This is a genomic window from Bradyrhizobium sp. DN3 (genome assembly GCF_041357655.1).
GTDB lineage: Bacteria > Pseudomonadota > Alphaproteobacteria > Rhizobiales > Xanthobacteraceae > Bradyrhizobium.
The window spans coordinates 54452-110056 of the sequence record NZ_JAULLN010000019.1 but is presented as its reverse complement, the minus strand read 5'-3'; the positions used below and the strand labels follow the sequence as shown (position 1 = coordinate 110056).

General features: G+C 64.7%; 56 protein-coding genes (2 of these 56 only partly in view). 29 read left to right on the top strand and 27 right to left on the bottom strand.

Annotation, left to right across the window (positions count from 1 at the left end; translation table 11 throughout):
- Positions 1–707, top strand: the end of a protein-coding gene (locus AAE027_RS26290; RefSeq protein ID WP_370986380.1) for a bifunctional diguanylate cyclase/phosphodiesterase. It extends 3409 nt beyond the left edge of the window; only the last 707 of its 4116 coding nucleotides appear in the window; its start codon lies off the left edge, out of view; it ends in the stop codon at positions 705–707.
- Here AAE027_RS26290 and AAE027_RS26285 read toward each other — a convergent pair.
- The 5 genes from AAE027_RS26285 to AAE027_RS26265 form a co-directional block, all read right to left on the bottom strand.
- A complete protein-coding gene (locus tag AAE027_RS26285; RefSeq protein ID WP_370986379.1) occupies positions 681–1022 on the bottom strand; it encodes a hypothetical protein in 342 nt (113 codons plus the stop codon). The genes AAE027_RS26290 and AAE027_RS26285 overlap by 27 nt on opposite strands.
- 228 nt (positions 1023–1250) lie before the next feature.
- A complete protein-coding gene (gene galE / locus AAE027_RS26280; protein WP_130213242.1) occupies positions 1251–2243 on the bottom strand; it encodes a UDP-glucose 4-epimerase GalE in 993 nt (330 codons plus the stop codon).
- A gap of 19 nt (positions 2244–2262) precedes the next feature.
- Positions 2263–3066 (bottom strand): WecB/TagA/CpsF family glycosyltransferase, encoded by an 804-nt coding sequence (locus tag AAE027_RS26275; RefSeq protein ID WP_128939866.1) that lies wholly within the window; start codon positions 3064–3066, stop codon positions 2263–2265.
- The gene (locus tag AAE027_RS26270) at positions 3059–5440 is read right to left on the bottom strand and encodes an exopolysaccharide transport family protein (protein WP_370986378.1); all 2382 of its coding nucleotides are present in this window, start codon (positions 5438–5440) and stop codon (positions 3059–3061) included. Before AAE027_RS26270 ends, AAE027_RS26275 begins: the two co-directional genes overlap by 8 nt.
- 279 nt (positions 5441–5719) lie before the next feature.
- On the bottom strand, positions 5720–6520 hold the full coding sequence (locus tag AAE027_RS26265; protein WP_370986376.1) for a class I SAM-dependent methyltransferase: 801 nt from the start codon (positions 6518–6520) through the stop codon (positions 5720–5722).
- Positions 6521–6916: 396 nt separating this feature from the next.
- On the opposite strand from AAE027_RS26265, the gene AAE027_RS26260 reads away from it, so the two are divergent.
- Positions 6917–7945, top strand: coding sequence for a glycosyltransferase family 2 protein (locus tag AAE027_RS26260; RefSeq protein ID WP_370986375.1), 1029 nt, complete (start codon positions 6917–6919; stop codon positions 7943–7945).
- A gap of 15 nt (positions 7946–7960) precedes the next feature.
- On the opposite strand, the gene AAE027_RS26255 is transcribed toward AAE027_RS26260, so the two are convergent.
- Positions 7961–8947, bottom strand: a complete 987-nt coding sequence (locus tag AAE027_RS26255; RefSeq protein WP_370986374.1) for a glycosyltransferase — start codon at positions 8945–8947, stop codon at positions 7961–7963.
- A gap of 348 nt (positions 8948–9295) precedes the next feature.
- On the opposite strand from AAE027_RS26255, the gene AAE027_RS26250 reads away from it, so the two are divergent.
- A complete protein-coding gene (locus tag AAE027_RS26250; protein WP_370986373.1) occupies positions 9296–10648 on the top strand; it encodes an O-antigen ligase family protein in 1353 nt (450 codons plus the stop codon).
- A gap of 115 nt (positions 10649–10763) precedes the next feature.
- Complete coding sequence (locus AAE027_RS26245; protein ID WP_370986372.1) at positions 10764–11897, top strand: GNAT family N-acetyltransferase; 1134 nt, start codon at positions 10764–10766, stop codon at positions 11895–11897.
- A gap of 38 nt (positions 11898–11935) precedes the next feature.
- Here AAE027_RS26245 and wrbA read toward each other — a convergent pair whose 3' ends face one another.
- The 3 genes from wrbA to AAE027_RS26230 form a co-directional block, all read right to left on the bottom strand.
- Complete coding sequence (wrbA, locus tag AAE027_RS26240; protein ID WP_370986371.1) at positions 11936–12535, bottom strand: NAD(P)H:quinone oxidoreductase; 600 nt, start codon at positions 12533–12535, stop codon at positions 11936–11938.
- 126 nt (positions 12536–12661) lie between these two features.
- Positions 12662–13360 carry a pirin family protein gene (locus tag AAE027_RS26235; protein ID WP_370986370.1) on the bottom strand — a complete coding sequence of 233 codons (699 nt, stop codon included), beginning with the start codon at positions 13358–13360 and terminating at the stop codon, positions 12662–12664.
- 40 nt (positions 13361–13400) lie between these two features.
- Positions 13401–14153: an SDR family NAD(P)-dependent oxidoreductase gene (locus AAE027_RS26230; protein WP_370986369.1), complete on the bottom strand. Its 753-nt coding sequence runs from the start codon at positions 14151–14153 to the stop codon at positions 13401–13403.
- A 119-nt stretch (positions 14154–14272) separates the two neighbouring features.
- On the opposite strand from AAE027_RS26230, the gene AAE027_RS26225 reads away from it, so the two are divergent.
- Positions 14273–15208 (top strand): LysR family transcriptional regulator, encoded by a 936-nt coding sequence (locus AAE027_RS26225; RefSeq protein WP_370986368.1) that lies wholly within the window; start codon positions 14273–14275, stop codon positions 15206–15208.
- A gap of 111 nt (positions 15209–15319) precedes the next feature.
- Here the strand turns inward: AAE027_RS26225 and AAE027_RS26220 are convergent, their stop codons facing one another.
- Positions 15320–15577 (bottom strand): hypothetical protein, encoded by a 258-nt coding sequence (locus tag AAE027_RS26220; protein ID WP_091886990.1) that lies wholly within the window; start codon positions 15575–15577, stop codon positions 15320–15322.
- Positions 15578–15724: 147 nt separating this feature from the next.
- Here AAE027_RS26220 and AAE027_RS26215 point away from each other — a divergent pair, with 147 nt between their 5' ends.
- On the top strand, positions 15725–16711 hold the full coding sequence (locus AAE027_RS26215; RefSeq protein ID WP_370986367.1) for a tripartite tricarboxylate transporter substrate binding protein: 987 nt from the start codon (positions 15725–15727) through the stop codon (positions 16709–16711).
- A gap of 95 nt (positions 16712–16806) precedes the next feature.
- A complete protein-coding gene (locus tag AAE027_RS26210; RefSeq protein ID WP_091887079.1) occupies positions 16807–17151 on the top strand; it encodes a hypothetical protein in 345 nt (114 codons plus the stop codon).
- Between the two features lie 107 nt (positions 17152–17258).
- Here AAE027_RS26210 and AAE027_RS26205 read toward each other — a convergent pair whose 3' ends face one another.
- The 3 genes from AAE027_RS26205 to AAE027_RS26195 form a co-directional block, all read right to left on the bottom strand.
- A complete protein-coding gene (locus tag AAE027_RS26205; RefSeq protein WP_370986366.1) occupies positions 17259–17726 on the bottom strand; it encodes a YbaK/EbsC family protein in 468 nt (155 codons plus the stop codon).
- Between the two features lie 41 nt (positions 17727–17767).
- Complete coding sequence (locus AAE027_RS26200; RefSeq protein WP_370986365.1) at positions 17768–18499, bottom strand: haloacid dehalogenase type II; 732 nt, start codon at positions 18497–18499, stop codon at positions 17768–17770.
- A gap of 179 nt (positions 18500–18678) precedes the next feature.
- Positions 18679–19563 (bottom strand): 4-hydroxyphenyl-beta-ketoacyl-CoA hydrolase, encoded by an 885-nt coding sequence (locus tag AAE027_RS26195; RefSeq protein ID WP_011090280.1) that lies wholly within the window; start codon positions 19561–19563, stop codon positions 18679–18681.
- A 304-nt stretch (positions 19564–19867) separates the two neighbouring features.
- Between AAE027_RS26195 and ykgO the strand changes: the two genes are divergently transcribed.
- The 3 genes from ykgO (at position 19868) to AAE027_RS26180 (ending at position 21125) form a co-directional block, all read left to right on the top strand.
- Entirely contained in the window at positions 19868–19993 is a 126-nt protein-coding gene (ykgO, locus tag AAE027_RS26190) for a type B 50S ribosomal protein L36 (protein ID WP_006611362.1), read from the top strand.
- A 104-nt stretch (positions 19994–20097) separates the two neighbouring features.
- On the top strand, positions 20098–20739 hold the full coding sequence (locus tag AAE027_RS26185) for a tetratricopeptide repeat protein (RefSeq protein ID WP_370986363.1): 642 nt from the start codon (positions 20098–20100) through the stop codon (positions 20737–20739).
- 125 nt (positions 20740–20864) lie between these two features.
- Positions 20865–21125, top strand: coding sequence for a hypothetical protein (locus tag AAE027_RS26180; protein WP_091886980.1), 261 nt, complete (start codon positions 20865–20867; stop codon positions 21123–21125).
- 25 nt (positions 21126–21150) lie between these two features.
- Here AAE027_RS26180 and AAE027_RS26175 read toward each other — a convergent pair whose 3' ends face one another.
- Positions 21151–21333 carry a hypothetical protein gene (locus AAE027_RS26175; RefSeq protein WP_091886978.1) on the bottom strand — a complete coding sequence of 61 codons (183 nt, stop codon included), beginning with the start codon at positions 21331–21333 and terminating at the stop codon, positions 21151–21153.
- A gap of 331 nt (positions 21334–21664) precedes the next feature.
- On the opposite strand from AAE027_RS26175, the gene AAE027_RS26170 reads away from it, so the two are divergent.
- The gene (locus AAE027_RS26170) at positions 21665–22621 is read left to right on the top strand and encodes an alpha/beta fold hydrolase (protein WP_370986362.1); all 957 of its coding nucleotides are present in this window, start codon (positions 21665–21667) and stop codon (positions 22619–22621) included.
- Between the two features lie 117 nt (positions 22622–22738).
- Here the strand turns inward: AAE027_RS26170 and cycA are convergent, their stop codons facing one another.
- Positions 22739–23134: a cytochrome c-550 CycA gene (cycA, locus tag AAE027_RS26165; RefSeq protein ID WP_091886974.1), complete on the bottom strand. Its 396-nt coding sequence runs from the start codon at positions 23132–23134 to the stop codon at positions 22739–22741.
- 276 nt (positions 23135–23410) lie between these two features.
- Here cycA and AAE027_RS26160 point away from each other — a divergent pair, with 276 nt between their 5' ends.
- The 6 genes from AAE027_RS26160 (at position 23411) to AAE027_RS26135 (ending at position 30080) form a co-directional block, all read left to right on the top strand.
- Positions 23411–24904 (top strand): FAD-linked oxidase C-terminal domain-containing protein, encoded by a 1494-nt coding sequence (locus AAE027_RS26160; protein WP_091886972.1) that lies wholly within the window; start codon positions 23411–23413, stop codon positions 24902–24904.
- A gap of 331 nt (positions 24905–25235) precedes the next feature.
- Positions 25236–25631, top strand: a complete 396-nt coding sequence (locus AAE027_RS26155; RefSeq protein WP_176945552.1) for a hypothetical protein — start codon at positions 25236–25238, stop codon at positions 25629–25631.
- A 42-nt stretch (positions 25632–25673) separates the two neighbouring features.
- Positions 25674–26912, top strand: coding sequence for an FAD-binding protein (locus AAE027_RS26150; protein WP_091886970.1), 1239 nt, complete (start codon positions 25674–25676; stop codon positions 26910–26912).
- Positions 26909–28231, top strand: coding sequence for a glycolate oxidase subunit GlcF (gene glcF / locus AAE027_RS26145; protein WP_370986361.1), 1323 nt, complete (start codon positions 26909–26911; stop codon positions 28229–28231). Before AAE027_RS26150 ends, glcF begins: the two co-directional genes overlap by 4 nt.
- Positions 28232–28316: 85 nt before the next feature.
- Positions 28317–28682 (top strand): histone, encoded by a 366-nt coding sequence (locus tag AAE027_RS26140; RefSeq protein WP_370986360.1) that lies wholly within the window; start codon positions 28317–28319, stop codon positions 28680–28682.
- 387 nt (positions 28683–29069) lie between these two features.
- Positions 29070–30080 carry a TorF family putative porin gene (locus AAE027_RS26135; RefSeq protein WP_091887077.1) on the top strand — a complete coding sequence of 337 codons (1011 nt, stop codon included), beginning with the start codon at positions 29070–29072 and terminating at the stop codon, positions 30078–30080.
- 396 nt (positions 30081–30476) lie between these two features.
- Here the strand turns inward: AAE027_RS26135 and AAE027_RS26130 are convergent, their stop codons facing one another.
- Positions 30477–32240 (bottom strand): ABC transporter ATP-binding protein/permease, encoded by a 1764-nt coding sequence (locus AAE027_RS26130; protein ID WP_370986359.1) that lies wholly within the window; start codon positions 32238–32240, stop codon positions 30477–30479.
- Between the two features lie 314 nt (positions 32241–32554).
- Between AAE027_RS26130 and AAE027_RS26125 the strand changes: the two genes are divergently transcribed.
- Both AAE027_RS26125 and AAE027_RS26120 read left to right on the top strand, forming a co-directional pair.
- Positions 32555–34219, top strand: coding sequence for an L-lactate permease (locus AAE027_RS26125; RefSeq protein WP_370986357.1), 1665 nt, complete (start codon positions 32555–32557; stop codon positions 34217–34219).
- Between the two features lie 144 nt (positions 34220–34363).
- Positions 34364–34762 (top strand): META domain-containing protein, encoded by a 399-nt coding sequence (locus tag AAE027_RS26120; RefSeq protein WP_370986356.1) that lies wholly within the window; start codon positions 34364–34366, stop codon positions 34760–34762.
- A 157-nt stretch (positions 34763–34919) separates the two neighbouring features.
- Here AAE027_RS26120 and AAE027_RS26115 read toward each other — a convergent pair whose 3' ends face one another.
- From AAE027_RS26115 to AAE027_RS26105, 3 genes are all read right to left on the bottom strand, one after another.
- The gene (locus AAE027_RS26115; RefSeq protein WP_370986355.1) at positions 34920–36131 is read right to left on the bottom strand and encodes a hypothetical protein; all 1212 of its coding nucleotides are present in this window, start codon (positions 36129–36131) and stop codon (positions 34920–34922) included.
- A gap of 144 nt (positions 36132–36275) precedes the next feature.
- Positions 36276–37907 (bottom strand): chaperonin GroEL, encoded by a 1632-nt coding sequence (gene groL / locus AAE027_RS26110; RefSeq protein ID WP_091886952.1) that lies wholly within the window; start codon positions 37905–37907, stop codon positions 36276–36278.
- Positions 37908–38050: 143 nt separating this feature from the next.
- Entirely contained in the window at positions 38051–38347 is a 297-nt protein-coding gene (locus AAE027_RS26105; protein ID WP_091886950.1) for a co-chaperone GroES, read from the bottom strand.
- Between the two features lie 316 nt (positions 38348–38663).
- Here AAE027_RS26105 and AAE027_RS26100 point away from each other — a divergent pair, with 316 nt between their 5' ends.
- On the top strand, positions 38664–39185 hold the full coding sequence (locus AAE027_RS26100) for a hypothetical protein (RefSeq protein WP_164934682.1): 522 nt from the start codon (positions 38664–38666) through the stop codon (positions 39183–39185).
- 161 nt (positions 39186–39346) lie between these two features.
- Here the strand turns inward: AAE027_RS26100 and AAE027_RS26095 are convergent, their stop codons facing one another.
- Positions 39347–40126 (bottom strand): protein phosphatase CheZ, encoded by a 780-nt coding sequence (locus AAE027_RS26095; protein WP_370986354.1) that lies wholly within the window; start codon positions 40124–40126, stop codon positions 39347–39349.
- A 315-nt stretch (positions 40127–40441) separates the two neighbouring features.
- On the opposite strand from AAE027_RS26095, the gene AAE027_RS26090 reads away from it, so the two are divergent.
- A complete protein-coding gene (locus AAE027_RS26090; RefSeq protein WP_091886944.1) occupies positions 40442–41254 on the top strand; it encodes a L,D-transpeptidase in 813 nt (270 codons plus the stop codon).
- Between the two features lie 727 nt (positions 41255–41981).
- Here AAE027_RS26090 and AAE027_RS26085 read toward each other — a convergent pair.
- The 6 genes from AAE027_RS26085 to AAE027_RS26060 form a co-directional block, all read right to left on the bottom strand.
- A complete protein-coding gene (locus AAE027_RS26085; RefSeq protein WP_370986352.1) occupies positions 41982–42809 on the bottom strand; it encodes a DUF2076 domain-containing protein in 828 nt (275 codons plus the stop codon).
- Positions 42810–43105: 296 nt separating this feature from the next.
- Positions 43106–43951 (bottom strand): ChbG/HpnK family deacetylase, encoded by an 846-nt coding sequence (locus tag AAE027_RS26080; protein ID WP_370986351.1) that lies wholly within the window; start codon positions 43949–43951, stop codon positions 43106–43108.
- Positions 43948–44994 (bottom strand): glycosyltransferase family 2 protein, encoded by a 1047-nt coding sequence (locus tag AAE027_RS26075; RefSeq protein WP_128931379.1) that lies wholly within the window; start codon positions 44992–44994, stop codon positions 43948–43950. The genes AAE027_RS26080 and AAE027_RS26075 overlap by 4 nt, the downstream gene beginning before the upstream one ends.
- Positions 44995–45080: 86 nt before the next feature.
- A complete protein-coding gene (gene hisG, locus AAE027_RS26070; RefSeq protein ID WP_091886940.1) occupies positions 45081–46058 on the bottom strand; it encodes an ATP phosphoribosyltransferase in 978 nt (325 codons plus the stop codon).
- Positions 46059–46061: 3 nt separating this feature from the next.
- Positions 46062–47213, bottom strand: coding sequence for an ATP phosphoribosyltransferase regulatory subunit (locus AAE027_RS26065; RefSeq protein WP_370986350.1), 1152 nt, complete (start codon positions 47211–47213; stop codon positions 46062–46064).
- 154 nt (positions 47214–47367) lie between these two features.
- A complete protein-coding gene (locus AAE027_RS26060; RefSeq protein WP_370986349.1) occupies positions 47368–48123 on the bottom strand; it encodes a 16S rRNA (uracil(1498)-N(3))-methyltransferase in 756 nt (251 codons plus the stop codon).
- A 211-nt stretch (positions 48124–48334) separates the two neighbouring features.
- Here AAE027_RS26060 and AAE027_RS26055 point away from each other — a divergent pair, with 211 nt between their 5' ends.
- Both AAE027_RS26055 and ubiA read left to right on the top strand, forming a co-directional pair.
- Positions 48335–48997 (top strand): hypothetical protein, encoded by a 663-nt coding sequence (locus tag AAE027_RS26055; RefSeq protein WP_091886933.1) that lies wholly within the window; start codon positions 48335–48337, stop codon positions 48995–48997.
- Positions 48994–49926: a 4-hydroxybenzoate octaprenyltransferase gene (gene ubiA, locus AAE027_RS26050; RefSeq protein WP_370986348.1), complete on the top strand. Its 933-nt coding sequence runs from the start codon at positions 48994–48996 to the stop codon at positions 49924–49926. Before AAE027_RS26055 ends, ubiA begins: the two co-directional genes overlap by 4 nt.
- Positions 49927–50031: 105 nt before the next feature.
- On the opposite strand, the gene AAE027_RS26045 is transcribed toward ubiA, so the two are convergent.
- Positions 50032–50550, bottom strand: coding sequence for a DUF6101 family protein (locus AAE027_RS26045; RefSeq protein ID WP_370986347.1), 519 nt, complete (start codon positions 50548–50550; stop codon positions 50032–50034).
- A 265-nt stretch (positions 50551–50815) separates the two neighbouring features.
- On the opposite strand from AAE027_RS26045, the gene AAE027_RS26040 reads away from it, so the two are divergent.
- The 6 genes from AAE027_RS26040 to lpxK form a co-directional block, all read left to right on the top strand.
- Positions 50816–52213, top strand: coding sequence for a TldD/PmbA family protein (locus AAE027_RS26040; RefSeq protein WP_370986346.1), 1398 nt, complete (start codon positions 50816–50818; stop codon positions 52211–52213).
- 183 nt (positions 52214–52396) lie between these two features.
- Positions 52397–53218 carry a 3'(2'),5'-bisphosphate nucleotidase CysQ gene (locus tag AAE027_RS26035; protein WP_370986345.1) on the top strand — a complete coding sequence of 274 codons (822 nt, stop codon included), beginning with the start codon at positions 52397–52399 and terminating at the stop codon, positions 53216–53218.
- A 61-nt stretch (positions 53219–53279) separates the two neighbouring features.
- The gene (locus AAE027_RS26030) at positions 53280–53522 is read left to right on the top strand and encodes a DUF4170 domain-containing protein (protein ID WP_091886920.1); all 243 of its coding nucleotides are present in this window, start codon (positions 53280–53282) and stop codon (positions 53520–53522) included.
- Positions 53519–54232, top strand: a complete 714-nt coding sequence (locus AAE027_RS26025) for a lysophospholipid acyltransferase family protein (protein ID WP_370986343.1) — start codon at positions 53519–53521, stop codon at positions 54230–54232. Before AAE027_RS26030 ends, AAE027_RS26025 begins: the two co-directional genes overlap by 4 nt.
- The gene (locus tag AAE027_RS26020) at positions 54195–55529 is read left to right on the top strand and encodes a 3-deoxy-D-manno-octulosonic acid transferase (protein ID WP_370986342.1); all 1335 of its coding nucleotides are present in this window, start codon (positions 54195–54197) and stop codon (positions 55527–55529) included. Before AAE027_RS26025 ends, AAE027_RS26020 begins: the two co-directional genes overlap by 38 nt.
- Positions 55522–55605, top strand: partial view of a tetraacyldisaccharide 4'-kinase gene (gene lpxK / locus AAE027_RS26015; RefSeq protein ID WP_370986341.1) — the beginning only. It continues 933 nt past the right edge of the window; the window shows 84 of its 1017 coding nt (coding positions 1–84); its start codon is at positions 55522–55524; its stop codon lies off the right edge, out of view. The genes AAE027_RS26020 and lpxK overlap by 8 nt, the downstream gene beginning before the upstream one ends.

The window sequence follows — 55605 nt, the reverse complement described above, 5'->3', positions numbered from 1 at the left end:
TCTCGCCGGCGCAATTCATTCCGCTCGCGGAGGAGACCGGGCTGATCGTGCCGATCGGCCGCTGGGTGCTGAATGAAGCCTGCGCGCAAGCCATGGCCTGGCAGCGACGCGGCCTGCTGCCGCTGTCGATGGCGGTCAACCTGTCGCCGCGCCAGTTCGCCGACGAGCATCTGTTGCAGGACGTCGACGAGGCGCTCGCCGCCAGCGGCATGTCGCCGGTGCTGCTCCAGCTGGAGGTCACCGAGAGCATGATGATGCGCAATGTCGGACGCGCGCTCAAGGTGCTCGACGCCATCCAGAGCCGTGGCATTCGCCTCGCCATCGACGATTTCGGTACCGGCTATTCGTCGATGTCGCTGATGAAGCACTTCCCGATCGACACCATCAAGATCGACCGCTCCTTCGTGCGCGACCTGCCGCAGGATTCGGAAGACCAGGCGATCGCGCAGGCGATCATCAGCATGGGCAAGGCGCTCGGCATGACTGTCGTCGCCGAAGGCGTCGAGAATGCCGAGCAGGAGGCGTTCCTGCGCACCCATGGCTGCGACGAGATGCAGGGCTATCTGATCGCCAAGCCGCTGCCGGCGCGACAGATGGCCGAACTGCTGCGGCCGATGGTTCTGCCCGTGGCGCCACCGCTCCAGCCCGAGCGGGATCCGGCCGCCGAGGAGGCCGCAGCGTTACGGCTGAAACGCGCTGTCGTCTGACGGCTGCGGGTGCAGCTCGCGGACGGCGTGTTCTCCGCCCTCGGCCTTGTTCGGAAACTCCTGCGGTCCAGTCAGCGACGTCTGCTCGACGAACAGGGCGAGAATGCTGCGCGCGCCCTCGGCGAAGCTCGACCCCTCGTTCAAGCCGAGCTCGGCGCACCACGCGCAACCCATCGGCTCGTTGTCGTCGAACACCACCATCGCAGGCCCCCACCACCAGGCCGGCGCGGGCGAACGCTCGCCCTCGGGCACGACCTGCCAGCGGGCGAACTCTTCCATCACGCGCCGGAACTCCAGGCGTGCAGCCTGATGCATGCGGTCGATACTCCCTCAATTCACGCCCGATGATAGGCCGGCGGGCGGATTTGATCGTGGCCTTCGTTCGGAAAAATCAGCTCGCGCAAATGGGCCGAGCCATGCAAGCCGACATCATCGTCGGCAATGCGAAAATATGCGGCCGTCAGCGATGCGCCAACGGCGGCAGCGGATATCTATTCTAGCCGTTTCGAGGCACGGCAGGCAAGCTACGGGTGCCGCGATTGCCTAACGCGATCTGAACGGATGCGCCTTCTGGTGCCAGGCCCAGGCGGTGCGGATGATCGTAGGCAGGTCGGAGTGACGGGGCACGAAGTTGAGCACCTTCTTCGCAGCAGAGGGATCCGCGACCAGATAGGTGGGATCGCCGGGGCGGCGCGGCTTGATGGTGTGCGGCACCTCGCGTCCGGTCTCCTGCCTGATGGCGTTGAGGATCTCGCGAACGGAGAAGCCGGAGCCGGTGCCGAGATTGAAGCTGCTGCCGGCATGCCCCTGCTCCAGAAGCTTTAGTGCCGCGACATGCGCCGCCGCGAGGTCGGTGACGTGGATGTAGTCGCGGATCGCGGTGCCGTCGGGCGTATCGTAGTCGTCGCCGAATACGGCGAACTCGACATGGCCCTGAAGTGCCATCATCGCGCGCGGAATGAGATGGGTTTCATTATCGCGCAGCTCGCCGATGCCGCCGGCCGGATCTGCGCCGCTGGCGTTGAAATAGCGCAGGCAGAACGCGCCGAAGCCATAGGCCGTGCGGTAATCGGCGAGCATGCGCTCGATCATCCACTTCGAGGCGCCGTAGGGGTTGATCGGCGCGCAGGGAAAGTCTTCCGGCAGTTCCTTGGAATCGGCGTTGCCGTAGACGGCGCCGGTCGAGGAGAACACGATGCGATGGCAATTCGCGTTACGCATGGCCTGCAACAGCGACAGCGTGCCCTGCACGTTGTTGATGTAATATTTCTGCGGGTCGGTCATGGACTCCCCGACCAGGCTCGCCGCCGCAAAATGCATCACCGCCGTAATGTTGTAATCCGCGAAGGCGCGCGCCAGCGCCGTGCCGTCGAGCAGATCGCCCGTCACCAGCGGGCCGGTAACGAAACTGCGATGACCTGTCGAGAGATTGTCATAAACGACGGGCTGATAGCCGGCGGCGGTCAGTGCGCGGCACGCATGCGAGCCAATATAGCCTGCGCCCCCGGTGACGAGGACGGTCGGTCGGTCGGTCATGTCGTCTTCTGCTCTTCTCTTAGCGGAGGGATCGGTGGCGGCTGAAGAGAAGATAGAGCGCGCGGGGGTTGGTGGTCAAATAGCGCCAGAGCAGGCGGCGCGGCTCGAGCCAGGTGCGCCAGGCCCATTCGAGTCCGATCTTCTGCATCCATTGCGGCGCGCGGGAACGGCTGCCCGACAAAAAGTTGAACAGGCCGCCGGATGTCTTGATAACGCCAACATTGGTGAGATGCGGAGTGAATTCCTCCACGAATGCCTGCTCGTTGGGCACGCCGAGCGCGATCCACAGATAATCCGGCGCAAGCGCGTTGATTTCCTCGACCTTCGCGCGCAGCGCCTCGCCGCGCAGATAGCCGTGGCTGCGCCCGACGATCTTGAGGTTCGGATACATCTTCTGGACGTTCTCGACCGCAGCGATGTTTTCGGCTTCGCTGGCGCCGAACATGTAGAAGGTGCGGCCAACCGCTTCCGCCTTGCGCGCGACGACGTGGAACAGGTCCGTGGTCGCAACGCGCTCCGGCAGTGGAAACCAGGATTGCAGCTTCGAAGCCGCGACCAGCGGCTGGCCGTCGGCGTTGATCAGGTCGGCGGCGCGGAACAGGCGCTCGGTCTGCGGTTCCGTCGAGCAGCGCGCCAGCACCTCGCCATTGGCCGAGGTCAGGAACAGCGGACGGCCGATGCGATTGTCAGGATCGGTCGCCTCGATCATGAAATCGGCGGTTTCTTCCAGGTCGATCGCGGCCATGCGAAGGCCGCCGACGGTGATCCGCGGCACCTCGGCAGTTGCCGCCCGTCCATCGAGGTTGACGCGGCGCTCAAGCATATTGTCTGCCTCGCTGGCGCGTTTGGGCTGCGGGAGTGAGCTCGTCGAGCACGACGCCGACGAGCTTGCGCTCGGCGCGGCCGAGCGCGGTCAAGATCTCTTCCAGGCTGTCGTTGATGTCGAGGCTGGTCGGCAGCACCGCCACCAGCGCGTCGGTTTCGTCCAGCAGCTTGCGGCCGCCGGCCGAGAGCGGCACAGCGGGGCCGTCGAGGATCACGAGATCATAGCCGCCCGCGGCGCGCGCCTGTGCAATCGCTTTGCGGATGGCCTCAGCCGTTTTGCCGACATCGCCCTCTGCGGCCGGCAGCACCGAGATGCCGTTGACCGTCTTGATCTCGCGGGCGTCCTTGCTGCCGATCGAGAGCCAGCCGAGCCGGCTCGGTTCGCTCTTGCCGCGACGGTTGAGCTTGTTCGAGAGCGAGCGTGCCTGATGATCGGCATCGATCATCAGCACACGGGCGCCGTCGCGCGCGGCCGCCAGCGCGAAATTCAGCGCGGTCACGCTGCGACCGGTGGTCTCGCCAGTGCCGACGAGCGCGATGACAGGCATCGCCTTGCCATCGGCCCGCCGGGCCACCGCAGCGCGCATGTCGCGCCAGGCATTGAGCAGCGTGGTCAGGGGGAAGCCGGGACGCAGGGTCGGCCAGCCCAGCCGGGTGAGATCGACGCCGCCGCCCGTTGCGAGAATGGCGCCGAGCGTGTGAATGACGTCGGCCTCCTGGAGGCGTGCGATCAGCGGCTTTTCGATCAAGGGCTTCTCGATCATCGAAGGCTGTAACGGAGGTGCGGCAAGTTCCGGCGGAGCTTGTTCAACTTCCGGAGCTGGCGAGGCCTGCTGGGGCGGCGAAGCCTCCGAGGCCTCTGCAGCCCGCGCGCGCTGCGGAGCTCGCGTTGCATCCGGCGCAGGCGTGCGCTGTGGACGGGCAGGCGTCGGCGCTGGCGCGGTCGCACCGGCGAACAGGAGCTCGGCAGCAGCGAACCAGCTTGACGCTGTGACCGCGCCGAAGATCAGGCCGATCATGGCGAACAGGCTCATCGCCGGCGGGAACGAGCGCCGCTGCGGCACCGTCGCTTCGCCGATGACGCGGGCCGCGGACGTATTCAGGCTCTCCTGCTCCTCGGTCTCGCGCGAACGCTTGAGGAAGGATTGATAGACGTCGCGGCTGGCGTCGGCCTCGCGCTCGAGCTCGCGCAGTCGGACTGCGGCCTGGCTGAGCTGGACGCTCTGCCGCTTCTGCGCTTCCAGCGCCCGGTTGAGCGAGGCTTCGAAGTCGCGGGCACGCGTCAGGTCGTTCTTGGCGGACTGGGCGAAGCGGTCGATTTCCTCGTTGATGGTGCGCTTGAGATCCTCGACCTGCTTCTCGGTCTGGCGCAGCGCCGGGTGGCGCGGGCCGAGCTCGCCGGCCTGCTCCGCATATTTCTTGCGGGCGTCCGCATATTGCGCGCGCAGGTTCGCAATCGTCGGCGATTGCAGCGCCTCGGGGATCGCGCCCGCATCCGCGGCCGTGCGCCGGCTCGCCTCGATCTGGTCGAGCCGCGCCTGCGCATCCATCGTCGCCGCGCGGGCCGCGGCCAGCCGCTGGTTGCTGGCGGAGAGCTGTTGGTCGCTGATCAGCGTGTCCTGGGTGCCGACGAAATTGTTCTGGGCCTTGTAGGTGGCAAGCGCAGTTTCGGCGTTGCGCAGCCGCTCGCGCAGCTCCTTCAACCGGCTGGAGAGATCACTGGTGGCGCGCCGAGCGGCCGAGGCCTGCGAGTTGCGGGATTCCGCAAGGTAGGCATTGGTCAGCGTGTTGGCGAGCATCGCCGCTTTCGCGGGATCCGTCGACCAGACCTCGATGTCGACGATGAAGCTCTTTTCGGTCTTGCGAATCGTGATGTGCTTGTTCAGCGCGTCGAGCGCCGCGAGCTGCACTTCCTTCTTTTCCGCGGCGGAGGGGGCGCGGGGCTGAAGGCCAATCAGGCCAAGCAGTGACGACATCAGGCTCGTGCCCTCGCCGCCGCCGAATTCCGGATCCTTGTCGAGACCGGCCTGCTGGATGACCTGGAGCAGCACGCTATTGGAGGTGATCAGGCGCGCCTGGCTCTCCACCACCATGGACATGCCGGAGACGTCCTGCGCGCGCGGCGTGAGCTCGCGATCGACGAGCTGAAGCTCGCGCGGGTCGACATAGAGCTGGGCGGTGGCGGTGTAGCGGGGCGTCAGGCTCTTGCCGATGGTGACCGCAAGCGTCGCGCCGAGCAGGGCGGCCGCGGCAATCGCGACCTTTCGCCGCCAGAGCAGATTGGCGAGCTCCAGCACACTGAAGCCATCCTGAGGCTTTCGTTGCGGGGCCTCCGGTCTGGCCCGATCAATCGGCTGGTTATAGTCAAGCATGATCCCCAGCTTTCATTCCAACTGCCGCGGGCTGAGGGGTTACTCTTCGCTTTACGCCACGCACCCGGGATATGGGGGCCCAATCAACGCAACAGGGAAAATTAACCATACTCATTGAGGGACTATTCACCGAAATGGCAAACAAAGCGTTTAAGCGCATTCCGCTCTTCGGCGTGTCGCCGTGACGCTGAGGTCCCCCAGAGATTAACGGTTCGTTACCGCGCGCAGCGTGGCCGCGAAGCTTCGCTTGTCGTGCGATCCGCTGCGCGCGCATGGCGGTCAGCTCTTCCGCAGGATGACGTGATAGTCGCCGCGACGGACATCGGTGCCGCGCGGCAGCACCGCGTTCAGCACCGCGGCGCCGGCGTCGACCAGGGCCGCAAACAGCGGCTTGCGCCGACGCATCTCGGGATAGCGCGGGCTCTCGACTTCACGACGATAGATCATCTCGAGACCGTTGGCGGAAGCGAATGCTTCGAGTTTCGGCAATGTCACCAGAGGATGGAAGAACGTCGGGAACGGCGGCTCGCCGGGCAGGCCGGCATCCTTGATGCCGCGGATGTTCCGGTAGAACCAGACGTGAAACCAGTGCGGCGAGTATTTGGTGACCACGCCCGACAGCGAGCGCGGATTGGGCGCGCCGATCAGGATCATTCCGCCGCGCTTGAGCGCGTCGCGAAAATTCAGCAGTGCAGCTTCGACGTGGGGAAGGTGCTCGATCACGTTGTAGCAGATCACGAGATCGAAGCTCTCTTGCCCGAAACGGTAGGTCTGGACGTCACCGAGGATCGCCTCGTCCGCGTAGGTATTGTTGCGGACCTGATCCTCGTCGATGTCGACGACGGTGACGTGGCTGCGGCTCGGCAATTCCGGCGGTAGAACGCTGCACGAGCCGCCGCCTGCTTCATAGATGGCGAGCCGGCCCTGCGGCAGCTCGCGGCGCAGCACGTCATGAACGGCGAGCAGGCTGTCGCGGGCTTCGCCGGGGATCAGATCGTGCAGCGCCTGGGTGGGTGGAGTGGCCGCGGAGACATTGATTGCCGTGGCTGTCGCGAAATCGATCGTGGCTGGCTTGTTCATGATTTTCTGACTGCGCTTGTTCTATTCAAATTTACAGGAAAAAACTCGCTCGCCCGAAGAGCAAAACTGATGCCGTGCCACCTCACTGGTCGCAGTGCTTACGGTCGGGTTAATGCGCATGGGCGTTAACTACGGCATTGTTCATGTTGCGGCGTTGTCGGTGCAGTGGACCGCGAATTGCACTATCACGCGCGCGAGGTTTCGCAGCAGAAACACGCGAACGCGGTTAAGTGCATGGCGTTGTGCCGAGATGGTTGGAGGTCGCCGGCATGCGTCCTGCGCCCGTCGTTCATATTGGGACGCATCTGTGCCGCGGCGATGTGCCGTCGCGGGACGGGGCCTATCCGCGCGATCGAAGCAGGGCTTTTTCAATATATCTCGGACATCTAGGACGTCATGACATTGATCCCGACAGACCTGTCCGCCACGCGCATCGCGGACGTCGTGTGCGATCCCAACCGGGAGATCGTGGCAAGCTCCCGCGTCATCGACCTGTCGGTCGGCATCGTCGTCTGCATTCCCTGCTTCCGCCGTCCGCAGCATCTGCGGCGGACGCTGGACTCGCTGGTGAGCCAGCGCACCCCCCGCTCCTTTGCCGTCGTCATGGTCGAGAACGATGCTGCGCGGCGCGAGAGCGCGCCGATCGCCGCGGAGTATCTCGCTGGCGGCAGGCTCCAGGGCGTCTGCCTCGTCGAGAAGCGGCAGGGTAACTGCCAGGCGATCAACGCCGCGTTCGAGACGGCGCAGGCGCTGTTTCCCGCCGCGACCCACTTCCTGATGATCGACGACGACGAGATCGCCTCGCCCGATTGGCTCGAGCTGATGGTTCGCACCGCGGAGGCGACCGGCGCCGACGTGGTCGGCGGGCCGGTGGTGCCGGTCTTCGACGACGACAGCCAGCCCTGGCTGTCGCGTCATCCCGCCTTCTGTCCTGCCTATGATTACAGCGGCGCGGTGCCGCTAATCTATGGCTGCGGCAATTGTCTGATCACGCGCGCGGTGTTCGAGCGGTTCGAGCGACCGGCCTTCGATCTGCGTTTCAATTTCCTCGGCGGCGGCGACTGCGATTTCTTCGTGCGGTGCCGCGATGCCGGCATGACATTCCACTGGACGGCGGAGGCGGTCATCACCGAGACCGTGCCGCAAAGCCGAACCAGTCTCGGTTGGATCGCAAAACGAGGCCTGCGCATCGGCGCGATCAATTATCGTGTGCAGTCCAAGGCTGCGCAGAGTGTAGCGGCGCGCATGCTGGTGTTTGCGCAGATGGTTGGACGGCTGCCGTTGTCGCTGGTGCGGGCCGCCAGTCTGCTGACGTCGTCGAAGACCGTTGTCGCGATGCATCCCGTGATGGTCGCGCTCGGCTCCGTGCTCGCGGCGTTCGGCATCGAGCCGAAGCCCTATGAAGCCTCGAAGATCGTGTCCTGACGCCCTGGTCGCGGGTTAGATGCCAAAACGGGCGAGGGCGACCCGGAGCGCGGAGCGCGGCAGCGATTTGAGCGACCTCCGGCCCACCATCCCGAGATAGGCGAAAGCTTCGCGATATCTGCCGAAGCGGACCGCCTGCATCGCCGAATAGGTGACGAGATGAATCTCGGCGGCCCGGCGCAGTGCGCCGGCCGCGCCTTCGGGCAATCTCGCCAGGATCAGCCCGTCGTCGAAGACGCGCGCGACCGCCGGGAAGAAGTCCTGCGGCGTCCGCACCGCCGCGTTCATCGTGTTGGCCGTGTGCAGGCGATAGTCGAGCAGGAGCTTTGGTGCGAATTCGAACTCGCCGATCGCGGCAAGACGGCACCAGCAATGCCAATCCTCGCAATATCTGAGGGAGACGTCGAAGCCGCCGATGGCGCGGAAGGCCTCCGCACGGGTGAGCACGATGCCGCCATTGACGATGAAGTTGCCGGCCGCGAGCCGCGTCAGCACATCGCCGGCCGGCTTGCGGCGTGCCTTCAGCAGATCGCGCCGGCCGATCTGCCGTCCCTCGCTATCGATCGTGTTGTAGTCGCCATAGACGAGAACCGCGCGCGGAGCGCCGCGCGCTGCCGCCAGCAGTGCCGCCACTGCATCGGGACGCAGGCGGTCGTCGGCATCGAGGAAGAGCAGCCAATCCCCGATCGCCTGCCGCGCGCCGAGATTGCGCGCGGCCGACACGCCGGCGGAGTCGTTGCGGATCAGACGCAGCCGTGGATCACGCATGGCGCGGACGATCGCCATGGTGCCGTCGGTCGAGCCGTCGTCCACGACGATCACTTCGGTGACATCGCCTTGCGCGAGCGCGCTCGCGATGGTTTCACGGACATAGGCCGCGGCATTTTTGGCGGGAATCACGACGGAGACCGACGCGCCCGGGTGCACCGGCAGCGGCGGGCGCGCCGCCGGCATCACGCGTGAGGCAGCCGGCAATTCGAGAACGTCGTCGGCGGTGATCAAGCTGCGGCTCGTCTTTAATGATCCGTTAACCAGGCGCATCCGCCGAGCTGGCAACGTCAACGATCGCAGCCTCGGCCGCTGCGGATGATACCCGCATTACGGCCAAATCATTGCGCGGAAGGCCTGGGTGGTGCCGGTTTCGTGGATTAGCGTTAAGCCGCCGGCATTGAGCTTGTGGCAATTCGCAAGGAGTGCGGCAGGGCTGCCGTGTTGCAGAAGATGCCTGCCATCGCCTGCATGCTGGTTGACGGGCGGTTAACGGGGATTGGTTAAGGTCTTCAGCTTCCCTTGAATGTCGCTTTGACCTTCCTTCGGCTTCGTCACCTGCCTTGAGCCATGAATCGCAGCTTGGATCGCAGCGCCGCTGACATGACTGACGTCGAGCGCCGATCGTTCGGCCACGTCCTGCGCGACGGGCTCGCGGGGCTGAACGCCGTGCAGGCGGCGCGCTGCCTGGTCGCCGTCGCGGCTTTGCTGCTGGTGCTGGTCACGCTCGATCCCTTTCCGGACCTGCGCAGCCCCGATGTCGGCACCGTCGTGGGCGGACGAATGGCGCTGACCTACGTCTCTTTCGGCCTCTTGGCTATGGTCGCGGTGCTGCTCGCCGCCGCCACCGACGGTCTCTCGCTGAAGACCCTGGTGACCCCGCTGCATCTCTGTCTCATCGGTTGGCTGCTGATCAACATCGCCTTCTCCGAGAGCCGCGGCGTTTCGCTCCAGCGCTTCGTGCTCGCGGCGAGCGTGACGTCGCTCGCCGTGCTCCTGCCGCTATTGCCGCCGACGCAGCGCAGCTTCAACCTGTGCCTCGGCGGTGCCGCGCTCGCGCTGCTCGTGCTGTGCTATCTCGGCGTCTTCCTCGCGCCTCAATATTCGATCCACACCGCGCTCGACATCACCGAGCCGCAGCTCGCCGGCGACTGGCGCGGCAGCTTCGGTCACAAGAACGTCGCCTCGCCCGTGATGACCATCCTGGTCTATGTCGGCATCTACCTTTGCGCGGTCGGCTCGTTCGTGATGGGCCCGGCGATCGCCGCGCTGGCGGGCATCTTCCTGATCTTCACCGGCGGTAAGACGTCCTCGGTGCTGTGCCTCGCGATCTACGCGCTGGCGTCGCTGGTCTACGTCACGCGGAGCCTGTGGCTGAAGCGGATCATCTGCTTCGTGCCGCTGATCGTGATGAACCTGCTGACGGTCGGCAGCGTCTTGAGTCCGGCGCTCGGCGCCATGACGCGGCTGCTTCCGCTCGATCCCACCTTCACCGGCCGCTCCGCGATCTGGGAATTCGCGCTCGCAGCCGTCGCCGAGAAGCCGATCATCGGTCACGGCTATGCGGCCTTCTGGGACGACGTGACCGAGCGGCAGACCGCCCAAGGCGCCGAATGGGCGACGACTGCGGCACACAGCCACAACAGCTATCTCGATCTCGCGGTCACCATCGGCCTGCCGGGGCTGCTGCTCGTGATCCTCGTCTTCGTGCTGGCGCCGCTCGGCAATTTCCAGTCAGCCCAGGCGCACAATCGTAGTAGCGCGCTGGCAAAGCTGTTCCTCACCGTATGGCTGTTCGGTTTGTATTACGGAGTCACCGAGACCTTCCTGCTCGAACGACAGAGCCCGATCTGGTTCATGTTCGTCCTCGCGGTGGCCGGCCTGCACTTCCTGGCCAGGTTCCAGTGCGTCGGGCAGGTGGAACCTGAGCACTGACACCTTGTCGCAGCGGAGCGGCTCGAGTGGCATCGCTTAACGATAAGCAGCGACGTTACTTGTGGTTGCGACAAAACATAATCTATCTGGAAACACACAGTCGTATGTCCCGCGGATGACGTTCCTCAGCGTCGAGCAATCAGCAGGTCGGGCGTCCAGCACGTCGGGGATCGCGGTCGATTTCGTGCGTGACTGGCGGCGGGCCACATTGCGTCTGAGCGCAGGCCATCGCACCGCGTTCCAGCACGGCTGCTGGCTCGGCGCCTGGTATGAGGCGTTTCACGACCTCGCACCGCTGATCGCCGTGATTTCCGATGCCGCCACCGGCAAGGACATCGCACTTGTGCCGATGATCAGCCATCTCAGGCGCGGCATCCGCGTGGTCGAATTCGCCGATCTCGGCGTCTCCGACAACAACGCGCCGATCCTGTCGCTTGACGCGGATGCGACCGATGGCATCGGCAAGGCCTTGATCGACGCGCTGCGCGCCTTGCCCGACGGCTTCGATCTGCTGCGCCTGAGGAAGATGCCGGCCCAAATCGGCGGCAAGCCGAATCCGCTGGTGTCGCTCGGCCGGATCGGATCCTCCTCGCTCAACGGCAATCTCGTGCTGATGGGCGACGACTATGAAGATTACCAGGCCTCGATCAAGCGCATGCAGATGCCGCGCTGCTGGCGCGTCTTCAGCCGTCATGCCGGCGCGCGGTTCGAAATCGCCACGGATGTCGCCCGCGCGCATGAACTGCTGGACGTGATGGATCTCCAGCAGCAGGCGCGCATGCGAAAGCTCGGCTCGCCATTTGTGCTCAACGACGAGACCCATGCGCGGTTCTATCGCGAGGTCGCCCGCCAAGGCGTCGCGGAAGGCTACGCCGTCGTCTCGGCGCTGGTCTGCGACGACGGCGTCGTCGCCACCTCGCTCGGCGTCAGGCAAGGCGCGACTTACTACCTGCTGCGCATCAGTCACGCCGGCGAATCATGGTCGAGCTGCTCGCCGGGGCTGCTCGTCACCGAGCGCACCATCGCGGCGCTGCATGCACGGGGCGTGCGCCGTTTCGATCTCAGCATCGGCAACCAGGACTACAAGCGCCGCTTCGGCGCTCAGAAGGACCCGCTGACCGATGTCAGCGTCGCCCTGTCGTGGCGCGGTTTGCCGTATGCATGGCGTGACCATGCCGCGCAGGGCCTGCGCCGCCACCCCAGGCTCGCCGCCTTTGCGGCACGGGCGATGGGCAAGGGGACACGCTGAAGCGGCATTCCCGAACGAGAATGCCGCCCGCGATCGCATCAGCCGTGCAGCTTTTTCGCGGTCTCCGCAATCTGGCGTCCCTGATAGCGCGCGCCGGCGAGCTCGTTGGCACTGGGCTGGCGGCTGCCGTCGCCGCCGGTGATGGTGGTGGCGCCGTAGGGCGCGCCGCCGGTGACCTCGTCGAGCTTCATCTGGCCGGCGAAGCCATAGTTCATGCCGACGACGACCATGCCGAAATGCAGCAGGTTGGTGATGATCGAGAACAGCGTCGTCTCCTGCCCACCGTGCTGGGTCGCGCTTGAGGTGAACGCGCCGCCGACCTTGCCGTGCAGCGCGCCCTTGGCCCAGAGCCCGCCGGCCTGGTCGAGGAAGTTGGCCATCTGCGAGGCAATGCGGCCAAAGCGGGTGCCGGTGCCGACGATGATCGCGTCGTAATTGACGAGGTCTTCGATCTTGGCGATGGGGGCAGCCTGATCGAGCTTGTAATGGGAGGCTTTTGCGACCTCGGCCGGCACCAGCTCCGGCACGCGCTTGATATCGACAGTGGCGCCGGCCTCGCGCGCGCCTTCGGCGACGGCATTGGCCATCGCTTCGATGTGGCCATAGGCGGAATAATAGAGGACGAGAACTTTGGTCATCGGTGGTCTCCGTTGGATGACGAGGTGAGTTGTTTGTTCGTTTCCGGGCTTGCCCCGCCTGCGAGGCCGAAGCCTCTTCGGCGTGGCGTAGGCCCGGCATGACGAGTTGCTGTGTGGGGTCGGCGTTTACGCCGCATCGACGAGCACGAGCTCCGAATCTTCCAGAGCGGTGATCTTCAAGCTGTCCTCGTCGCGGATCGCGGCGCCATCGCGGGCGTTGACGCGCACGCCGTTGATCTCGACTGAACCTGCCGCGGGCACGAGGTAGAGGTGCCGTGATTTCTGCGGCTGGTATTCCGCGCTCTCGCCGGCCTTCATCGTGGTGGCGAGCACCCGCGCATCGGCGCGGATCGGCAGCGCGTCCGCATCGTCTTCGAAGCCGCTCGCGATGGTGACGAGCTTGCCGGAGCGGCCCGCCTTGGGGAACGGTTTCGAGCCCCAGGTCGGCTGACCGCCGCGTGAGGTCGGCTCGATCCAGATCTGGAAGATCCGCGTCCTGGTCGGCTCGAGATTGTACTCGGAGTGGCGGATGCCGCTGCCGGCGCTCATCACCTGCACGTCGCCCGCCTCGGTGCGTCCCTCGTTGCCGAGGCTGTCCTGATGGGTGATCGCGCCCTCGCGCACATAGGTGATGATCTCCATGTTGGCGTGGGGATGGGCGGGAAAGCCGGTGTTCGGCGCGATCTCGTCGTCATTCCACACCCGCAGCGCACCGTGCCCCATGTTGTTTGGGTCATAATGGCTGGCGAAGGAGAAATGGTGCTTGGCCTTGAGCCAGCCGTGATCGGCGCCGCCGAGCTTTGCGAAAGGTCTGAGTTCGATCATTTGCGTAATTCCTTGACTTGAACGGGGGTGGCGGTTCGGATCAGGCGCCGAACCCGCCGTCGACATTGAGCACGGTGCCGGTGACGAAGGAGGCCTCCGGGCTTGCGAGGAAGACGACGCCGGCGGCGATTTCTTCCGCGGTCCCGAAGCGTTGCAGTGCGTGCTGCTTGCGCTGCGCGTCGGCGAATTCACGATCGTCGTCGGGGTTCATGTCCGTGTTGATTGAGCCCGGCTGCAGCACGTTGACCGTGATGCCGCGCGGTCCGAGGTCGCGCGAAGCGCCCTTGGAGTAGCCGACGATCGCAGCCTTGGTCGCAGCGTAATCGGCGAGGCCAGGGAACGAAGCGCGTGTGGCAATACCGGAACCGATCGTGACGATGCGGCCGCCTTCGCCCATCAGCTTCGAGGCCGCGCGGATCGCGGCGATCACGCCGTGCACGTTGATGTCTTCCTGGCGGGCGAGCGCGGCGGTGTCGGTGGCGGCATCGTCGATCAACCCGCCGACGGCGACGCCGGCATTGTTGACGAGGATATCTAGCCGGCCGAAATCGCTGGCGACGCTCCTGACCAGTTGATCGACCTCCTTGGCCGAGGCCTGATCGGCCTTGTAGGCGCGGGCCTTGACGCCATGGGCCTTCAGGCCGGCGACGACGGCCTCCGCCTTATCGGGCGAAGCGACATAGCTGATGGCGACATCCGCGCCTTCATCGGCGAGTGCGCGGGCCGAAGCCGCGCCGATGCCGCGCGAGCCGCCGGTGACGAGGGCAACCTTGCCTGCGAGCTTCTTGGTCATTGGATTTCTCCAGTTCCTGAATGTCTGATGACCCCTTGGATAAGCCTCCGCCTGTGGTATAGAAATAGAAACTGTTGAAACGTATTGTTTCCCTAAATACACCGATTGGACCAAGGCCCATGGCAAAACTCCCCGATTTCGAGGCGCTCGCGGTTTTCGCAAAAGTCGTGGAATTACGGTCATTTGCGGGGGCCGCAAGCGAGCTCGCGATGTCCAAGGCGACGGTCTCCAAGGCGGTCACGCGGCTGGAGGAGCGGCTCGGCGCCCGCCTGTTCAACCGCACCTCGCGCCGGCTCGCGTTGACCGATGCCGGCCACAAGCTCGCCGAACGCGCGACGCGCCTGCTGGCCGATGGCGAAGCCGCGGAGAACGAAGCGCTGGCGCAATCGGTGGCACCGCGCGGGCTGGTCCGGCTCGCCGTGCCCATGACGTTCGGCATCAAGGCGGTGGCGCCATTGTTGCCGGAATTCTTTCAGGCCTATCCGGAAGTCTCGGTCGACCTGCATCTGAGCGATGCGACCGTCGACCTGATCGGCGAAGGATTTGACATGGCAGTGCGGATCGCGCGGCTGCCGGATTCCTCGCTGATCGCACGGCAGCTCTTCACCATGCCGCGCTATACCGTGGCCGCGCCGTCCTATCTTAGGCAGTACGGCCGGCCGACGCATCCGATGCATTTGGCCGAGCACAAATGCTTCAGCTACGCCTATCTCTCCACGCCGAACGTCTGGCACTACACCAATTCGGCCGGCGAGCAGGCCAGCGTGCGCCCGGGCGGCCAGCTCCGCGTCAACAATGGCGAAGCGGTGATGCCGGCGCTGATCGCAGGCCTCGGCATCGCCGAGCTTCCCGAGTTCATCGTCGGCGAGGCGATCTCCTCAGGCCAAGTCGAAGTGATCCTCAAGGACTGGAAACAGGCCGAAGGCGCCGTGCACCTGGTGACGCCGCCCGGCGGCCCGCGTCCCGCGCGCGTCGAGGCGCTCGGCGATTTCCTGGCCGCGAAGCTGCCGGGCACCTGCAAGCGGCGGCCACCTGGGAAAGCAAAGACGTCGTAGCGACCGGCTCCAACAACTTCGTCATTGCGAGCGCAGCGAAGCAATCCGGAGTGTCTCCGCGGAGAGATTCTGGATTGCTTCGTCGCAAGAGCTCCTCGCAATGACGGTAGACTAAGACACCTTCACGCCGTCGATCGCGACAATGCGCAAGCTTGGCTTCAGCGTCTCTTCCAGCTGCGACTTCAACTCGTGGACACGCGGGTCGCTCGAACGCTTCGCGCAAACCGCATATTGATGGACGGATTGTGCCAGTGCGCGCCGCGCTTCCGGTGTTCGCGTCATTTCGGGCGTTGAAAGTCGCAAGACGATCGCGGCGAGATTCACCAGCATCTCGTCCAAGGCAACGTCGATGGTCGCGAGTTTTCCCATGGCACACTCCTGGGAGGGCAACGGAGGCCTCAGGCATGCGTTCCGGGCTCGGCCGAACATGGCTAATGCTTCGTAAACATCTTGTTCTTGCCGATCGCGACGTTAGGCTGGCTGGCGAAACAAAGAAAATGAGGGGAGGGACCTGCCATGGATCGACGCGACGTCCTTCGCGCCGCTGCTACACTGCCGTTGTTGCGCGCTGCGTTACCTGACAAAGCCTTCGCCCAGACCTATCCCGTCCGCAACATCACCATGATCGTGCCGTTTCCGGCGGGCGGACAGGCCGATCTCGCGGCGCGCCCGGTGGCACAGGCGCTGGAGCGGGTCCTCGGCAAGCCCGTGATCGTCGACAACAGAGCCGGCGGTGGCGGCGGATCGGTCGGCAATGCCGCAGCGGCGCGCGCCGAGCCGGATGGCTACACGCTGCTGATGACGCTGTCCTCGCTCGCGGTGCTCCCAGAAGCCGACCGGCTGTTCGAGCGTCCAGTTGCTTACGAGGTCTCGCAGTTCATGCCGATCGCGCGCGTGCTCGCCGATCCCACGCTGCTCGCGGTGCCGGCCTCGGCGCCGTGGAAGACGGCGCAGGATTTCGTCGAGGACGCGAAGAAGCGCCCAGGCCAGATCACCTATGGCTCGTCCGGGCCCTACGGCACGCTGCACGTGGCGATGGAGATGTTCGCGAGCAGCGCCGGCATCAAGCTGCTGCACGTGCCGTTCCGCGGGGCAGGTCCCGCGCTGACCGCGATCCTCAGTGGTACCGTGCAGGCGATCGCTGCCGCACCCGGCACGCTGAAGCCGCAGGTCGACGGCGGCAAGCTGCGCGTGCTCGGCAATTGCGGCGCGCAGCGCATCGCGAGCTTCCCCGACGTGCCGACCTTTCAGGAGCTCGGCTACAGGGATGTCGAGATGTACATCTGGGCCGGCCTGTTCGCGCAAAGCGCGCTGCCGGCCCCGATCGCGACCCGTCTGCGCGAGGCGATGGCGCAGGTCATGACCAGTCCGGACGTGCTCAAATCGTTCGAGGCCTCGGGCAGTCTCGTGGCCTATCAGGATGCGCCGGCCTTCGCGCAATTCTTCGCGGCCGACAGCGCGCGGCTGATCGCGGCGGTGAAGAAGATCGGCAAGGTGGAGTAGGTTCCCGTCCCTCTCTCACATTTTGTTGTTGGCCCAGAACCTTCCCCCGCCTCATTGATTGAGGAGGTTTTGACGGATTCGGGAAGGATCGGGACATGCGAACAGAGCGGATTGCGCTGGGTGTGGCGCTCGCGATCGGCGGCATCGTCGCGCAGAACGCAGCATTCGCCCAGGAATATCGCGGCACGATGGAACAACAGATGGCCTGCACGCCTGATGTGTGGCGTCTGTGCAGCGATCAGATTCCCGACGTGAACCGTATCGTGGCCTGCTTGCAGCAGAACACGCCGCAGCTCTCGAGCGGCTGCCGTGCTGTGTTCCAATCGAACAACCAGGCCCAGCCGCAGCAGCCGGTGCCGCGCAACCGCGCCGCACCCCCGCCGCGCTACAACACCGCGCCGCCCCCTCCGCCGCGGCCCTATTATGACGAGGATGACTAAAGCGCGATGAGATTAGGATGAATCGTCATCGCGCTTTAGGTTGTTGTTTGAGCATGATCTTTTCGGAAAACCGCTACGCACTTTTCCGGATCATGCTTTAGCCTCGCTTAGGATCGGTGTTCGCAGACATCGACCCATTCGGCCGCGACCAGCTCGGCCATCCGGTCAGGGGTGATGCGCACGGCGCTGTGGGTCGAGCCCGCGGCTGGCACCACGACGTCGAACGCTTTCAGCGAGACGTCGCAATAGATCGGCAGCGGCGCCTTCAGTCCGAACGGACAGACGCCGCCGACCTCGTGGCCGGTGATCTCGGCGACCTCCTCCAGTCCCAGCATTTTCGGCTTGCCCCCGAACTGCGCCTTCACCTTCTTGTTGTCCATGCGCGAGGTGCCGGCAGCGACGATCAGGATCACGCGTTCGCCGATGCGCAACGACAGCGTCTTGGCGATGCGTCCCGGCTCGACGCCATAGGCTTCCGCCGCCAGCGTCACCGTGGCAGAGCTGATCGGGGATTCGATGACGGTAATGTCGGGGGCTTTCTCGGCGAAGAAATCGCGAACGGATTGAAGGCTCATTCCAAACAGCTCATTCCAAGCACATGGGCGGGCGGTGATCCCTAAGCGATTCCTGGTAGCTCGGAGAGCGCGCGGATGCGGTGATCCGGCGCGAAGCCGAGCTCGTCCATCTGGGTGCGGATCGCCTTGAACATCGTCAGCGGTGCCACGAGTTCGTTCTCGACGCAAGCCAGCGCCATGGCTTCGGGCGTCACCCGCTCGATCCAGGCGACCTTCAATCCGAACGATTTCGCGCCGGCGGCGTCCCAGGGATTGGAGGAGACGAACAGAACCTCGTTCGCCTTGGTGCCGAGCACCTCGCCGATCAGCTCATAGACGTCCGGGCTCGGCTTGAAGATTTTCTTCGCGTCGACGCTGATGGTGGCATCGAGCAGGGCGTCGAGGCCGGAATTGCGCACGAGCGCATTGAGCATGTCCGGACTGCCGTTCGAGAGGATGGCAAGCTTTCGCGGTCTCAGGGCCGCAAGCGCTGCCGTCGCATCCGGATAGAGGTCGAGGTGCAGATACTTCTCGATCACGCGCTCGAATGCGTCGTTCTCGTAAGCGATCCCAAGCACGCGCAGCGTATAGGCAAGCGAGTCGCGCGTGACAGTGGCAAAATCCTGGTAGCGCCGCATCAGCGAGCGCAACCAGGTGTATTCGAGCTGCTTGATACGCCAGACCTGCGTGATGATCTCGCCATAGCCTGGAAACGCATCCTCGGTGATCTCTGCGACCGACTGGATGTCGTAGAGCGTCCCGTAGGCGTCGAAGACGACGGCTTTGATGCTCATTGACCCCTCCCTTGGCTCGTTGCAGGCGCACGGACTATATCGGAACGGCCAGCTATCGTCGTTCTATATTCCGAGCCTCCCGCTGGGCGAAGACCCGGCTGAGCCTCGAGCTTCCGAGCGTGAGGGCTTCGGTCACCGGGATCGAAGCCCTCGATGCGCTACGGGCGATGAGTGAGCGGCTAGATTCCCAACAGCTTGCGCGCGTTGGCCTTCAGCACCTTCGGCCGGATCTCGTCGCGGATGTCGATCTTGGCAAAATCCGACAGCCAGCGATCCGGCGTGATCACCGGCCAGTCCGAGCCGAACAGCATCTTGTCCTGGAGGATCGAGTTGATGTAGCGCACCAGGATCGGCGGGAAATATTTCGGCGACCAGCCGGAGAGGTCGATATAGACGTTCGGCTTGTGGGTCGCGACCGACAGCGCCTCCTCCTGCCAGGGGAAGGAGGGGTGCGCGAGGATGATCTTGAGGTCGGGAAAATCGGCCGCGACATCGTCCATGTACATCGGGTTGGAATATTTCAGCCGCATGCCCATGCCGCCGGGCATGCCGGAGCCGACGCCGGTCTGGCCGGTGTGGAACAGCGCGATCGCCCCGCCATTGTTGATCTCTTCATAGAGCGGATAGGCCATGCGGTCGTTGGCGTAGAAGCCCTGCATGGTCGGGTGGAATTTGAAGCCGCGCACCCCGTATTCCTCGATCAGCTTGCGTGCTTCGCGGGCGCCCAGCTTGCCCTTGTGCGGATCGATCGAGACGAAGGGGATGAGGACGTCGAGATGGTCGGAGGCGACCTCCAGCATCTCGTAATTGTTGTAGCGGCGGAAGCCGGTCTCGCGCTCGGCGTCGACCGGGAAGATCACGGCGGCGATGTTCTTGGAGCGGTAGTACGCCGCGGTCTCCGGCACCGTTGGCGGATGCTTGTTGGGCGACTTGAAATACTCCGCCATCTGCGCCTGGAAATCGTCATAGCCGTCGTCGGCATGGCAGCCGCAGGGCTCCTCGGCGTGGGTGTGGATGTCGATGGCGACGACATCGTCGATGTTGGGCAGCTTCAGCTTTGGCATGGGTTTCCTCCCGACGGGTTGCCAAATTGATTATATCATATAACGAATTTGGCAAGGCGCTGCCGTAGGTTCTCGTTCGGCAGATCGGGCCGATCCGGCCGTTTCTACTGTGCATGGGGTTGTTTTCGCAAATTTTGCTGGTCCGGAACGGGGCAGTTAACATTGACATCACCTCCCGCAATGCCTTAAGAACCGCCCCGTCCCGGGCGGTCATCCGCCAGCGGGAAAAATCTCATTTTGCCATATTCGCGCGTGCCGAAACGGTAGTGCCGAACACGGCCTTTCGAACGTTCAGGATTCTGCCATGAAGGTCCGTAACTCGCTGAAATCGTTGCGCGGTCGCCATCGCGCCAACCGCCTGGTCCGCCGCAAGGGCCGGGTCTATGTGATCAACAAGGTGCAGCGCCGCTTCAAGGCGCGTCAGGGCTGATCTCGCCCTCCAGGACGCCTTCGCGCTCCGCAAGACCACGGTCTCACACGAGTTTGACGCCGCCCTGCTTTGCAAGGGCGGCTTTGCGCGTTTAGACTTTGCCCATGGCACTGAGATTCCTCTGCGCGCCCACCCTGTGTCTGGCCCTGGTCCTGGGGACCGCCGGCTTCGCCCCGGCGCTGGCGCAGCAGATTGAGCCGCCGCCTCCGCCCGGCCAGCAGAAGAAGCTGCCGGAAGCGCCGGCCAAGCTGCCCAAGGTCGACCGCACCAAGAATCTCGATTTTCTGTTCGGCGCGCTGAAGGCAGCGCCCGACGAGACCAGCGCCAAGCATGTCGAGGCGCGGATCTGGGCGATCTGGCTCCAGACCCCGAGCGACACCGCGGCACTGTTGATGTCGCGCGCCAAGACCGCGGTCGAGGCGCAGAAGATCGATGTCGCGATCAAGCTGCTGGATTCGATCATCAAGCTCAGGCCCGACTATATCGAGGCCTGGAACCGGCGCGCCACGCTCTATTACATGCAGAACGATTATGGCCGCTCACTCGCCGACATCCAGCAAGTGCTGATCCGCGAACCGCGCCATTTCGGTGCGCTCGCAGGGCTCGGCATGATCATGCAGGAGGTCGGCAACGAGAAGCGCGCGCTGGAAGCCTACCGCAAGGCGCTCGCCGTCAATCCGCACCTCGAGAAGATCCCCGACCAGGTCAAGGCGCTGACCGAGAAGGTCGAAGGCCGCGACATCTAGCCTATAACTCGATCATTTCTTGAGCGATCGCGGCCGGCGTGGATTAACCACGATCGCAGGCGTCGCGTCGCGAGGGCTATTGCCGGGGCTGCCGCAGGCCTACCTGCATGGCAGGAGCAAAAGCCATGAAGCGTTTGATCTTTGCAGGTAGCTTGCTGCTCGCGTCCGGGACGGTGAGCCTTGCCGACGGATTGTTCTGGGTGGTCGGCAACCGCGCCACCGGCAAATGCGATATCGTGACCAGCAATCCCGTGATCATCGGCGATATCTGGTTCGGTGACGGCCCCTACAAATCCAAGGCCGACGCCAAGCTTGCCCGTTCGACGATCCGCGCCTGTCCCGCGGTCACGCCCGACGAGGAGAAGGACGAGGACGGGTCGAACTAAGTCGCTTGCACCTGGTGCAGGACACCTAGTGCAGGACGCTGCCGCCGCGCTCGGTGAGGCCGCGATCGGCGACCGCGGCGTAAGCCTTTGCAAGCTCAGCTTCGAGATGTTCGTTGATCAGGAGCAGCGCCCGCACGGCACCGCGCAGGTCGCCGCTGCAGCTCGCGACGATCTCGTCGATCGCAGTGTCGTTCGATCTGAAGCTCATCGAAAATCCTCCGGTTCAAACCAGGAAAAAATCCTGCCGGTCTTTCCCGCATCCCCGAGGCTGCGAGGAGGATCGGCGCCCACCCGCGCCTAGATGGCCGAACCGACCATGGCGATTATATGGAAGCCGCGATGACGACTGCATGAAGCTGGTCCGAGGCTTGCGTGTCGCCAAGGAATATTGTTGATTCCGTTGGGTTTTTACGTTCCCTAATTGTGCACATATCCACAGCCCCGCTGTTTCCGGTGGAAGCCCTGAAGCCGACTGAGCGAAACTGCCGTGTGCCAAGACCCGTAACTGCCCTGTGCCCAGGACCGCCCGGATTCGCTCAATGATCGTGATGTCAGTCGTGACGGCGCTGGTTCTGCTGGCGCTGGCCACGCAGGCCGGAATCCTCGTCGTGCAGCGCGCCTATCCGCCGCAGGGCCGGATGATCGAGGTCGACGGCGCGGTGCTTCACGTCGTCGATCTCGGCCCGCGCAATGCTGGCCTGCCGATCGTCATGCTGCACGGGGCAAGCTCCAATCTCGAAGCGATGCGGCGGCCGCTCGGTGATCTCCTCGCCAGGGATCATCGCGTCATTCTGATCGACCGTCCCGGCCATGGCTGGAGCACGCGTGTCCGGCGGCAGGATTCGACGCCGCAGATCCAGGCGCGGATGATCGATGATGCGCTTCAGAAGCTCGGGATCGACCGCGCGGTCTTCGTGGTGCATTCCTGGAGCGGCGCCCTCGGCGCGCGGATCGCGCTCGATCACCCGTACCGCGTCGCTGGCCTCGTGATGCTCGCGCCCGTCACTCATCCCTGGCGCGGCGGCGTCGGTCGCTACAACGAGATCATCGCAACGCCCGTGATCGGTCCGCTGCTCGCCTACACGATCACGCTGCCGCTCGGCTACGTCCTCACTGAATCCGGCGCGCGCAACGTCTTCCTGCCGCAAGTCATGCCGGACGGCTTCGTCAAGGACTCCGCGACGCCGCTGCTGTTGCGTCCGCGCGAGTTCATCGCCAATGCCTATGATCTGGTGACGCTGAAGGAAGCGGTTGCTGCGCAAGTCGCGCGTTATGGCGAGATATCGGCGCCGGTCACGATCATCGCCGGCGAGCCCGACAAGACCGTGTCGACCGGCATCCACGCGCGCCCCTTTGCCGCGATCGTGCCGAATGCGAAGCTGATCGTGCTGCCCGATCTCGGCCACATGGTGCAGAACGCCGTACCGGATGTCGTGAAGGCGGAGATCGAGACGATGATCGGGAAGATCGTCCAGGCGCAGGCGGCCGCCGATTAAAGCGTTTTCGAGCGAAGTGGATACCGGTTCGCGGGAAGGAAACGCGTCAAAACAAGAAGCTAGAGCTTCGGTTCTGATTCAATCAGAACCGAAGTTTTAGCGGCCGCCTTTTCCCGCCTATTGCTTGATCTTCCCGTCCTTGTCGAACTGCGAGACATAGGCCCAGAGATTGTTGATCTCGGTCTCGTTCTTGATGCCGGCGAACGCCATCTTGGTGCCGGGAATCTTGGCCTTGGGATCCTTGATGTATTCCTTGAAGGTCGGCTCGTCCCAGGTGATGCCGGAATTCTTGTTCGCATCCGAGTAGTTGTAGTCCGGAGCGGTGCCCGACTTGCGGCCGTTGAGGCCGTTGAGTTCGGGGCCGACCTTGTTCTTGGCGCCTTCGCCGATTGCGTGGCAGGCCAGGCATTTGTTGAACGATGTCTTGCCGGCCGCGACATCCTGCGCCATCGCGGCGGGTGCGGTGGCAATCACGGTGAGGATCGTCAGTGCGCCAAAAGTCAGTTTTGTCATCGGGTGCTCTTCGTCTCTTCCCTGGTGGGTCTAGTCAGTCTCTTGCCTGAGCGGCAATTGTCGGACCTGCCGGTTTTGGCAGGCCTGCCCGGCTTGGACAAGCCGCCAGACCATGACAGGTTTCACGATTTCCTACTTGTCCCAGAGCGAACTCGCTGGCGATTGCGGATCCGACTTTCGGATGGCCTACCCAAACACCCCCGGACGTGGTTGATTTACCGCGACAAATTGGACTGTGCGGCGTGAGCCGGAAGGATATGCCATGAAGGATTTGATATGGCCATCATGATGCCTGCGAGCGACCAGGCCGTGCTCGCGCGCCGCGCGGACGTCGTTGCCGCACTGCGCGCAATCGTCCCCGGCGAAGGCGTGATCGACAGCGCCGCCGAGATGCGAGCCTATGAATCCGACGGATTGACGGCCTATCGGCAGCCGCCGATGGTCGTGGTGCTGCCTGACACCACCGAGCAGGTCTCGCTGGTCCTGAAATATTGTGCAGAGCAGGGGATCAAGGTCGTGCCCCGCGGGTCCGGTACCTCGCTGTCCGGGGGCGCGCTGCCGCTCGAGGACGGCGTGCTGCTCGGGCTCGGCAAGTTCAAGCGCATCCGCGAGATCGATTTCGACAACCGCGTCGTCGTCACCGAGCCCGGCGTCACCAACCTTGCCATCAGTCAGGCGGTCGCGCATGCCGGCTTCTATTACGCGCCAGACCCGTCCTCGCAGATCGCCTGCTCGATCGGCGGCAATGTCGCGGAAAATTCCGGCGGCGTGCATTGCCTGAAATACGGCATGACCACCAACAACGTGCTCGGTTGTGAGATCGTGCTGATGAGCGGCGAGATCCTGCGCATCGGCGGCAAGTCGGCGGAGAATCCCGGCTACGATCTGATGGGCGTCATCACCGGTTCCGAAGGCCTGCTCGGGGTCATCACCGAGATCACGGTGCGCATCCTGCAAAAGCCGGAGACCGCGCGCGCGCTGATGGTCGGCTTCGCCGAGGTCGAGGCCGCCGGCGAATGCGTGGCGCGCATCATCGGCGCCGGCATCATCCCTGGGGGCATGGAGATGATGGACAAACCCGCGATCCACGCCGCCGAGGCGTTCGTCCATGCTGGCTATCCGCTCGATGTCGAGGCACTGCTGATCATTGAGCTCGACGGTCCCAAGATCGAGGTCGACGAGCTGATCACGCGCGTCGAGGCGATCGCGAATGGCTGCGGCTCGACCACCTGCCAGATCTCGACCTCGGAGGCCGAGCGCAATCTGTTCTGGGCGGGCCGCAAAGCCGCGTTTCCCGCCGTGGGCCGCATCTCGCCCGATTATCTCTGCATGGATGGCACGATTCCCCGCGGCGCGCTGCCGAAGGCGCTGGCGCGCATCCGCGAGCTCGGCGAAAAATACCAGCTCGGCTGCGCCAACGTGTTCCACGCCGGCGACGGCAATCTGCACCCGCTGATCCTCTACGATGCCAACAAGCCCGGCGAGATCGAGCGCGCGGAGGCTTTTGGCGCCGACATCCTGCGCGCCTGCGTCGAATTCGGCGGCGTGCTCACCGGCGAGCACGGCGTCGGCATCGAGAAGCGCGACCTCATGCCGGATATGTTCACCGAGATCGACCTCAACCAGCAGCAGCGGTTGAAATGCGCCTTCGACGCGCAGGGTCTGCTCAATCCCGGAAAGGTGTTTCCGACCCTGCATCGCTGCGCCGAGCTCGGCCGCATGCATGTGCATGCAGGTAAGCTCGCGTTTCCGGATATTCCCCGGTTCTGAGCGACCGGGATCGCTCACACAAAGAGCCGCCGGGTTGAGACCGCGGCGGCTCTTGTCATTGGCCTATTGGCAATTGCGAGACGACCGTCAGTAGCCAGACTTCGTGCTCGCGCCACCAGACTTCGTGCTCGCGCCGGTGGTTTGGCCGGGAGCGTAGCCAGAAGCGCCGGGGTGACCTTTCTTAGAACCCATGGCGTGCTTCTTATGTCCCGGAGTGTAGCCGGATGCTCCCGGATGGCCTGCCTTGGAGCCTTTGGTCTGCATCTCTTGGCCCGGCGTCTTGCTTGATACGCCTTGGGCAAAGACGGCCGGCGCAGCGCCGATGAGGGCGATGGCAGAAAGTGCAACGATTATCCTCTTCATCTTCATTCCTCCTTCTGAAGGAAGCATCGTGATCAACGGGTTGGAAACTGCGCCGTTCCATGAACGCCTGTTCATCAATCTATTATCGCAGGTCCAGCAAATGCCCGATGGGCGCGTCGCGCCGATCCGCCGAAGCAGTGCCGGTGATCCCGACGATCGATGCAGAGCGCGAAGTCTGGTTGCGGGCGCCGCGAGATTGCGTCGCCCCACCGTTCTTGCTCGCTTCGTCCGGCTGGGCTGCTTCGGTAAGATGCGCCAGTTGACGACAAGCAGCGGAAGGCTTGCCTGCCAACGGGAGCGCCCCGGCCAGCGCTCTTTCGCGTTGCACCAGAGATTGTCAGCCCGGGCGAAGCGCAGTGTCTGACAGATTTGATTTCCGGCGCGAATTTCGTTACGGCCTCCTCTCGTGGATACGCTCAAGGTCAGAGACGGCAAAGACGTCGAAGAGGTGGTGCGCGCGGCGATCGCCAACGAGCAGCCGCTCGAGATCATCGGTCATGGCTCCAAGCGCGGTATCGGCCATGCGATGGCGACCAATGCCGTGCTCGACGTCTCCGCGCTCAATGCGGTCACCTCCTACGAGCCCAACGAGCTGATCGTCACGCTCCAGGCCGGCGCGCCGCTGGCCGACGTGCTGTCGCTGATCGATGCCAAGAACCAGCAATTCGCCTTCGAGCCGATGAACACGGCGCCGCTGCTCGGCACGCCGGCGCTCGGAACCATCGGCGGCATGATCGCCGCCGGGCTCGCCGGTCCGCGGCGGATCAGGGCGGGCGGGGCGCGCGATCATCTGCTCGGGGCGCACGCCGTTTCCGGCTTTGGCGACAGTTTCAAGACCGGCGGCAAGGTGGTGAAGAACGTCACCGGCTACGACCTTTGCAAGCTTCTCGCCGGCTCCTGGGGCACGCTGGCGGTGATGACCGAGGTCACGCTCAAGGTGATGCCCAAGCCCGAGGCCGAGCGGACGCTGTTGCTCCGCGGACTCGACGATGCCCGCGCCAACAAGGCGATGACGGCGGCGCTCGGCTCGCCCTTCGACGTTTCCGGAGCCGCGCATCTGCCGAAATCGGCCTTTCGCACCAAGGCCAATGGGCTCGGCGACGTCGCGGGCCAGGACGAGGCGCTGACCGTGCTGCGGCTCGAGGGCATCACGGCGTCCGCCGCGCACCGCGCCGGCTCGCTGCGCGAATTGCTGGCGCCGTTCGGAACCGCGACCCTGATCGAAGACGCCGCATCGTCCGCGCTGTGGGCCACGATCCGCGACGTCCTGCCGTTCGCGGCAAACGGCGCGCTGGGCGCTTGGCCGGTCTGGCGGATCGTCTGTCCGCCGGCGTCGGGTGCGGCGCTCGGCACCCAATTGGCACGCGAGACCGGCGGCGACCTGATCTATGATTGGGGCGGCGGACTGATCTGGGCGGCGGTGCCGCCGAAGCCGGACGCGCATGTCCCGGCCGTGCGCCAGCTCACCAACGCGTTCGGAGGACATGCCACGCTGATCCGGGCGACCGAGGACGTCAGGTGTGATATCGATGTATTCCATCCGCAAGCGCCTGGCATCGCGGCGCTGAGCGAGCGGGTGCGCGCCAGTTTCGATCCGAAGACCATTCTCAACCGGGGACGCCTGAGGCGGGGCGCTGCGGCATGAAGACCGAATTCTCACTGGCGCAGCTCGCCGACCCCGACATCGCCGAAGCCGACAAGATCCTTCGCGCCTGCGTCCATTGCGGCTTCTGCACCGCAACCTGTCCGACCTATGTACTCCTCGGCGACGAGCTCGATAGCCCACGCGGCCGCATCTACCTGATCAAGGAGATGCTGGAGAAGGACCAGGAGCCGACGGCGGAGGTGGTCAAACATATCGACCGCTGTCTGTCGTGCCTTGCCTGCATGACGACCTGCCCGTCAGGGGTGAACTACATGCACCTCGTCGACCAGGCCCGGGTCCGGATCGAGCAGCGCTATCAGCGGCCGCTGACTGAGCGGTTGTTGCGTCAGGTGTTGGCCTTCGTCCTGCCGGACCCGCAGCGTTTCCGCGCGAGCATGTGGCTGGCGCGGCTGGCCCGCCCGCTTGCCGTCTTCCTGCCGACGCCTCGGCCTTCGGCTACGCCCGGATTGATCCAGCGCATCAAGGCGATGCTGGCGCTGGCGCCGAACCGGCTGCCATCGCCCGGGCCCGCCGCCGGCAGCGTGTTCGCCGCGCTCGGCAAGAGACGCGGCCGGGTCGCTCTGCTGCAAGGCTGCGCCCAGCAGGTGCTGGCGCCGCGCATCAACCAGGCCGCCATCAGCCTTCTCACCCGCCACGGCATCGAGGTTGTCCTGGTCCGGGACGAGCAGTGCTGTGGCGCGCTGACCCATCACCTCGGCAACGACCACGATGCATTGGCACGGGCGCGCGCCAATATCGCTGCGTGGTGCCGGGAGGCGGCCGGCGAGGGGCTCGACGCCATCCTGGTGACGGCGTCCGGCTGCGGCACCGTGATCAAGGACTACGGCTATCTGCTGCGCGAGGATGTGGCGTTCGCAGCCGATGCGGCGAAGGTGTCCGCGCTTGCCAAGGACATCACCGAATACGTCGCCGGCCTCGGACTTTCGGCCACCGCGCCACAGGACAACATCGTGGTCGCCTATCACTCCGCATGCTCGTTGCAGCATGGGCAGAAAATCACGGGCCTTCCGAAAGAATTGCTTTCCAAGAATGGATTCGTGGTGAAAGATGTGCCGGAGAGCCATTTGTGTTGCGGTTCGGCGGGCACCTACAACATTCTCCAGCCCGAGCTTGCGGACCGGTTGCGCGATCGCAAGGTCGCCAACATCGCGAGCGTCAAGCCGGACATGATTGCTGCGGGCAATATCGGCTGCATGGTGCAGATTGCCAGTGGCACATCAATTCCGGTCGTACACACGATTGAGCTTCTCGATTGGGCTACGGGCGGGTCGCGGCCGGCATTGAACGTGCAAGTTTGAGCTTTCAAAAGCCGAGCTTTCGTCCGCAGGTGACGGCAGAAAGACGCCCGATCGACCATTGTTCGGCGGCAACAGGAGGACCACGATGGCGAAAGCGAAGAAGAAAAAAAGCAAGAAGGCCAAAAAGGCTAAGAAGGTCGTAGCGGCGAAGAAGAAGGCCGCGAAGAAGGCAGCCAAGAAGTCCGCGAAAAAGTCTGCAAAGAAAGCTGCGAAGAAATCTGCCAAGAAGGCAGCCCCGAAGAAAGCCGCCAAGAAGGCTGCGACGAAGTCGGCCAAGAAGGCCGCACCCAAGAAGGCCGCGAGGAAAGCGGCACCGAAGAAAGCGAAGGCAGCTCCTGCTCCGAAGCCATCAGCACCGGTGGAAGCTCCGGCTCCCGAGCCTGCCGCCGAGACAAGCTGGGCGATGCCTTCGTCTTCTACGGAATCGGCGCCGGCCGAGGGACAGGGGTAGGTCCAGCGACCGCGATCGACAACAGAAAGGCCGCTGCGGTGACGCTGCGGCCTTTTTGCATCGCCACAAGCACCTACAGAGGCCGCCCTTTCTCGCGCCTGTCTGATTCGTAACCTGGGTGCCACGCTTCCTGGCTTCCCCGTACTTGCACGGACCATCCTTTGCAGTTTGCGACGCAATTGATGTGTTCGAGAAGACACACAGGCTGACAACCTTTCGTGGAATCGTCAAAACGCCTAAAAAGTCGGCAGATGCCCGCGCTTTTTGCTTCACCGTTCGCACCCCTCAATTCACATTGCCGCAGTTACGAAATTTGCAATCAGGTCGAGCGCCCCGGGGGGGCTATTGGGACCTGACTAGGTCTAAGAACTGGCGATGGGGATCGAAATGAAAAAAGTGGCTTTGTTGGCAACGGCGCTGGCAATGGTGACGGGTTCGGCTTTCGCGGCAGATATGCCGGTCAAGGCATTGAAAGCCCCGCCGCCGCCCGCTTTCGAGCCCTGGGACGTCGCCTTCGGCGGCGGCATCATGAGCGACTATATTTTCCGCGGTATCACCCAGTCGAACCACAAGCCGTCGGTCACGGCCTATTTCGAGCCGCGCTACAACGTCACTAAGGACCTCCAGCTCTACGTGGGCGTGTCCGGTGAGAGCATCTCCTTCCCGAACCGCGCCGCGGCCGAGATCGACGTCTATGGCGGTATCCGCCCGACCTTCGGTGCCTTCGCCTTCGACATCGGCGTATGGGGCTATCTGTATCCGGGCGGCAGCTGCTTCTTCGGCGCGCCCGGAATTGACTTTGCCGGCAACTTCCAGGGCGCCGAGTGCGCCTCGCAGGCCCTGATCAATGGCAACGTGATCAAGAAGGACCTGAGCTTCTTCGAAGTCTACGGCAAGATGACTTATACGGTGAACGACAACTGGTCGTTCGGCGTCAACGAATACTACACCCCGAGCTACCTGAACTCCGGCGCCTGGGGCAACTACACCTCGATCACCGGCAAGTACATCGCGCCCAGCACGGTCTTCGGCTCGAGCGGCGTCGGCATGTATGTCTCGGGTGAGTTCGGCCGTCAGTGGCTCGGCACCTCCGACAGCTTCTACGGCGTGCCGGCGTTCCCGAACGGCATCAAGTACGCCGACTACAACACCTGGAACATCGGCATCGGCTTCACCTACAAGGTGTTCACGCTGGACCTGCGTTATTCCGACACCGACCTGTCCAAGGGTAACTGCAACGCCTTCACCAGCGACTTCTCCGCCCGCGGCAACATCGCTCCGAACCTCGGTACCGACGTGACCCCGATCAATCCGTCGGGAGTCGGCTCCAACTGGTGCGGCGCGGCCGGTATCGCCAAGCTGTCGTTCGACCTGACGGCGATGACCAACCTGAAGTAAGACTTTTCCCGGAATACTTGGCGAGGGCGGCAGAGCGATCTGCCGCCCTTTTGCTTGGGGCGAACGGCTCTCGTGGGGCGCCGGATTGATAGCTGTCGTCATGCCCTGGCCAACGGTTCATTCCGTCATTGCCGGGGCGCGAGCGGAGCGAGGGAGCCCGGAATCCATCGGGCCACAGAGTACGCGGCTGAATGGATTCTCACGGCCCCGTACCCGGGAATGACATTCCCGGAATGACGTTGACTCGCTCAGACATCAGAGACGCAGCACCAGATGTGCCGGGCATCCACGTTCTTCGTGCCGCTGGGCAAGGCGGGGAGATAGGCGAGCGGAAGCGACGCCATCCCTTGGACGGCTGTCCCAGCGATCACGATCCGGCAGGTAGCGCAGGCGGTCTCAGCGCGCCGCGCTCGGCTCCGCCTCGGCCGGCTCTTGGCTGCTGCCGAGTACGTGGATCTCTCCGCTCTCCACCATCGCGACCTTGCGGGTGTGGAAGACGTCGAGCGTCGAGCGGTGCCCGATCGAGACGATGGTGGCTTGCGGCAGCTTCTCCGCCAGCAACCGGTACAGCCGGGCCTCCGACAACTCGTCGAGCGAGGCGGTCGCCTCGTCGAGGAAGAGATAGTCGGGCGCATGCAGCAGGGCGCGGGCGAGCCCCAGGCGCTGCTGTTCGCCCAGCGACAGCGTCCGGTTCCAGTGGCCTTCCTCGTCAAGCCGTCCCGACAGCCGCGGCATGCCGACCCCCGCCAGGGCCTCCCTGATCTTGTCGGGCGCGATCGTGCCGTGCTCGGCGGGGTAGATCACGGCATCGCCGAGCGGGCCGACCGGGAAATACGGCCGCTGCGGCAGCATCATCAGCCGGGCGTTCTCGGGGATGGAGATCGTCCCGGTGCCGAACGGCCAGATGCCGGCGACGGCGCGGAACAGCGTCGACTTGCCTGAGCCCGACGGCCCAGTCACCAGCACCCGCTCCGACGGCTGGATCGTGAAGGCATCGACCGTGACCAGCGGCGCGCCGTTTGGCAGCTTCACCAGCAACTGCTGGAGTGCGATCGCCTTGCTGCGGCTGGACGGCGCAACGCCAATGGTGGGCTCGTGCGCCGCGATGTTGGCGGCTGCGGCGACCGACATCTCGAAGCCGTCGAGACGGGCGACCACCGCACGCCATTCGGCGAGCGAGCGGTAGGCCGTGACGAAGAAGGACAGCGCATCCTGCACGCTGCCGAATGCCGAGCCGGTCTGCATCATGTCGCCGAGCTGAATCCTCTTGGCGAAGAAGGCGGGCGCTACCATCACATAGGGAAAGACCACCGCCGCCTGCTGGTAGCTTGCCGTGAATGCTGTGAGGCGCTTGGTCCGGCTCATGATCGCGTACCAGTTGGCGATGACGAAGCCGAAGCGGTGCAACAGGCGTCCTCGCTCGGCACGTTCACCCTTCAGGAGCGCGATCTGCTCGGAATTTTCGCGCACCCGGACCAGGTTGAAGCGGAAATCGGCTTCAAAGCGCTGCTGCTCGAAATTGAGATTGACGAGCGGTACACCGATCCAGTGCGTCAACGCGGTGCCCAGGATCGCGTAAACCAGCGCAGACCACACCAGAAAACCGGGGATGACGAGATCGGTGCCGTAAATGTGCAGAGGCGCCTTGTTGGACAGGCCCCAGAGGATGACGACGAACGATGCCAGCGTCACGATCGACGACAGCAAGCCGAGCCCGATGGTCAGCGTTTGCTCGACGAAGGTCTTGACGTCCTCGGTGATGCGCTGGTCCGGGTTGTCGGCGGCCTCGCCCCTGAGCTGCATGCGGTAGTGCGTGGCGCCGTCGAGCCATTCGCCGAGATAGTGTCGCGTCAGCCACTGCCGCCAGCGGATCTGCAGCCACTGGTTCAGGTAAAGCTTGTACACGGCCAGCGCGACGAAGGTGAAGGCGAGGCCGAGGAAGATCCAGATCTCCGTAACGAAGGCGTCCAGATCGTAGGCCTGTAGCGCACTGTAGAACCGGTTCTGCCACTGATTGACGAGGACATTGATCGCGACCAGCGCCAGCTCCATGGCAATGACGGCGGCGAGCAGGCCACGGCCGGCCCATTTGTCCTCCGATCGGAAATAGGGCATGGCGATTCGCCAGACGATCGCGAGCGTGGCGCGGATGTTCTTCACAGAGCTGGGTCTCCTCAGGGGATGTGCATAACGGCCCAGAGCCAAATGGCTGAGGCAATGGCGGAAATGGGCGCGCTTAGACTAAAGTCGCAAGTTCTGCAATTTGCGTTGGCTTGTCGCAGCTCGCAACCCTAGCATGGGGTTCGACGGCGCGGGGCGGGGTGCTTCGGGATTTCGCGAGCTTGTGAGCGGACGGGAACCGCCGCATTCGCGAGGAATTCGCGTCCGACTTGGGGGTTATCGCTTCCAGCGTCAAGCAGGACCGGCTCTCCACGCGGGTCGCCTGCCACAAACATGCGTGGGGGAGGAAGACTATGTGGAATCAAATCTATGACCCGCTGCACAGCCCGGTGCTGTCGACGATCGCGGCGGCAGTGCCCGTCGTCACGCTGCTGGTCCTGATCGCGAGCGGCCGCGTCCAGGCCCACATTGCGGCCGTCATCGCCGTGATCGTGACCAACCTGATCACGATCTTCGTCTTCACCATGCCCGCGAACATGTCGATCCGCGCCTCGGTGCTGGGCATCGTCACCGGGTTCTTCCCCATCGGCTGGATCGTCCTCAACGTCATCTTCCTCTATCAGGTGACGGTAGGGTGCGGGAAATTCGAACTGCTGAAGCGCGCGATCGGCGGCGTCACCGAGGACCGGCGTTTGCAATTGTTGCTGGTGGCGTTCTCGTTCGGTGCCTTCTTCGAGGGCGCCTCGGGCTTCGGCACGCCGGTCGCGATCACCGGCGCGGTGCTGATCGGGCTCGGCTTCTCGCCGCTCGCGGCCTCCGGCCTGTCGCTGATCGCCAACACCGCGCCGGTCGCCTACGGCGCGCTCGGCACGCCGATCCAGGGCCTTGCCTCCGTCACCGGGCTCGATCCCTATATCTTGGGTGCGATGGTCGGCCGGCAATTGCCGTTCTTCTCGCTGATCGTGCCGTTCTGGGTGGTGTGGGCCTTCGCGGGCTGGAGGGGCATGAAGGACGTCTGGCCGGCGATCCTCGTCACGGGCGTGTCGTTTGCGATTCCGCAATATGTGATCTCGAACCACATCAATCCCTGGATCGTCGACATCGGGGCATCGCTGATCTCGATGGGCGCCCTCATCCTGTTCCTGAAGGTGTGGCAGCCGAGGCAGCTCTGGCTGTCGCCGGAGCTGGGCGGGCACGATGAATCGGCGGCGACCATGACGCCGGCGAAGCCGCTCGACAAAACCCCGCTCACGCAAGCGGAGCTCTGGAGCGCGCTGCTGCCGTGGATCATCGTCTGCGTCGTGATGCTGATCTGGGGCAGCGGCTGGTTCAAGACCTGGGCGAACTCGATCTTCGTTTGGAACTACGCCGTTCCCGAGCTGCACCAGATCATCAACAAAATGCCGCCGGTGGCGGCGAAGCCGACTCCGGAAGCCGCGGTGTTCAGCTTCACCTACCTGTCCTTCACCGGAACGGGCATGCTGATCGCGGCGATCATCTCCGGCTTCCTGATGGGCGTCGGTCCCGTCAAACTCGTGACCGAGTACGGCCGCACCATCCGGCTGTGCGCGATCTCGCTGATCACGATCTCCGCGATGCTCGCGATCGGCACCTTGACGCGCTTGTCCGGCGTCGACGCGACGCTCGGCCTCGCCTTCGCGGCCACCGGCGTGCTCTATCCCTTCTTCGGCACGTTGCTTGGCTGGCTCGGTGTTGCGCTGACGGGATCGGACACCGCCTCAAACGTGCTGTTCGGAAACCTGCAGAAGATCACCTCCGAGCAGCTCGGTCTGTCGCCGGTCCTGATGGCTGCGGCGAACTCATCCGGCGGCGTGATGGGCAAGATGATCGACGCGCAATCGATCGTCGTCGCCTCCACCGCCACCAATTGGTACGGCCACGAGGGCACCATCCTGCGCTTCGTGTTCCGGCACTCGATCGTGCTTGCCTGCCTCGTCGGCGTGCTTGTGACGTTGCAGGCCTATGTCTGGCCGTTCACGGCGCTGGTGCTGAAGTAGCGGTCGACGCCAAAGCCGCGACGCAAATCCCCGCGAGGCTCGCCTCGCGGGGATTTTTGTATCGACATCCACCATGGGCGAACCTTCTCAAGAACGCTGCCGTCTTATAGAAGGTGCGGCAAGTCAGGTCGGTCGAGAGGTCTTATGGTTTTGCTCAAGCGGTTGGTGTGTGCGGCAATTGCAATGCTCGCGATGTCCACGCTCGCGCGTGCCGAGGAGGGGTTCCCCTTCGGCACCGAAATGACGCTGGAAGCGCTGCCACAGCCCGGCTCGAAGCGGATACCGAACATCGAGATCGGCGACAATGGCGAGGTGGTGCTGGAGCTCTGGTGCAAGGGCGGCAAGGGCCAGTTCTCGGTCGCCGGCAACACCGTGATCTTCGTCCCCGGCCAGATCCAGGACCGCTCCTGTCCGCCGGCAAAGGCGCAGGCCGACGACGATCTCGTGGCCGCGCTCGGCAGCGTCGAAACCTGGAAGCGCCAGGGCGACGTGCTCATGCTGGTTGGTCCCAAGCCGCTGCGCTTTCGCGTCAACGGGAATTAGCTTTCGCAGTGCGCTCGTCCCGGACAAGGCGGAGCGCGTAAGCGCTGCGCCGCAGAGCCGGGACCCAGAATCCTATCCTCGGACGTGCTCGTAGCTTCTGGGCCCCGGCTCAGCAGCGCATCACTGACGTGCTGCGCTGCGTCCGGGGCACGAGAGTCTACTTCCACACCGACTTGTCGGCGTCCCAGCGCTGGGCTTTCAGCTCCTTGGCAAGCGCCTCGATCGAGCCGTTGTCGTCGGGCAGATCGCCTTCTTCGTCCGGGCTCGCGTCATCGGACAGGTTGAGCTTGGCGCCGCTGCTCTCATCGGATGTGGTCGTCGCGGGGCTGCCGATCCAAAGCATGAGCTTGTCGGTCGTGCCGGGCTTGTCGGGCGAGACGAGGCCTGCGACCTCGATCGTGTCGGTGAGTTCGAGCGCGGCGAAATCCTGGTTCGGCCGCTTGAAGACGAGCTTGAGCTTGCCGGTGGCGGGGTTGAAGCTCTGCGAGACCGGCTTTGCCGCGAGCGTCCTGCTCAGCACGCCCGCAACCGCGGTCGCGAGCTTGTCGCGGTTGATCTTGTCGCCATCGCGCCAGTCGGCGGCGGGGAAGCGGATAGTGCGGTCCATCTCGGTCATGCCCGCGGTCCAGCCCGCGGCGGTGACGCCGGGCATCGCCTTGAACTTTGCCAGCAGCGCCCCCGCGCGCTCCGGATCGACCGACATGTTGATGGTCTGCTCACCGGCGCGCAGCGCGTCGCAGCCGACATTGAGGCTGGCCAGCGTCACCTCGACCTCCTGGCCCTTCAGGCTCTTCAGGAAGTCGGTGGCGGCATCGAGCTTGACCTTGACGGCGATCGCCTCCGGCGAGACGTCGGTGAAATCCTTCGGCTGCGGCGTGATGCCGTCATCGGAGATCTGGTTGTCCAGAAATTCCTTCTCGCTGAGATCGGAATTGTCGGGCGAGGTGACCTCGGTCACGGCCTGCCCGATCGTGATCTGGCCGCGGAACTCGAACATGTCCCCGGCCTGCTTGCGCAGCAGCTTGACGCTGACCGGCGCCTTCGCGCCGAGGCTCTGCGTCGTGCCCGTCAGGTTCTGGCCTGCGACCTGGAGATTGACGACGAAGCGGTCCTTGCGGTCGGAGTTCTTCGCGACGGGATAGCAGACGTCGAGCACGGCCGCCGTGACCGTCTTGCCCTGACGCGTCTCCTTCAAGATCACGTCGGCATTGCCGTCCATCAGCCCGTCGATCGAGGTGAAATAGCGCGTCTCGACGCCGCCGGGCGTCGTGGCCTTCGGCGACAGCTTCATCTGGGCGGAAGCGACCTCGGGTGAGGCGGCGAGTAGGGCCACCAAAAGGGCTGTCGAACAAACCGGAAGCGCGCGCATCGACGAAATCCTCGAGCAATCAGAATCGGGGCCACCGTAGTGGGTTTTGGCCGCCGGTTGAATCGGAAAGCGGAGGGGCAGGGTCGGCAAAAAAGAAGGCCGCCCGGAGGCGGCCTTCGTAACACTGGAAGGTGAGGATGGGCCTTAGAAGCCGCCCATGCCGCCGCCGGCCGGCATGGCGGGCGGAGCTTCCTTCTTCGGCATTTCGGCGACCATGGCTTCGGTGGTGACCAGCAGGCCGGCCACGGAGGAGGCGTCCTGGAGCGCGGTGCGCACCACCTTGGCGGGATCGATGATGCCCTTCTCGACCATGTCGACATAGTCCTCGTTCTGGGCGTCGAAGCCGAAAGTCTCGGACTTGTTCTCCAGGATCTTGCCGACGACGATCGAGCCTTCCACGCCGGCGTTCTCGGAGATCTGGCGGATCGGGGCTTCCAGCGCCTTCAGCACGATGTTGATGCCGGCCTGGACGTCGGCATTGTCGTTGGACAGGCGGCCGACCGCCTTCTTGGCGCGCAGCAGCGCGACGCCGCCGCCGGGCACGATGCCTTCCTGCACCGCGGCACGGGTGGCGTTGAGCGCGTCCTCGACGCGGTCCTTCTTCTCCTTGACCTCGATCTCGGTGGCGCCGCCGACGCGGATCACCGCGACGCCGCCGGCGAGCTTGGCGAGGCGCTCCTGGAGCTTCTCACGGTCGTAGTCCGAGGTGGTCTCCTCGATCTGCGCCTTGATCTGGCCGACGCGGGCCTCGATGTCGGGCTTTTTGCCGGCACCGTTGACGATCGTGGTGTTCTCCTTGTCGATCACCACCTTCTTGGCGCGACCGAGCATCTTCACCGTGACGTTCTCGAGCTTGATGCCGAGCTCTTCGGAGATGAGCTGGCCGCCGGTGAGAACCGCGATGTCCTCGAGCATGGCCTTGCGGCGGTCACCGAAGCCAGGCGCCTTGACGGCGGCGACCTTGAGGCCGCCCCGCAGGCGGTTGACGACCAGGGTGGCGAGCGCCTCGCCCTCGACGTCCTCGGCGACGATGACGAGCGGCTTGCCCGACTGCACCACGGCTTCGAGCACCGGCAGCATGGCCTGCAGGCCCGAGAGCTTCTTCTCGTGCAGGAGGATGTAGGCGTCCTCGAGCTCGGCGGTCATCTTCTCGGCATTGGTGACGAAGTAGGGGCTGAGATAGCCGCGGTCGAACTTCATGCCCTCGACGATGTCGACCTCGGTGTCGAGCGACTTGTTCTCCTCGACGGTGATGACGCCCTCATTGCCGACCTTCTGCATCGCCTGGGCGATCATCTTGCCGATGGCGGCATCGCCGTTGGCCGAGATGGTGCCGACCTGGGCGACTTCGGAGGAGGCGGCGACCGGCTTGGCGCGCTTCTCGATGTCCTTGACCACGGCCGCAACCGCGGAATCGATGCCGCGCTTGAGGTCCATCGGGTTCATGCCGGCGGCAACCGCCTTGGCGCCTTCGCGCACGATGGCCTGGGCCAGCACGGTCGCGGTGGTGGTGCCGTCGCCGGCGAGGTCGTTGGTCTTGGAGGCGACCTCACGTACCATCTGGGCGCCCATGTTCTCGAACTTGTCCTCGAGTTCGATCTCCTTGGCGACGGTGACGCCGTCCTTGGTGATGCGGGGGGCGCCAAAGCTCTTCTCGATGACGACGTTGCGGCCCTTCGGGCCGAGCGTCACCTTGACGGCGTTGGCGAGAACGTCGACGCCGCGCAGCATGCGATCGCGCGCGTCTCCGGAAAACTTGACGTCTTTGGCAGCCATTTCTGCAATCCCTCGTGTTTCGTGATGTATCTGCCGCTTGTGTTGCACCAATCCCGGGTCCGCAAGTCGAACCCGGCGGAATGATGGATGCCCGGATCGCGCGATCCGGGCATGACATTCAGCGGCCGTTCAGACGGATGGCCTTAGGCCAGCACGCCCATGATGTCCGACTCCTTCATGATCAGGAGCTCTTCGTTCTCGATCTTGACCTCGGTGCCCGACCATTTGCCGAACAGCACGCGGTCGCCGACCTTGAGGTCGATCGGGATCAGCTTGCCGGTCTCGTCGCGGCCGCCCGGGCCGACGGCGACGATTTCGCCCTGGGAGGGCTTTTCCTTGGCGGTGTCGGGAATGATGATGCCGCCCTTGGACTTTTCCTCGGCGTCGATACGTTTGACCACGACACGGTCATGCAGCGGACGAAATTTGGATTTAGCCATGACGTTTCCCTTTGGAGGCTCGCTTCGGAAGTAGTGGAAGTGGGTTGGGGCGGCGCTTCCGTCCACCCTCTTCCCGAGGATCGAACGGCACGCTTAGCAATCGGGCTTTCCGAGTGCTAATAGTGCGCCCGGAAATATGGCTTGGCCGCGATCCTGTCAAGCAAAGGTGGTTAAGCGATTGGTGAGGCGGATATAGGATGGTGGCATTGGAAACTCGTTCGGGGCGCCGGCGTATCAAACGACGGCATTGCTCCGGCGGCTGTTTTGCGCTTGGCTGCGGGAGGGGTGCGGCCATGGTCTTGTTCGGGGGAATGCCATGATCAGTTCAGCTCGCGCGCGCACGGTTGCCAATCTGGCCGCCGCGTCTTGTCTGGCGCTATTGCTGGGCGCCTGCGGCGGCGGCATGAGCCTGCCGTCCTTCTCGTCGTCTTCGCCGCCGCCCGAGGCTGAGCCCGGCACCGGCCCGGAAATGCCCGCGACGATCCGCTCCGACGAGATCGTCGGCCGCTGGGGTCTCGCCTCGTTCCAGAATCCGGCCGACCGCGCCCGCACCGAGGCTGCCGCCCGGGCGCAGTGCAAGAATCCCTATGTGATCACCGCCGGCTCCTCCGGCGGCGTGATCATGCATCTGGCCGACCAGGCGACCCCGCAGGAGCTGCGGCTGAAGGGCTCGCCGAGCGGCAAGAACTACATCGGACCCGCCGGCCCGACGCCGGGCGAGCAGGACCGCGAGATCATCTCCTTCGATGGCCGCGTGCTGATCACCCGCTTCATCGACAAGGACGCCGCCACCCGCTACGGCAACATGGTCTACGTCCGCTGCGCGCCGAGGGCGTGATCGGGATTCCGGCCTAACCACGCGTCATTGCGAGCGGTAGCGAAGCAATCCAGAGTCTTTCCACGGTGACGGTCTGGATTGCTTCGCTACGCTCGCAATGACGGCAAACAAAAAAACGCCGGCTTGCGCCGGCGTTTCGTCTTTCCGTAGTCGACGCCCGCTCAGTCGAACAGCGCGTCGATGTCGTCCTGCGAGGCATGGCCGACGTCGCCGGCGAGCTTCGGGCCGTTGAGGAGCTTTTCGTCATCGCTGCGGCTGTCGACAGGCGCCGGCACATGGGCCTTGATCGCGTCGACGCCGCCCCAGATCTCCATCATCGCATTGATGTGCTGCTCGATGAACTTCATCGTGGTCATGACCTTGCTGATGCGCTGGCCGGTCAGGTCCTGGAAGTTGCAGGCTTCGAAAATCGAGATGACGCGTTCCTGGATGTCGTCGGCGAGCCGCTTCTGCTGATCGGCCGATTGCACCTTGGACATCGCGCTGGCCGCCTGGTCGATCGACTCGGCGGCTTCGAGGATTTGCTGCGTCGCCTGCTCGGTGCCGCCGACGACCGCGCCGAGCTCGCCATTGACCTTGGCCATCTCGCCGCCGTCGAAGCTCTTGCCGTGCAGCGTCGCGATCTCGCGCTTGGTGCGGTCGATGGCGTCGTGGATGAGGTCGAGCTCGACCTTCAGCTTCTCGCACTGCTCGATCTGCGCCCGGTAGGTCTCGAGCATGGTACGAGCTTCCGAGAGCTCGTGGGCGGTGGAGGCGTCGATCGCCGCCATGGCTGCGCTGCCGGACAAGGGCACAGTGCCCTTCGCCATCTGTGCGCGGATCGCACGCAGCTCGGCCATGATCTCGCTATGCATCGGGATTGCCTCTTCGGTTACGTCAAGAATCGGCATCTCGCCACCGGCGATATCTTCGACGCGAAAACGCTTGCGGTGAACAGCCATCAGGATACTCCCCCCACCTCATTCACGCGTCTTTGTAGGCAGAAGCGATTTAACACGAAGTTCACAGCCGGAACTGTTGTGCGGCATCGCGCGACGGCGTGCAAAGAAGCGATTAACCATGGCTGCGCTGCGTTCATCGAAAATAAACGCTGATCGCCAAATTGGGCCGCGCTTGACGACGTGGTGAATCCAAACGCCTGATACGTTTACCAAACAAAACGGCTTTTGCTTTTTATTGACCCCGTCGCGGCGGCCGATCAGCCAGGCGCCTTCCCCGACGCATGTGATCTAGACGAAACAGTACAGAGTACGTCGATGTTCAAGAAAATGTCTGTCGCGCTGCTCGGCAGCGCTTGCACCTTCATTGCCGGCGCAAACAGCGCCAGCGCCTTCGATAACACCGTGCCGAACGATCCGCCCGCGGTGCTCTATGCGCCGCAGGTGCCGCCGGCGCCGGTGCGCGTCGCCTCCAACTCGAACATGGGCGGCGGCTTCATCGAATTCCTGTTCGGTGACGGTCCCGGCCGCGGTCCGGCCTACGCGCCGCAGCAGCCGGTGTATCAGCAGCAGCCGGCCTATTACGATCAGCGCCGTCTGCCGCCGATGGGCGAGCCGCAGATGCAAGGCGGAGTTCAGCAAGGCGCGCTCCAGCAGGATGCGGTCGATCCGCGGCAGCGTCCGTTCGATCCGAAATTCGAGAAGCAGCTCGTCGACTATAGCGGCAAGGAAAGTCCCGGCACGATCGTGGTCGATACGCCGAACAAGTTCCTCTATCTCGTCGAGGGCAACGGCAGGGCGATGCGCTACGGTATCGGTGTGGGCCGTCCCGGCTTCACATGGTCCGGCGTGAAGTCGATCACCGCCAAGCGCGAATGGCCGGACTGGACGCCGCCGGCGGAAATGCTCGTACGCCGCCCCGATCTGCCCCGGCACATGGAAGGCGGCCCGGAAAATCCGCTGGGCGCCCGCGCGATGTATCTCGGCTCCACGCTCTACCGCATCCACGGCTCCAACGAGCCCTGGACCATCGGCACCAACGTCTCCTCCGGCTGCATCCGCATGCGCAACGAGGACGTCATCGACCTCTACGGCCGTGTCAATGTCGGCACCAAAGTCGTGGTGATGTGAGGCGTTGTGCGCTTGAAGCGAGCCGTCAACCCGCGCCGGCTCGCGATGCGCGGCATCGAAGGCGTTGCGTGCCGCCGGCGAACGCCTAGAGCATGATCCGGAAAAGTGTGCTGCGGTTTTCCGAAAAGATCATGCTCAAACAAAAACCTAAAGCGCGATGAGGATTGATCCTGATCTCATCGCGCTTTAGGTCTATGCTCGCTGACGGTGCCGCGTCGACCCGGCAACGGAGCAGCGACGACGAGTTGATGAATGGGAATGCGGTGCGCGAGCGGAGCGGTTCAACCGCCGCGCCGACAGCTCTGCCTTCCTGAGCCGCTCGTGCAGTCCCTCCAACTCGTACAATTCGGTGATGAGATGTGTCGTCACGTCGGACAAGGTTGCAATGCGCTGCTGAAGTGAACTCATTTTAAAACCCCGACTGTTGCCAAGAGCGGCAGCCACATCGTGTGTGGCATGAGCAACGTGTTCTTCCAGTTGAACACCCATGTCCGAATTTGGAAATCCGGGAGTCTACGGCCGCGCGCGTCAGAAAGTGATTTCGTTTTTCATGGTGAACTCGGGCGCGTCCGGCAACGTTCAGCTCAGTGTAAGCCAGCAACCGTGCGCATTAGTCATACTATAGAACGGCTTCTCTGCGCGCGGTGGCACAAGAGGCGCTTGAGCTACGCCCTAAAAGAAAGCGGCCGCCTAGAGGCGGCCGTTTCGTATCTACCGGGTGAATTGCTCACGTGTAATCGCTGCCGCCATCGTCGCCGCCGCCGAAATCGCTGTCGTCGCCGGTGTCCATGTTGTCGTCGCGATCGTCGCTGTAATTCTGGTCGTTGTTGTCCCGATCGTTCGACGCCTGATCGAAGAAGCCTTGGCGCGAGTCGTCGCGGCGGTTCGAGCCGATATCGTCGAGGCCCGCATCGCGCGCGAGCGAGCCGCCGGACTGGTCACTGCCGCCCCAAGGACTTCCACCAGCGCTGCGGTCGCCCAGGGCGTTGGTGTCGCCAAAGGCCTGCTGATGCGGTCCGCCCATCATGCCGCGGATGCTGGAGAGCAGCAGCGAGCCGCCGACGACGCCGGCCGCGGCGGCCGCCGCCGTGCCGAGGAATGAGCCGCCGCCACCGCCGATCGGCGGCGCGCCATAGCCCTGACCCGGACCCTGGCCGTAGGCCTGACCGTAAGACGGCTGGCCGTAGCCCGGCTGGGTCTGCTGCATGGCCTGGCCGCTATTCCAGACCGGCCGCGAGTCGCGCGGCGGCACGTTCGGAACCGAACCCCGCGACGGGCCTCCGCCGAACAACGTCTCGCGCATGGAATCCAGGAAGCCGCCGGACTGCGCCTGCTCGGGCGCCTGCCCCGCTTCCAGCTCCTGGATACGGGCGTGGGCGCGCTTCAGCGCTTCGTCCTGCAACAGCACGGTCTGCACCAGCGCGTAGATCGCACCGGGTGCCTTGCGCAAGCCGTCGGAGATCGCGGCGGTCGCGTCCGGATCGCGCGGTGCATTTTCCAGTTTGGTAAGCCGGTCGAAAAGCTCGTCGACGAGCTGGCGTTCCTGCGGCGTCATGATCTGTCTCCTCTGCGCAAAACCAAGCGCGCAGGAGATGTAGGGTTCCATTGTGGCCCCAACAGTGCCGGCCGGATTAAATTTCCGTATGCGACAAGCTGCCCCGCCGCTTCGGCAGGTTTTTCGCGTCTTCCGCGGTTTCCGTGATCAGAAGCGGGAGGTCGTGGCCCATGCGGCTCACAGAGCGACCATCGTCGTGGAAGCCCTCGGCCCGGTAAACACCGAAGGAAGTTTCCGTCAGAGTGAAATGCCACCCCGGCAGCTCTGGAAAAGTCGGTTCTCGATTATCCATAATATCACCCCAGCGTGACGCCGCTGTCCGCCAGCAGACGTGGGAACGCGTCGCCGGCGAGATAAGCGTGCTCGCGTTCGCGCACATCCGTCATCGGGTCGAGGCCGACAAGGACGTCATCGACGAAGCCGGGATGGCACATCACGAGACCGCCCTCGGGGAGGCCTTCCAGGAACTGCCGCATCAATGCGCCGAAATCCGCCGCCCGCGTGAAGTCGTAAGCCCCGGCGAAGCCGGGATTGAAGCTGAGACCGGCCGCGTCGGCGCGGCGGCGGAATTGCGCGCTGAGGATATCGAGCACCATGGCCTTTAGTGAGCCCAGCCGCTGCGCCAGCGGCAGGTTGCGTCCGCACTGGCGTAGCCAGGCGTTCGGTGCGGTCTCGCTAACGGCATCGATGAAGCCGTCGCGCACCTGCGGATAGAGCTGCACATGCTGGTGACCGTCGACGAAGTCGGGCGCACGCCCGAATGCCTCCGTGAAGGCTGCGAGCTGCGCCTTCACCTCATTGCGAAAGAATTCGCGGTCGAGTCGCCGCATCAGTCCGGCGCGCAGCAGCTTCGGAAAGGCCAGGAACATGTCGCCGTCGAGAGGGCGGAAATGCATGGTGAGCGGCCGGAACGGTGCCGACAGCGTCACGTGCAAGCCGATGGCGCAGCGCGGGCTCGATTTGGCTGCCGCGTCCAGCGCCTCGAACTCACTGCGCGCGATCGCGGGTCCCACCATCATCACCGAGGTGGCGTTGAGGCGGCCGCGTTCGATCAGGTCGCGGATGGCGCGGTTGACGCCCGGGCTGATGCCGTAATCGTCGGCGCAAAGCCAAATCCGCCGCAGGCCCGCGGCAGCACTCATTCGGCGGCCGTCCTTTTCGAAGCGTCGTCGGCGTTGTCGGCCTCGAAATGCTTTTCGCTGTGCTCGGCGACGAAGTAGATCGGGCGCGCCTTCAGCTCGGAGAGAATCTTGCCGATATATTCGCCGACGATGCCGATCATGATGAGCTGCACGCCGCCGATGGTCATCAGGCCGACCACGAGCGAGGGATAGCCGGGCACCTGCTTGCCGGTCGTGAAGACCTCCCAGAGGATGGAGAGGCCGAACAGGAAGGCGATACCGGCAAGAGCCGCGCCGAGCAGGCTGGCGAAGCGCAGCGGTGCCACCGAGAACGAGGTCAGGCCCTCGATCGACAGGCCGAGCAGGCGAGCGGCGTTGAAGGTGGTGACGCCATGGGCGCGCGGCGCCGGTTCGTAGTCGACACGGATCTGGCGGAAGCCGATCCAGCTGGCCAGTCCCTTGAAGAAACGGTTGCGCTCCGGCAGCTGCCTCAGCGCTGCGACCGCGCGCGGTGAGAGCAGGCGGAAGTCACCGGCGTCCTCCGGAATCTTCTGCCGCGCGCCCCAATTGATCAGCGCGTAGAAGCCGTGCACGGCGAGCCGCCGCAGGAAGGGCTCGTTGTCGCGATGCGCCTTGGCGGTATAGACGACGTCGTAGCCGTCTTCGATCCAGTGCTGCACCAGCTGCTCGACCAGGGCCGGCGGATGCTGGCCGTCGCCGTCCATGAACATGACGGCGCCGAGCCGGGCATGGTCGAGGCCGGCCATCAGCGCCGCCTCCTTGCCGAAATTGCGCGACAGCGAGACCACCTGGACGCCGATCGCGTCGGCCGGCAGGCTGCGGGCGATCGACAGCGTCGCATCCGCACTGCCGTCGTCGACATAAACGACCTCGCAAGCGAGCCGATAGCGCTGCCGCAAGGTCTTCGCGAGCTCGCAGATCCGCTGATGCAGGGCGGCGAGGCCCGCCGCCTCGTTGTAGACGGGGACGACAATCGACAGTCCCTTCGCGGCGGCGCTGGCCGCTGTGGTCGTCATGCCGGAAACGTCAGAGCCCAGCGTCATCGATCAAGGTTCCAGAGGCGTTTAGGTCTTCTCAACCGCATATGGTAGCAGCCGTTTGCTGTCGCTACGCTGAACAAAGCTAGGGCTCACCGCCCCAGGAACGCTTCGAGCTTGGCGAACAGCGGGTTCTCCCGGTCGAACACGTAGTCGAGCGAAACCACCGAGACGGTCTCGGCGCCATGCTCGCGCAGGAAGCTCGCCAGCGCATAGAGCTGCCCGGGAGGGCAGTGCAGCGTCAGCATGCCTGACGAGGTCGGTCCGCCAAACGGGGCCTCGACGCCGAACCGGCTGTGGGCCTCGCCGAGCAGGGCGGCGTCGCACTGCCGGAAGCGGGTGCGGACCTCGCGGTACTTGTTGGCCCGCGCCCGCGCCGCAATGTGATCGAGGATGACGCGCGCGGTCTCGCGCGCCTGCGGCGACCAGTCGGCCTCCTTCGAGGCGACCAGATTGGCCTGGCTGCGCAGGATCACGCCGTCGTCGAGCACCCGCAAGCCATTGGCGGCGAGCGTCGCACCGGTCGTGGTGATGTCGACGATCAGCTCGGCGCTGCCGGCCGCGGGCGCGCCTTCGGTCGCGCCGGCGCTTTCGACGGTGCGGTAGTCGGTGATGCCGTGGCTCTGGAAGAAGGCGCGGGTCAGATTGATGAACTTGGTCGCGACCCGCATCCGCATGTGATGCTGCTCGCGGAAGCCGGTGGTGACGTCGTCGAGGTCGGCCATGGTGCGGACGTCGATCCACGCCTGCGGCACCGCGACGACGACATCGGCATAGCCGAAGCCGAGCCCTTCGATCAGCGACACGCGCTTGTCGGCATCAGCGATGTTCTCGCGCACCAGATCTTCGCCGGTGACGCCGAGATGCGCGAAACCGCGGGAGAGTTGCGAGGCGATCTCGCTCGCCGAGAGATAGGCGACCTCGACATTGTCGAGGCCCGCGATGGTGCCGCGATAGTCGCGGGCACCGCCGGCCTTCGACAGCTTGAGCCCGGCGCGGGCGAAGAAGGCTTCGGTGTTTTCCTGCAGGCGCCCCTTGGAGGGAACGGCCAGAACAAATGGCGCGCTCATGACTTAAGCTCCCACCTTGCGGCCGATCTTGGTCAGCGCATCCACCCAGACCGAGAAGCCGACCGCGGGGATCGGCTGCGCTGAGCCGAGCTGCGTCATCAGCCCGTCATAGCGGCCGCCGGCGACCAGCGGCTCGGCGCCATTACCCCTGTGATGCAATTCGAACTCGAAGCCGGTGTAATAGTCGAGCCCGCGTCCGAACGCGGTCGAGAAGCGCGTCAGCTTCACGTCGATGCCGCGCGCCGCCATGAAGCCGACCCGGCTCTCGAGCTGGTCGATCGCAGCCGTGAGATCGAGCTTGGCATCGGCGGTCAGTGCGCGCAGCTCTGCGATGGCATCGTCGGGATTGCCTGCGATCGACAGGAAGCGTTTGAGCACGGTGATCGCCTCGCGCGGCAGCGCGCCACCCTTGAGGGTCGATTGCTCGAGGAAGCGGTCGGCGATCTCAGCCGTGGTGCGGCCGCCGACATGGGTGGTGCCGGCGATCGACATCAAATCGGTGACGAAGGCGAGCGCTGCCTTGCGATCGGAGCCGGCAAGCGCGGCGAGCACGCCCTCATATTCGCTGCGGGTCGCGGTGGCCGCGGCCGCCAGCCGCTCCAGATCCTGCTCCAGGCTGATCTTGCGGTTGAAATCCTTGACCAGCCGGCGGCGCCAGACCGGATAGAGATCGAGCGCGTCGAGCAGGGCATTGAACAGCGCGACGTCGCCGGTGCGGATCTCGACGTCGCCGACACCGAAGGCGGCAGTCGCCTCCAGCGCCAGCGCCAGCATCTCGGCATCGGCCGCGGCGCGGTCCTGGCGTCCGAACGATTCGATGCCGGCTTGCAGGAATTCGCTGGCCTGGCCGCTGCGGTAGCGGAACACCGGGCCGAGATAGCTGAACCCGGCCGGCTGGCCGGCGCGAGCAGAGGCGAGGTAATCGCGCGCCACTGGAATGGTCAGGTCCGGGCGCAGGCAGAGCTCCTCGCCCGTGAGGTCCGTGGTCAGGTAGAGGCTCTTGCGGATGTCTTCGCCCGAGAGGTCCAGGAACGGCTCGGCCGGCTGCAGGATGGCGGGCTCGGCCCTGACATAGCCCGCCTGCGCGAACGACAAGAGCAGCGTATCCGCCCAGGCGGCGGAGCCGGCAGCATTTGAGGTGGCAGTCGCGGTCATAACAGGGGTCCATCGATCCGGTGGAACCGGGCAGGCAAAGGGGGAAACGGGATTTGGCGCAGCCCTTAGCATGGCCCGAAAGCGGTTTCGACCTCCAAAGGATCAATCGCTTAACGGCCGGGCAATTCATCGTTCATCGTCAGGCCGACGGAAGCTAGCCAGTCTTGCCGCCCCAATCGCCCAGCACCGCCTGCACCAGCGCCAGCGCCGCCACCGCGGCGGTGTCGGCCCGCATGATCCGGGGGCCGAGCGCCAGCCGCAGGATCTTCGGCTGCCGCAGCAGCAGCGCCCGTTCCTCGTCGGCAAAGCCGCCTTCGGGGCCGATCAGCACGTCGATACCTTGGTCGGCCTCGGGCGCGCTTTGCAGGTTCTGAACGGGGTTTTCGACCTCCGCCGCCTCATCGCAGAAGATCAGCAGGCGGCCCGCGGCGCGCTGGCTGAGGTACCGCTCCAGCGGCACCGGCTCGGCCACCGCGGCGATGCTGAGGATGCCGCATTGCTCGGCCGCTTCGACGACGTTGGCGCGTATCCGCTCGGTGTTGACCCGGGAGGCCTGGGTGAACCGGGTCTGGACCGGCTGAAGCGTGGCAGCGCCCATCTCGATGGCCTTCTGGACCATGTAGTCGAGCCGGGCATGCTTGAGCGGGGCGAAAACGTAGGTGAGGTCGGGTAGCCGGTCCTGGGGCCGGGTCTGCTGGAGGATGACGAGGCCGTCCGGCCGCTTGCGGCCTTCGATGGCAGCTTGCCACTCGCCGTCGCTGCCGTTGAAAGCCAAAACCTCGGCCCCGGCGGCAAGCCGCAGCACATTGCCGAGATAGTTGCTCTGGTCGCGGTCGAGCGGGACCCTGGCGTCCTGGGCCAAGGGAGCGTCGACGAACAGGCGGGGGGCGCGAAAATCGTGGGAAGGCATCGTTCAAAGGTCCAATTTATCGCCGTTCTTAACCGAAAGGCGCCATTTCGGGGGTAAATATTGCCAAACTGGTGCGTCCCAGCGCCGCGCTCTTGCCCTATTCCACGGGTTGTTAAGCGCTGGCGGGAATCGTAAAAACGCGAACACGCTGGTTGCGCTTCAATTGGGAAGGCGCCGAAACCCGTAAGCTCCTGCCGGAGAGACTATCTTGATGATCCGTCATTTGATGGTTCCGATCACTGCCGCCATGGTCACTATGGGCGCCGCGGGCGCTTATGCGCAAAGCGCGTTCCCGGCGCCGCTGCCCAATCAGGCCGCGACCAGTTCCGCGTTTCCGCCCGTGAACGGTTCGGCGCCCGTCGCGTCCGTCGGCACCGCGCCGCAATCGTCCTTTCCCGTGAACGGCGCTGCGCCGATCGGCGGCGCCGGCGCCTTCAGTGCGGCCCCGCCGACGCAAGGCGGTCCCGGCGAGGACTGTATGAAAGCGTTCATTCCGCTCCGCGAGGAAGCCGAGAAGCGCGGCAAGCTGATCAAGGCCGCGAGCGACCGTCATGCGCCGCCGGACGAGGCCTGCAAGCTGATCGGCAACTTCAGCCAGGCTGAGCTGAAAATGATCAAATACATCGAGTCCCACGCCGCCAAATGCGGAATCCCGCCGCAGATCGGCGAGCAGATGAAGACCGGCCACAAGAACACCGAGACCATGCAGAAGAAGGTCTGCACGGTCGCGCAGCAGATGCAGCAGCAGCAGGCGCGCCCGGCCGGCCCATCGCTGAGCGAGGTGCTGGGTTCCGGCTCGGCGCCTGAAGCCAATGCCGGCAAGAAGGGCGGCAGCACCTTCGATACGCTCAACGGCAACGTCCTGACCCGATGAGCGATACATCCGCCCGCGTTGCCGATTCCACAGGCAACTGGGTTGATACGCTCGCACCGCAATGGGCGCGGCCTTATTTGCGCTTGTCCCGCTTCGACCGTCCGATCGGCTCCTGGCTGCTGTTGATGCCGTGCTGGTGGTCGGCGGCGCTCGCTGCCGGCATTGCGCACGAGGTCCGCGGCCTGCCGCTCACCATCATCCTGTTCTTCGTCGGCGCCTTCGTGATGCGCGGAGCCGGCTGCACCTGGAACGACATCACCGACCGCGACCTCGATGACAAGGTCGAGCGCACCCGCTCGCGGCCGCTGCCATCAGGGCAGGTGACCACGAAGCAGGCGCTGGTCTTCATGATCGCACAGGCGCTGATCGGTCTCCTCGTGCTGCTGCAGTTTAATCGCTTCGCGGTCCTGACCGGCATCGCCTCGCTCTTGATCGTCGCGATCTATCCCTTCATGAAGCGCATCACCTGGTGGCCGCAGATCGTGCTTGGGCTGGCCTTCTCCTGGGGCGCCCTGATGGGATTTGCCGTCACCTTCGGACGCATCGACGTCACCGCGCTCGTACTCTATGCCGGCGCGATCTCCTGGGTGATCGGCTATGACACGATCTACGCGCATCAGGACGCCGAGGACGACGCGCTGATCGGCATCAAGTCCACCGCGCGCCTGTTCGGCGCGCACACGCACCAGGCGCTGATCCTGTTCTATGGGCTCGCGGTGATGCTGATCGGCGTCGCGCTGGCCTCCGGCGATGCGCGCTGGCCGGCCTGGCTCGGGCTTGCGGCCTTCGCCGTGCATCTGGCGTCGCAGATCGTGCGGTTAAGGATCAACGATCCCGAGCTCTGCCTGCGCCTGTTCAAGTCGAACAAGTATGCGGGGGCGCTGCTGTTTGCGGGATTGCTCGCGGACGCGGTGATGCGGGCGGCGTAGCTCTCGTAGGGTGGGCAAAGGCGCCCTTGCGCCGTGCCCACCATGTTTCCGAGACTGGGATAGAAGAGGTGGGCACGCTTTCGCTTTGCCAACCCTACGGCACCTTTAATTCCGCGCGATGATCTCGCGCTCGCCCTGATGAACGGTGAGCTCGCGTGCGATGCCGATGCGCCGGCGCATCAAAAATTTCGGGCGGCGGGCGCGGATCGCATTGGCGCGGCGGCGTCGTGATGCGGGCTTGCGGGCGCCTTCGTCGAGCTGCGGCAGCGCAAAGATCTCGCTCCAGATCGCCCAGGCTTCAGTGAGCTCGTCGCCACCGGCACCGACCAGCAGCGGAACGGAGAGCGAGGGATCGCGATGCACGAGGATAAGGGCTTGCGCCTCGTCGTTGCCGCGGAGCGCGACGCCGGTGAAGTCGCTGACGCGGACGTTGATCGCCATTTGCATGCCGCGAACGGCACGGCGCAGCACCACACGCTCGCGATGGAGCTCGATCTGCCTGACATGTCCGTCGGCGCGCGGATCATGCGCATCGAAGCGGACCGGTAGGGAAAGAGGGTCGAGCCGCAAGGAGCGGCTCGACCCGGCGGGAGTGACCCCGCTTGTTGCTGTTTGACGCCTCACGGCTTTAGTTCTCCCCGCCGGGATTATGTTCCCGGTCGATGCGAGGACCTTAGCGCGCGCCTTTCCCAAACCGCTTAAAAAGGCTGGTTAACCCACCGTCACTGCTGCTCATGATTGACAAGACCTTGGCGCGCATGATTGACGAGACGTTGCGCCGAAGTCGCGAATCTGAGCTTTTGGCGGGCTGAAAATGCTTGAAGTCCGCGCTATCAGGGCACATCTGTGGGTTCCAGTCCCGAACCCCCGCCCCAACAGGATTTCGTTCGTGAACTCTTCACCATCCGCAAGCTCGACGCTTTCGACCTCAGCCAATCGCGACCTGTTCGATCAGTCTGCGCTCTCCGATCTCGCGCAGCGACTGGTCGAGGCGGCCAAGCGCGCCGGCGCCGATGCGGCCGATGCGGTCGCAGTGCGCGGCGTCTCGCAGGGCGTCGAGGTGCGCGACGGCCGCGTCGAGGAATCCGAGCGGTCCGAAGGCGACGATGTCGGCCTGCGCGTTCTGGTCGGCCAGCGCCAGGCGGTGGTCTCGACCAACGACGTCAGTGGCGATGCCGTGACCAAGCTCGCCGAACGCGCAGTGGCGATGGCGCGTGTTGCGCCCGACGACAAATATGTCGGCCTCGCCGATCCCGCGCTGCTCGCGCGCGACTTCCTCGATCTCGACCTGCTCGATTCCGACGTGCCCACGACTTCAGAGCTCGAGCGCCGCGCGCTTGCGGCCGAAGCTGCCGCGCTCGGCGTCAAGGGCGTGACCAAATCCGGCGGCGCCTCGGCTTCCGCCGGCATCGGCGGCATGGTGCTCGTCACCTCTACCGGCTTCCACGGCTCTTACTTACGCTCCAGCCAGGGCATCTCCGCGACCGCCATATCGGGCGAAGGCACCAGCATGGAGCGCGACTACGACTTCACTTCGGCGCCGCACGGCGCCGATCTGCTGTCGCCGGAAACCGTCGGCCGTTCCGCCGGCGAGCGCACCGTGGCGCGCTACAATCCGCGCAAGGTCGAAACCTGCAAGGTGCCCGTCGTGTTCGATCCGCGCGTTGCGGGCTCCCTGGTCGGTCATCTCGTCGGCGCCATCAATGGCGCCTCGATCGCGCGCAAGACCAGCTTCTTGAAGGACAAGCTCGGCCAGCAGCTGTTCGCGAAGAACATCCGCATCGTCGACGATCCCCTGCGCAAGCGCGGTCTGCGCTCGCAGACGTTTGACGCCGAAGGCGTCGCGGTGAAGAAGACCGCGCTCGTCGACGAGGGCGTGCTGACGACCTGGCTGCTCGATTGCGCCACCGCGCGCGAGCTCGGCCTCACCACCACCGGCCACGCCCATCGCGGCGTCTCCTCCTCGCCGTCGCCCGGGCCGTACAACCTTCATCTCGAAGCCGGAACGCCGACACCGGCCGAGTTGATCGCCGACATCAGCCAAGGCTTCTACGTCACCGACCTGATCGGCTCCGGCGTCAACGGCGTCACCGGCGATTACAGCCGCGGCGCCTCCGGCTTCTGGATCGAGAACGGCGAGATCACCTATCCCGTCAGCGAGGTGACGATCGCCGGCCATCTCTTCGAGATCTTCAAGTCGATGCAGCCGGCGAACAATCTCGAGTTCCGCTACGGCATCAATGCGCCGACGGTGCGCATCGAGGGTTTGACGCTTGGCGGACGCTGATCGGGCAGATGCAGGCGCGCTTACCTCTCCCGTAGGGAGAGGTCGGATCGCATCGCAAGATGCGATCCGGGTGAGGGGTTACCCTCTCTCGTGGGACCTGAACCCCCTCACCCGATTTGCTGCGCAAATCGACCTCTCCCCGATGGGGAGAGGTGATTCCCAAACGCGGCCTGATTGAATCAAATGGCCTCACCCAATAACCCTGCTCTCGTAGACGACAATATCCTTGTACGCGATGCGGCACTGCTGAAGGACGCGGTGCGGGACGCGGGCGTGCTGGCGCAGTCGATGTTCCGCACCGAGCTGAAGAAGTGGATCAAGGGCGTATCCTCGCCGGTATCGGAAGCCGATATCGCGGTCAACGATCTGCTCGAAGCGCGCTTGCGTGCTGCGAGGCCCGATTATGGCTGGCTGTCCGAGGAGAGCGCCGACGATGCGGCACGGCTGTCGCGGCGGCTGACCTGGATCGTCGATCCCATCGACGGCACGCGCAATTATTTGGGCGGCCATGACGATTGGTGCGTCAGCGTCGCGCTGGTCGAGGACGCCTCGCCGGTGCTTGCCGCGGTGTTCGCGCCGTCGCGCGATGAGTTCTTCTTCGCGGTCCGCGGCGAGGGCACGACGCTCAACGGCGAGCCGGTGCGGACGACGTCCGGGTCCGAGCTCGACTTCGCTCGCGTCGCCGGCCCGAAGCCGCTGGTCGAGCGGCTGAAGCCCTCGCTTGGCGAAATCAAGCTGCATCCGCGAATCGGCTCGCTCGCGCTGCGTCTGTGCCGGGTCGCCCATGGCGCGCTGGATGCGGCTTTTGCGGGCGGCAATAGCCATGATTGGGACCTTGCGGCGGCCGATTTGATCGTGCAGGAAGCGGATGGTAAGATGAGTGACCTCTCCGGAGAACCCATCCTCTATAACCGCCGGGAAGTGGCGCACGGGGTGCTGGTGGCAGCGGGACGCGATCGTCATGCGGGCATTGTCGCGCATTTTCGAAACCGCCCCTTAGCCTAAAGCGCTTTCGTCGTGCTTGTCGAACACTGCTTTGCCGGGCAGCCCGTTAGGAAGAGAACCCATGCCAGATAGTGCCCCGCAACAACTGCTTCACCTCGTCATCGGTGGCGAGCTCGTCGATCTCGAGCACAACACCTTCAAGAACCTCGACGACGTCGACATCGTCGGCATCTATCCGAACTATGCCACCGCGCATGCGGCTTGGCGGGCCAAGGCGCAGAGCACGGTCGACAACGCGCAGATGCGCTATTTCATCGTCCATCTCCACCGGCTGCTCGACCCCAATCAAGAACCGGCGCGTTGAAGAAACTGCTTCGCAATACGCTGCGAAGCAGCTGGTTTCAGCGTGCCGTCGGGGTCCTGGCGGCCGAATATCTGCGTCTGGTCTGGTGGACCAACAAGTTCACGTTCGATCCGGCTGACGTCTATGACCTCGTCGAGCCGCAGATCCCGGCGATCTTCGCCTTCTGGCACGGCCAGCATTTTCTCACCCCCTTCATCAAGAACAAGGACTGGTACCGGGCCAAGGTGCTGATCTCCCGTCATCGCGACGGCGAGTTCAATGCGATCGCCGCCGAGCGGCTCGGCATCGGCACCATCCGCGGTTCCGGCGACCATGGCAGCGCCTTCCACCGCAAGGGCGGGGTCGGCGCCTTCAAGGAAATGGTGCGGACGCTCCAGGACGGCTGTAATGTCGCGCTGACCGCCGATGTCCCCAAACGCTCGCGCGTGGCCGGGCTCGGCATCATCATGCTGGCACGGGAATCGGGGCGGCCGATCATGCCTTTTGCAATGGCGACCAGCCGCTTCATCCGGCTCAAGAACTGGGACCGCACCACCATCAATTTGCCATTCGGGCGCGGCGCATTGGTCGGCATCAAGGAAATCCACGTTCCGCCGGATGCCGACGCAGCCACTATGGAAACGCTGCGGCTGGAGTTGGAGGAGACGTTGAACGAGGCGACCCGCCGCGCCTATGCGCAACTCGGCCGCCCGGGACCGGAAGATGTCTGACCCGCTGCCGATGACGCTGCGAATGTATCGCCGGCTGGCCTCCGGCCTGGTGCCGCTCGCGCCCGCGCTGATCAAGCGGCGGTTGAAACAGGGCAAGGAGGATCCCGCGCGCGTCGGCGAGCGGCGGGGCTTGTCGCGGGACGTGCGACCACATGGCCCGCTGGTCTGGATCCACGGCGCCAGCGTCGGCGAGGTTCTGGCCGCGGCGGCGCTGGTCGGACGGCTGCGCGATCTCAATCTGCGCATCCTGCTCACCTCCGGCACCGTCACCTCGGCGGCCGTGGTGGCGAAGCGCTTCCCGCCCGACGTCATCCATCAATACGTGCCGTATGATTCCCCGCGCTATGTCGCGCGCTTCCTCGACCATTGGAAGCCGTCGCTGGCGCTGTTCATCGAATCCGACCTGTGGCCGAACCTGATCCTCGCCGGCGCGGCGCGCCGGGTGCCGATGGTGTTGATCAACGGGCGGATGTCGCCGCGCTCGTTCCCGCGCTGGCGGCGCATGCACGGCACCATCTCGGCGCTGCTGTCGCGCTTCGACATTTGTCTTGCACAATCGCAGACGGATGCTGAGCGTTTTGCCGCGCTTGGCGGCCGCGACGTCCTCACGACGGGCAATCTCAAGCTCGACGTGCCGGCGCCGCCGGCCGATCCCGTCAGGCTCGAACGGCTGATGGCCATGACGCGCGGGCGTCCGATCATCGTCGCGGCCTCGACCCATCCGGGCGAGGACGAGATGCTGATCGCGGCGCATCGCAGCCTCGCCGGTTTCTTCCCGCTGCTCCTGACCGTGATCGTGCCGCGCCATCCGGATCGCGGCCCCTCGATCGCGGGCCTGATCACGGCCTCGGGCCTGAAGCCGGCATTGCGCTCGCGCGAGGAGCTGCCGACGGCGACGACCGACGTCTATGTTGCCGACACCATGGGCGAGCTCGGCCTGTTCTATCGCCTTTCGCCGATCGTCTTCATGGGCGGATCGCTGATCCATCACGGCGGCCAGAATCCGATCGAGGCGATCAAGCTCGGCGCCGCCATCGTCCACGGTCCGCACGTCTTCAATTTCACTGACGTCTACGAGGCGCTCGACACCAGCGGCGGGGCGCGCCAGGCCGACACGCAGGAGGCGCTGGCCAAGCAGCTCGGCCAATTGCTGGCCGATCCGACCATGCGCGACAAGATGCAACGCGCAGGCTCGGGCGTGGTCGAGCAGCTCGGCGGCGCGCTCGATCGCACCATGACCGCGCTCGAGCCCTATCTGTTGCAACTGCGGATCGAGATGGGGGCCGCCAATGCGTGAGCCGGCCTTCTGGTACCGGCCACGTTCCCCGCAGTCGTATGTCCTTAGTCCTCTGGGCGCGCTCTACGGCGCGATC

Bases quoted from the DNA above. Each gene is read 5' to 3' on its own strand.
- AAE027_RS26285 (WP_370986379.1), bottom strand. From the start codon at position 1,022: ATGCATCAGGCTGCACGCCTGGAGTTCCGGCGCGTGATGGAAGAGTTC.
- galE (WP_130213242.1), bottom strand. From the start codon at position 2,243: ATGACCGACCGACCGACCGTCCTCGTCACCGGGGGCGCAGGCTATATT.
- AAE027_RS26275 (WP_128939866.1), bottom strand. From the start codon at position 3,066: ATGCTTGAGCGCCGCGTCAACCTCGATGGACGGGCGGCAACTGCCGAG.
- AAE027_RS26270 (WP_370986378.1), bottom strand. From the start codon at position 5,440: ATGCTTGACTATAACCAGCCGATTGATCGGGCCAGACCGGAGGCCCCG.
- AAE027_RS26265 (WP_370986376.1), bottom strand. From the start codon at position 6,520: ATGAACAAGCCAGCCACGATCGATTTCGCGACAGCCACGGCAATCAAT.
- AAE027_RS26260 (WP_370986375.1), top strand. From the start codon at position 6,917: ATGACATTGATCCCGACAGACCTGTCCGCCACGCGCATCGCGGACGTC.
- AAE027_RS26245 (WP_370986372.1), top strand. From the start codon at position 10,764: ATGACGTTCCTCAGCGTCGAGCAATCAGCAGGTCGGGCGTCCAGCACG.
- wrbA (WP_370986371.1), bottom strand. From the start codon at position 12,535: ATGACCAAAGTTCTCGTCCTCTATTATTCCGCCTATGGCCACATCGAA.
- AAE027_RS26235 (WP_370986370.1), bottom strand. From the start codon at position 13,360: ATGATCGAACTCAGACCTTTCGCAAAGCTCGGCGGCGCCGATCACGGC.
- AAE027_RS26230 (WP_370986369.1), bottom strand. From the start codon at position 14,153: ATGACCAAGAAGCTCGCAGGCAAGGTTGCCCTCGTCACCGGCGGCTCG.
- AAE027_RS26225 (WP_370986368.1), top strand. From the start codon at position 14,273: ATGGCAAAACTCCCCGATTTCGAGGCGCTCGCGGTTTTCGCAAAAGTC.
- AAE027_RS26220 (WP_091886990.1), bottom strand. From the start codon at position 15,577: ATGGGAAAACTCGCGACCATCGACGTTGCCTTGGACGAGATGCTGGTG.
- AAE027_RS26215 (WP_370986367.1), top strand. From the start codon at position 15,725: ATGGATCGACGCGACGTCCTTCGCGCCGCTGCTACACTGCCGTTGTTG.
- AAE027_RS26210 (WP_091887079.1), top strand. From the start codon at position 16,807: ATGCGAACAGAGCGGATTGCGCTGGGTGTGGCGCTCGCGATCGGCGGC.
- AAE027_RS26205 (WP_370986366.1), bottom strand. From the start codon at position 17,726: ATGAGCCTTCAATCCGTTCGCGATTTCTTCGCCGAGAAAGCCCCCGAC.
- AAE027_RS26200 (WP_370986365.1), bottom strand. From the start codon at position 18,499: ATGAGCATCAAAGCCGTCGTCTTCGACGCCTACGGGACGCTCTACGAC.
- AAE027_RS26195 (WP_011090280.1), bottom strand. From the start codon at position 19,563: ATGCCAAAGCTGAAGCTGCCCAACATCGACGATGTCGTCGCCATCGAC.
- ykgO (WP_006611362.1), top strand. From the start codon at position 19,868: ATGAAGGTCCGTAACTCGCTGAAATCGTTGCGCGGTCGCCATCGCGCC.
- AAE027_RS26185 (WP_370986363.1), top strand. From the start codon at position 20,098: ATGGCACTGAGATTCCTCTGCGCGCCCACCCTGTGTCTGGCCCTGGTC.
- AAE027_RS26180 (WP_091886980.1), top strand. From the start codon at position 20,865: ATGAAGCGTTTGATCTTTGCAGGTAGCTTGCTGCTCGCGTCCGGGACG.
- AAE027_RS26175 (WP_091886978.1), bottom strand. From the start codon at position 21,333: ATGAGCTTCAGATCGAACGACACTGCGATCGACGAGATCGTCGCGAGC.
- AAE027_RS26170 (WP_370986362.1), top strand. From the start codon at position 21,665: ATGATCGTGATGTCAGTCGTGACGGCGCTGGTTCTGCTGGCGCTGGCC.
- cycA (WP_091886974.1), bottom strand. From the start codon at position 23,134: ATGACAAAACTGACTTTTGGCGCACTGACGATCCTCACCGTGATTGCC.
- AAE027_RS26160 (WP_091886972.1), top strand. From the start codon at position 23,411: ATGGCCATCATGATGCCTGCGAGCGACCAGGCCGTGCTCGCGCGCCGC.
- AAE027_RS26155 (WP_176945552.1), top strand. From the start codon at position 25,236: ATGGCAGAAAGTGCAACGATTATCCTCTTCATCTTCATTCCTCCTTCT.
- glcF (WP_370986361.1), top strand. From the start codon at position 26,909: ATGAAGACCGAATTCTCACTGGCGCAGCTCGCCGACCCCGACATCGCC.
- AAE027_RS26140 (WP_370986360.1), top strand. From the start codon at position 28,317: ATGGCGAAAGCGAAGAAGAAAAAAAGCAAGAAGGCCAAAAAGGCTAAG.
- AAE027_RS26135 (WP_091887077.1), top strand. From the start codon at position 29,070: ATGAAAAAAGTGGCTTTGTTGGCAACGGCGCTGGCAATGGTGACGGGT.
- AAE027_RS26125 (WP_370986357.1), top strand. From the start codon at position 32,555: ATGTGGAATCAAATCTATGACCCGCTGCACAGCCCGGTGCTGTCGACG.
- AAE027_RS26120 (WP_370986356.1), top strand. From the start codon at position 34,364: ATGGTTTTGCTCAAGCGGTTGGTGTGTGCGGCAATTGCAATGCTCGCG.
- AAE027_RS26115 (WP_370986355.1), bottom strand. From the start codon at position 36,131: ATGCGCGCGCTTCCGGTTTGTTCGACAGCCCTTTTGGTGGCCCTACTC.
- groL (WP_091886952.1), bottom strand. From the start codon at position 37,907: ATGGCTGCCAAAGACGTCAAGTTTTCCGGAGACGCGCGCGATCGCATG.
- AAE027_RS26105 (WP_091886950.1), bottom strand. From the start codon at position 38,347: ATGGCTAAATCCAAATTTCGTCCGCTGCATGACCGTGTCGTGGTCAAA.
- AAE027_RS26100 (WP_164934682.1), top strand. From the start codon at position 38,664: ATGATCAGTTCAGCTCGCGCGCGCACGGTTGCCAATCTGGCCGCCGCG.
- AAE027_RS26095 (WP_370986354.1), bottom strand. From the start codon at position 40,126: ATGGCTGTTCACCGCAAGCGTTTTCGCGTCGAAGATATCGCCGGTGGC.
- AAE027_RS26090 (WP_091886944.1), top strand. From the start codon at position 40,442: ATGTTCAAGAAAATGTCTGTCGCGCTGCTCGGCAGCGCTTGCACCTTC.
- AAE027_RS26085 (WP_370986352.1), bottom strand. From the start codon at position 42,809: ATGACGCCGCAGGAACGCCAGCTCGTCGACGAGCTTTTCGACCGGCTT.
- AAE027_RS26080 (WP_370986351.1), bottom strand. From the start codon at position 43,951: ATGAGTGCTGCCGCGGGCCTGCGGCGGATTTGGCTTTGCGCCGACGAT.
- AAE027_RS26075 (WP_128931379.1), bottom strand. From the start codon at position 44,994: ATGACGCTGGGCTCTGACGTTTCCGGCATGACGACCACAGCGGCCAGC.
- hisG (WP_091886940.1), bottom strand. From the start codon at position 46,058: ATGAGCGCGCCATTTGTTCTGGCCGTTCCCTCCAAGGGGCGCCTGCAG.
- AAE027_RS26065 (WP_370986350.1), bottom strand. From the start codon at position 47,213: ATGACCGCGACTGCCACCTCAAATGCTGCCGGCTCCGCCGCCTGGGCG.
- AAE027_RS26060 (WP_370986349.1), bottom strand. From the start codon at position 48,123: ATGCCTTCCCACGATTTTCGCGCCCCCCGCCTGTTCGTCGACGCTCCC.
- AAE027_RS26055 (WP_091886933.1), top strand. From the start codon at position 48,335: ATGATCCGTCATTTGATGGTTCCGATCACTGCCGCCATGGTCACTATG.
- ubiA (WP_370986348.1), top strand. From the start codon at position 48,994: ATGAGCGATACATCCGCCCGCGTTGCCGATTCCACAGGCAACTGGGTT.
- AAE027_RS26035 (WP_370986345.1), top strand. From the start codon at position 52,397: ATGGCCTCACCCAATAACCCTGCTCTCGTAGACGACAATATCCTTGTA.
- AAE027_RS26030 (WP_091886920.1), top strand. From the start codon at position 53,280: ATGCCAGATAGTGCCCCGCAACAACTGCTTCACCTCGTCATCGGTGGC.
- AAE027_RS26020 (WP_370986342.1), top strand. From the start codon at position 54,195: ATGCGCAACTCGGCCGCCCGGGACCGGAAGATGTCTGACCCGCTGCCG.